The sequence below is a fragment of the Paenibacillus barcinonensis genome, from assembly GCF_003217495.1.
GTDB classification, from domain to species: domain Bacteria; phylum Bacillota; class Bacilli; order Paenibacillales; family Paenibacillaceae; genus Paenibacillus; species Paenibacillus barcinonensis.
This window is the reverse complement of record NZ_QJSW01000001.1, coordinates 575,870-633,540: the sequence shown is the minus strand read 5'-3', so window position 1 is coordinate 633,540 and position 57,671 is coordinate 575,870. Positions and strand designations below refer to the sequence as shown.

Annotated in this window: 54 protein-coding genes and 1 riboswitch (2 of these 55 running past the window's edge); of the genes, 47 read left to right on the top strand and 7 right to left on the bottom strand. The window is 47.1% G+C overall.

What is annotated here, in order from left to right; genetic code table 11:
• From DFQ00_RS03030 to DFQ00_RS03015, 4 genes are all read left to right on the top strand, one after another.
• Positions 1 to 2,340, top strand: partial view of an endonuclease MutS2 gene (locus tag DFQ00_RS03030; protein ID WP_110893980.1) — the 3' portion only. It extends 27 nt beyond the left edge of the window; 2,340 of the gene's 2,367 nt are visible here — the last part of the coding sequence; the start codon falls outside the window, past its left edge; it ends in the stop codon at positions 2,338 to 2,340.
• Positions 2,341 to 2,412: 72 nt separating this feature from the next.
• Entirely contained in the window at positions 2,413 to 2,832 is a 420-nt protein-coding gene (locus DFQ00_RS03025) for a DUF350 domain-containing protein (RefSeq protein ID WP_167433579.1), read from the top strand.
• A gap of 122 nt (positions 2,833 to 2,954) precedes the next feature.
• Positions 2,955 to 3,518: a hypothetical protein gene (locus DFQ00_RS03020; protein WP_110893979.1), complete on the top strand. Its 564-nt coding sequence runs from the start codon at positions 2,955 to 2,957 to the stop codon at positions 3,516 to 3,518.
• A gap of 141 nt (positions 3,519 to 3,659) precedes the next feature.
• Complete coding sequence (locus DFQ00_RS03015) at positions 3,660 to 4,883, top strand: MFS transporter (RefSeq protein ID WP_110894087.1); 1,224 nt, start codon at positions 3,660 to 3,662, stop codon at positions 4,881 to 4,883.
• A gap of 137 nt (positions 4,884 to 5,020) precedes the next feature.
• Here DFQ00_RS03015 and DFQ00_RS03010 read toward each other — a convergent pair whose 3' ends face one another.
• Positions 5,021 to 6,241: an NAD(P)/FAD-dependent oxidoreductase gene (locus DFQ00_RS03010; RefSeq protein ID WP_110893977.1), complete on the bottom strand. Its 1,221-nt coding sequence runs from the start codon at positions 6,239 to 6,241 to the stop codon at positions 5,021 to 5,023.
• 96 nt (positions 6,242 to 6,337) lie between these two features.
• Here DFQ00_RS03010 and DFQ00_RS03005 point away from each other — a divergent pair, with 96 nt between their 5' ends.
• From DFQ00_RS03005 to DFQ00_RS02935, 15 genes are all read left to right on the top strand, one after another.
• Entirely contained in the window at positions 6,338 to 6,571 is a 234-nt protein-coding gene (locus DFQ00_RS03005) for a hypothetical protein (RefSeq protein ID WP_110893975.1), read from the top strand.
• Positions 6,572 to 6,617: 46 nt separating this feature from the next.
• Positions 6,618 to 7,007 (top strand): spore coat protein, encoded by a 390-nt coding sequence (locus tag DFQ00_RS03000; protein WP_110893973.1) that lies wholly within the window; start codon positions 6,618 to 6,620, stop codon positions 7,005 to 7,007.
• Between the two features lie 158 nt (positions 7,008 to 7,165).
• On the top strand, positions 7,166 to 7,666 hold the full coding sequence (locus DFQ00_RS02995; protein ID WP_110893970.1) for an Lrp/AsnC family transcriptional regulator: 501 nt from the start codon (positions 7,166 to 7,168) through the stop codon (positions 7,664 to 7,666).
• A gap of 13 nt (positions 7,667 to 7,679) precedes the next feature.
• A complete protein-coding gene (locus DFQ00_RS02990; RefSeq protein WP_110893968.1) occupies positions 7,680 to 8,888 on the top strand; it encodes an aminotransferase class I/II-fold pyridoxal phosphate-dependent enzyme in 1,209 nt (402 codons plus the stop codon).
• Between the two features lie 221 nt (positions 8,889 to 9,109).
• Positions 9,110 to 9,298 carry an aspartyl-phosphate phosphatase Spo0E family protein gene (locus DFQ00_RS29400; RefSeq protein WP_244213675.1) on the top strand — a complete coding sequence of 63 codons (189 nt, stop codon included), beginning with the start codon at positions 9,110 to 9,112 and terminating at the stop codon, positions 9,296 to 9,298.
• 164 nt (positions 9,299 to 9,462) lie between these two features.
• Positions 9,463 to 10,014, top strand: coding sequence for a type 2 periplasmic-binding domain-containing protein (locus tag DFQ00_RS02980; protein ID WP_110893964.1), 552 nt, complete (start codon positions 9,463 to 9,465; stop codon positions 10,012 to 10,014).
• 37 nt (positions 10,015 to 10,051) lie between these two features.
• Positions 10,052 to 10,597, top strand: a complete 546-nt coding sequence (locus DFQ00_RS02975; protein ID WP_167433578.1) for a bifunctional adenosylcobinamide kinase/adenosylcobinamide-phosphate guanylyltransferase — start codon at positions 10,052 to 10,054, stop codon at positions 10,595 to 10,597.
• A gap of 22 nt (positions 10,598 to 10,619) precedes the next feature.
• Complete coding sequence (locus DFQ00_RS02970; RefSeq protein WP_110893960.1) at positions 10,620 to 11,195, top strand: cob(I)yrinic acid a,c-diamide adenosyltransferase; 576 nt, start codon at positions 10,620 to 10,622, stop codon at positions 11,193 to 11,195.
• Positions 11,192 to 12,175: an RluA family pseudouridine synthase gene (locus DFQ00_RS02965; protein ID WP_110893958.1), complete on the top strand. Its 984-nt coding sequence runs from the start codon at positions 11,192 to 11,194 to the stop codon at positions 12,173 to 12,175. The genes DFQ00_RS02970 and DFQ00_RS02965 overlap by 4 nt, the downstream gene beginning before the upstream one ends.
• Before the next feature lie 595 nt (positions 12,176 to 12,770).
• Positions 12,771 to 13,136, top strand: a complete 366-nt coding sequence (locus DFQ00_RS02960) for an arsenate reductase family protein (RefSeq protein ID WP_110893956.1) — start codon at positions 12,771 to 12,773, stop codon at positions 13,134 to 13,136.
• Positions 13,137 to 13,381: 245 nt separating this feature from the next.
• Positions 13,382 to 14,275 (top strand): 5'-3' exonuclease, encoded by an 894-nt coding sequence (locus DFQ00_RS02955; RefSeq protein ID WP_110893954.1) that lies wholly within the window; start codon positions 13,382 to 13,384, stop codon positions 14,273 to 14,275.
• A gap of 23 nt (positions 14,276 to 14,298) precedes the next feature.
• Positions 14,299 to 15,390, top strand: a complete 1,092-nt coding sequence (locus DFQ00_RS02950; RefSeq protein ID WP_110894086.1) for a phosphodiester glycosidase family protein — start codon at positions 14,299 to 14,301, stop codon at positions 15,388 to 15,390.
• Positions 15,391 to 15,417: 27 nt separating this feature from the next.
• Positions 15,418 to 16,131 carry an MOSC domain-containing protein gene (locus DFQ00_RS02945; protein ID WP_244213665.1) on the top strand — a complete coding sequence of 238 codons (714 nt, stop codon included), beginning with the start codon at positions 15,418 to 15,420 and terminating at the stop codon, positions 16,129 to 16,131.
• Between the two features lie 68 nt (positions 16,132 to 16,199).
• Entirely contained in the window at positions 16,200 to 17,078 is an 879-nt protein-coding gene (locus DFQ00_RS02940) for an ROK family protein (protein ID WP_110893950.1), read from the top strand.
• Positions 17,079 to 17,262: 184 nt separating this feature from the next.
• Entirely contained in the window at positions 17,263 to 18,264 is a 1,002-nt protein-coding gene (locus DFQ00_RS02935) for an HRDC domain-containing protein (RefSeq protein WP_110893948.1), read from the top strand.
• Positions 18,265 to 18,335: 71 nt separating this feature from the next.
• Here DFQ00_RS02935 and corA read toward each other — a convergent pair whose 3' ends face one another.
• Positions 18,336 to 19,271, bottom strand: coding sequence for a magnesium/cobalt transporter CorA (gene corA / locus DFQ00_RS02930; protein WP_110893946.1), 936 nt, complete (start codon positions 19,269 to 19,271; stop codon positions 18,336 to 18,338).
• A 459-nt stretch (positions 19,272 to 19,730) separates the two neighbouring features.
• A riboswitch (SAM riboswitch) is annotated at positions 19,731 to 19,855 on the top strand.
• Positions 19,856 to 19,984: 129 nt separating this feature from the next.
• Between corA and metA the strand changes: the two genes are divergently transcribed.
• The 6 genes from metA to DFQ00_RS02900 all read left to right on the top strand — a co-directional run bounded on the left by metA (position 19,985) and on the right by DFQ00_RS02900 (position 26,897).
• Entirely contained in the window at positions 19,985 to 20,902 is a 918-nt protein-coding gene (metA, locus tag DFQ00_RS02925; protein ID WP_110893944.1) for a homoserine O-acetyltransferase MetA, read from the top strand.
• Positions 20,903 to 20,926: 24 nt separating this feature from the next.
• The gene (locus tag DFQ00_RS02920; protein WP_110893942.1) at positions 20,927 to 22,111 is read left to right on the top strand and encodes an aminotransferase class I/II-fold pyridoxal phosphate-dependent enzyme; all 1,185 of its coding nucleotides are present in this window, start codon (positions 20,927 to 20,929) and stop codon (positions 22,109 to 22,111) included.
• Positions 22,108 to 23,283 (top strand): trans-sulfuration enzyme family protein, encoded by a 1,176-nt coding sequence (locus tag DFQ00_RS02915; RefSeq protein WP_110893939.1) that lies wholly within the window; start codon positions 22,108 to 22,110, stop codon positions 23,281 to 23,283. The genes DFQ00_RS02920 and DFQ00_RS02915 overlap by 4 nt, the downstream gene beginning before the upstream one ends.
• A gap of 234 nt (positions 23,284 to 23,517) precedes the next feature.
• On the top strand, positions 23,518 to 24,654 hold the full coding sequence (gene mqnC, locus DFQ00_RS02910) for a cyclic dehypoxanthinyl futalosine synthase (RefSeq protein ID WP_110893937.1): 1,137 nt from the start codon (positions 23,518 to 23,520) through the stop codon (positions 24,652 to 24,654).
• 258 nt (positions 24,655 to 24,912) lie between these two features.
• On the top strand, positions 24,913 to 25,887 hold the full coding sequence (locus DFQ00_RS02905; protein WP_110893935.1) for an aldo/keto reductase: 975 nt from the start codon (positions 24,913 to 24,915) through the stop codon (positions 25,885 to 25,887).
• The gene (locus tag DFQ00_RS02900) at positions 25,884 to 26,897 is read left to right on the top strand and encodes a zinc-binding alcohol dehydrogenase family protein (protein ID WP_110893933.1); all 1,014 of its coding nucleotides are present in this window, start codon (positions 25,884 to 25,886) and stop codon (positions 26,895 to 26,897) included. Before DFQ00_RS02905 ends, DFQ00_RS02900 begins: the two co-directional genes overlap by 4 nt.
• Positions 26,898 to 27,041: 144 nt before the next feature.
• Here the strand turns inward: DFQ00_RS02900 and DFQ00_RS02895 are convergent, their stop codons facing one another.
• From DFQ00_RS02895 to DFQ00_RS02880, 4 genes are all read right to left on the bottom strand, one after another.
• Positions 27,042 to 27,947 (bottom strand): YitT family protein, encoded by a 906-nt coding sequence (locus tag DFQ00_RS02895; protein ID WP_110893931.1) that lies wholly within the window; start codon positions 27,945 to 27,947, stop codon positions 27,042 to 27,044.
• A gap of 121 nt (positions 27,948 to 28,068) precedes the next feature.
• Positions 28,069 to 29,307 carry a cation:proton antiporter gene (locus DFQ00_RS02890; protein WP_110893929.1) on the bottom strand — a complete coding sequence of 413 codons (1,239 nt, stop codon included), beginning with the start codon at positions 29,305 to 29,307 and terminating at the stop codon, positions 28,069 to 28,071.
• 4 nt (positions 29,308 to 29,311) lie between these two features.
• A complete protein-coding gene (locus DFQ00_RS02885; RefSeq protein WP_110893927.1) occupies positions 29,312 to 29,806 on the bottom strand; it encodes a cation:proton antiporter regulatory subunit in 495 nt (164 codons plus the stop codon).
• Positions 29,807 to 30,135: 329 nt separating this feature from the next.
• Entirely contained in the window at positions 30,136 to 30,546 is a 411-nt protein-coding gene (locus tag DFQ00_RS02880; RefSeq protein WP_110893925.1) for a hypothetical protein, read from the bottom strand.
• Between the two features lie 227 nt (positions 30,547 to 30,773).
• Between DFQ00_RS02880 and DFQ00_RS02875 the strand changes: the two genes are divergently transcribed.
• From DFQ00_RS02875 to DFQ00_RS02800, 16 genes are all read left to right on the top strand, one after another.
• Positions 30,774 to 31,718, top strand: a complete 945-nt coding sequence (locus DFQ00_RS02875; RefSeq protein ID WP_110893924.1) for a putative sporulation protein YtxC — start codon at positions 30,774 to 30,776, stop codon at positions 31,716 to 31,718.
• A gap of 451 nt (positions 31,719 to 32,169) precedes the next feature.
• Positions 32,170 to 34,107 carry a threonine--tRNA ligase gene (gene thrS / locus DFQ00_RS02870; protein WP_110893922.1) on the top strand — a complete coding sequence of 646 codons (1,938 nt, stop codon included), beginning with the start codon at positions 32,170 to 32,172 and terminating at the stop codon, positions 34,105 to 34,107.
• Positions 34,108 to 34,296: 189 nt separating this feature from the next.
• Positions 34,297 to 35,091: a 3D domain-containing protein gene (locus DFQ00_RS30060; protein ID WP_279630383.1), complete on the top strand. Its 795-nt coding sequence runs from the start codon at positions 34,297 to 34,299 to the stop codon at positions 35,089 to 35,091.
• 111 nt (positions 35,092 to 35,202) lie between these two features.
• Complete coding sequence (locus tag DFQ00_RS02860; protein WP_110893920.1) at positions 35,203 to 35,406, top strand: hypothetical protein; 204 nt, start codon at positions 35,203 to 35,205, stop codon at positions 35,404 to 35,406.
• 250 nt (positions 35,407 to 35,656) lie between these two features.
• Positions 35,657 to 36,691 carry a cell wall-active antibiotics response protein LiaF gene (liaF, locus tag DFQ00_RS02855; RefSeq protein WP_110893918.1) on the top strand — a complete coding sequence of 345 codons (1,035 nt, stop codon included), beginning with the start codon at positions 35,657 to 35,659 and terminating at the stop codon, positions 36,689 to 36,691.
• A 3-nt stretch (positions 36,692 to 36,694) separates the two neighbouring features.
• Positions 36,695 to 37,732: a sensor histidine kinase gene (locus DFQ00_RS02850; RefSeq protein ID WP_174812262.1), complete on the top strand. Its 1,038-nt coding sequence runs from the start codon at positions 36,695 to 36,697 to the stop codon at positions 37,730 to 37,732.
• The gene (locus DFQ00_RS02845; protein WP_110893916.1) at positions 37,729 to 38,391 is read left to right on the top strand and encodes a response regulator; all 663 of its coding nucleotides are present in this window, start codon (positions 37,729 to 37,731) and stop codon (positions 38,389 to 38,391) included. The genes DFQ00_RS02850 and DFQ00_RS02845 overlap by 4 nt, the downstream gene beginning before the upstream one ends.
• A 149-nt stretch (positions 38,392 to 38,540) precedes the next feature.
• A complete protein-coding gene (locus DFQ00_RS02840) occupies positions 38,541 to 40,184 on the top strand; it encodes a S1C family serine protease (RefSeq protein WP_110893914.1) in 1,644 nt (547 codons plus the stop codon).
• 173 nt (positions 40,185 to 40,357) lie between these two features.
• On the top strand, positions 40,358 to 41,047 hold the full coding sequence (locus tag DFQ00_RS02835) for a response regulator transcription factor (RefSeq protein WP_110893912.1): 690 nt from the start codon (positions 40,358 to 40,360) through the stop codon (positions 41,045 to 41,047).
• A gap of 1 nt (position 41,048) precedes the next feature.
• On the top strand, positions 41,049 to 42,509 hold the full coding sequence (locus DFQ00_RS02830) for a sensor histidine kinase (protein ID WP_110893910.1): 1,461 nt from the start codon (positions 41,049 to 41,051) through the stop codon (positions 42,507 to 42,509).
• Between the two features lie 66 nt (positions 42,510 to 42,575).
• Positions 42,576 to 43,529 carry a 4-hydroxy-3-methylbut-2-enyl diphosphate reductase gene (locus DFQ00_RS02825; RefSeq protein WP_110893908.1) on the top strand — a complete coding sequence of 318 codons (954 nt, stop codon included), beginning with the start codon at positions 42,576 to 42,578 and terminating at the stop codon, positions 43,527 to 43,529.
• 306 nt (positions 43,530 to 43,835) lie between these two features.
• Positions 43,836 to 44,900 carry a 3-deoxy-7-phosphoheptulonate synthase gene (gene aroF, locus DFQ00_RS02820; protein WP_110893906.1) on the top strand — a complete coding sequence of 355 codons (1,065 nt, stop codon included), beginning with the start codon at positions 43,836 to 43,838 and terminating at the stop codon, positions 44,898 to 44,900.
• A gap of 414 nt (positions 44,901 to 45,314) precedes the next feature.
• On the top strand, positions 45,315 to 46,739 hold the full coding sequence (gene glnA, locus DFQ00_RS02815; RefSeq protein WP_110893904.1) for a type I glutamate--ammonia ligase: 1,425 nt from the start codon (positions 45,315 to 45,317) through the stop codon (positions 46,737 to 46,739).
• 217 nt (positions 46,740 to 46,956) lie between these two features.
• Positions 46,957 to 48,066 (top strand): 3-phosphoserine/phosphohydroxythreonine transaminase, encoded by a 1,110-nt coding sequence (gene serC, locus DFQ00_RS02810; protein ID WP_174812263.1) that lies wholly within the window; start codon positions 46,957 to 46,959, stop codon positions 48,064 to 48,066.
• A gap of 168 nt (positions 48,067 to 48,234) precedes the next feature.
• On the top strand, positions 48,235 to 48,699 hold the full coding sequence (trmL, locus tag DFQ00_RS02805) for a tRNA (uridine(34)/cytosine(34)/5-carboxymethylaminomethyluridine(34)-2'-O)-methyltransferase TrmL (RefSeq protein WP_110893900.1): 465 nt from the start codon (positions 48,235 to 48,237) through the stop codon (positions 48,697 to 48,699).
• A 169-nt stretch (positions 48,700 to 48,868) separates the two neighbouring features.
• Positions 48,869 to 49,114 carry an AbrB/MazE/SpoVT family DNA-binding domain-containing protein gene (locus DFQ00_RS02800; protein ID WP_090919903.1) on the top strand — a complete coding sequence of 82 codons (246 nt, stop codon included), beginning with the start codon at positions 48,869 to 48,871 and terminating at the stop codon, positions 49,112 to 49,114.
• Positions 49,115 to 49,245: 131 nt separating this feature from the next.
• Here DFQ00_RS02800 and DFQ00_RS02795 read toward each other — a convergent pair whose 3' ends face one another.
• Positions 49,246 to 50,163 (bottom strand): serine hydrolase domain-containing protein, encoded by a 918-nt coding sequence (locus DFQ00_RS02795; RefSeq protein ID WP_110893898.1) that lies wholly within the window; start codon positions 50,161 to 50,163, stop codon positions 49,246 to 49,248.
• Between the two features lie 505 nt (positions 50,164 to 50,668).
• Here DFQ00_RS02795 and DFQ00_RS02790 point away from each other — a divergent pair.
• The 6 genes from DFQ00_RS02790 to DFQ00_RS02765 all read left to right on the top strand — a co-directional run.
• The gene (locus DFQ00_RS02790; RefSeq protein WP_110893897.1) at positions 50,669 to 51,433 is read left to right on the top strand and encodes an alpha/beta hydrolase; all 765 of its coding nucleotides are present in this window, start codon (positions 50,669 to 50,671) and stop codon (positions 51,431 to 51,433) included.
• A gap of 11 nt (positions 51,434 to 51,444) precedes the next feature.
• Positions 51,445 to 52,404, top strand: a complete 960-nt coding sequence (locus tag DFQ00_RS02785) for an ABC transporter permease (RefSeq protein WP_110893895.1) — start codon at positions 51,445 to 51,447, stop codon at positions 52,402 to 52,404.
• 18 nt (positions 52,405 to 52,422) lie between these two features.
• Positions 52,423 to 53,325, top strand: a complete 903-nt coding sequence (locus DFQ00_RS02780; protein ID WP_110893893.1) for a carbohydrate ABC transporter permease — start codon at positions 52,423 to 52,425, stop codon at positions 53,323 to 53,325.
• Positions 53,326 to 53,378: 53 nt separating this feature from the next.
• Positions 53,379 to 54,980: a type 2 periplasmic-binding domain-containing protein gene (locus DFQ00_RS02775; protein ID WP_110893891.1), complete on the top strand. Its 1,602-nt coding sequence runs from the start codon at positions 53,379 to 53,381 to the stop codon at positions 54,978 to 54,980.
• 133 nt (positions 54,981 to 55,113) lie between these two features.
• Positions 55,114 to 57,279: a glycoside hydrolase family 3 N-terminal domain-containing protein gene (locus tag DFQ00_RS02770; protein ID WP_110893889.1), complete on the top strand. Its 2,166-nt coding sequence runs from the start codon at positions 55,114 to 55,116 to the stop codon at positions 57,277 to 57,279.
• A 101-nt stretch (positions 57,280 to 57,380) separates the two neighbouring features.
• Positions 57,381 to 57,671: the 5' portion of a LacI family DNA-binding transcriptional regulator gene (locus tag DFQ00_RS02765; protein ID WP_110893887.1), read on the top strand. The gene runs 726 nt beyond the window's last position; 291 of the gene's 1,017 nt are visible here — the first part of the coding sequence; its start codon is at positions 57,381 to 57,383; its stop codon lies off the right edge, out of view.

Here is a 57,671-nt window from a genome sequence, read left to right as displayed (position 1 = left end):
GAATATCGCAAAATTTTAAATACATTGCTCGGCTTCGCCCAAACGTCAATGGGCAAGAAAAAAGCGGAGCAACTTGAGCCAATTGGCGAGCTGGAGGAAGTAAAACGTTTGCTTCAACAAACGGACGAAGCATTCACCTTTGATCGTTTGAAGGGCTCACCGTCCTTCGGCGGAATTGTTGACATTACCGCTTCCGTGAAACGTGCTGAAATTGGGGGCACGCTGAATCCGCATGAGCTGTTAGGTATTTCCAATACAACGCATACGGCCAGACGATTGAAACGTCAGATTGCAGCGCTTCACGAGGATGAACCGATTGAATCGCTCTTTTATATCAGTGATCAGCTGTCTGAGCAGAAGGATCTGGAGGATGCGATCCGCATCTGTATTGACGACAATGCGGAGGTGGCGGACACTGCAAGTGTGACACTGGCACAGATTCGCCGTGAATTGCGCGGAGGAGAAGCTCGCATTCGTGAGAAGCTGGATTCCATGATTCGCTCGTCTACCGTTTCCAAAATGCTGCAGGATCAGCTTATTACGATTCGTGGAGATCGTTTTGTCATTCCGGTTAAAGCAGAGTATCGCTCATACTTCGGTGGTATCGTGCATGACCAGTCAGGTTCAGGAGCCACACTTTTCATTGAGCCGGAATCCATCGTGGCGATGAACAACAAATTACGCGAGACCCGAATTCGGGAAGAGCGTGAAATTGAGATCATTTTGCAAAAATTGACGGCACTTGTCAGTGAACAGGGCGAATGGCTGTTATATGATGTCGATTTGCTGGCATCCCTTGATTTTATTTTTGCCAAAGCACGTCTGGCCCGTGAATTGAAAGCAACGCTCCCTCGGATGAATGACCGGGGATTCCTCAAGCTGAAAAAGGGACGGCATCCGCTAATTCCGATTGAGCACGTCGTTCCCATTGATATAGAGCTGGGTAACGACTACACTTCTATTATCGTGACGGGCCCGAACACGGGCGGTAAAACGGTAACGCTAAAGACGATAGGTTTATTAAGTCTCATGGCGATGTCGGGATTGTTTGTACCAGCCGAGGATGGCAGCCAGCTCTGTGTATTTGATGCCATCTATGCGGATATTGGTGATGAGCAGAGCATTGAACAAAGTCTGAGTACCTTCTCCAGCCATATGACCAACATCATTCGTATTCTGAAAAATATGACGCCGAAAAGTCTCGTTCTGTTGGACGAGCTTGGAGCAGGAACCGATCCGGCAGAAGGCTCTGCGCTGGCAATTTCCATGCTGGAGCACATGCACCGGACAGGCTGCCGGATGGTTGCAACAACACACTATAGTGAGCTGAAGGCCTACGCTTACGAGCGTAAAGGTGTCATTAATGCAAGCATGGAGTTTGATATCAACACACTTAGTCCGACATACCGCCTTCTGGTCGGTGTACCGGGACGCAGTAACGCTTTTGCGATTGCGGAGCGTCTTGGCTTACCGGGATACATTCTCGATTATGCTCGCGGTGAAGTGAAGGAAGAGGATCAACGAATTGAACATATGATCGCTTCGCTTGAAGAGAACCGTCTCACGGCTGAACAGGAACGTGCGAAGGCCGAAACACTCCGTCAGGATATGGAAAAGTTGCGTAGTCGCCATCAGACCGAGCTGGAGAAGCTGGAGCAGCAGCGTGATCGCCGGATTGAAAAGGCTGAGGAGGATGCGCGCAGCATCGTCGACAAGGCTCGTGCAGAAGCGGAGAAAATTATCGCTGACCTGCGGCAGCTTGCGATGGAAGAAGGTGCATCTGTCAAGGAGCACAAGCTGATTGCTGCTCGCAAACAGCTGGATGAGGCAGAGCCAGAGAAACGCAGAAAAACGGTCAAAAAATCAGATAGTCCCAAAGTTCGTGCCATTGGTCCAGGGGATGAGGTACTCGTCTACAGTCTTAACCAGAAGGGCCATGTTGTGGAGATGGCTGGCAGCAAGGATGCGGTGGTACAGCTTGGCATCATGAAGATGAAGGTGTCACTGGATGATCTGGAATTGCAGCAAGCAGCGCCTGCTGTAAAGCAGCCGAAGCAGAAGCCGGTAACGGGCATGAAACGTACGCGAGATGATAATGTAAAAAGCGAGCTGGATCTGCGCGGTACCAACCTCGAAGAAGCGCTGATGGAGACGGATCGCTTCATTGATGAAGCATTCCTTGCCAATCTGGGCATGGTCTACATTATTCACGGCAAAGGAACAGGAATTTTGCGATCCGGTATTCAAGATTATCTGCGAAAGCATAAACATGTTAAGAGTTATCGCTTGGGCAATTACGGAGAGGGCGGCAATGGCGTGACCGTCGCTGAGCTGGAATAGCCTGCTGTAGCATGAATGATACTATCTGCTGTTCTGGTCATTGGGGCAGCAGATTCGGAAGGAGAATGGGGAGTGAAAGAAGCGATTGACGGACTGCTGTCTCATCCGCTGGGGATGGTCCTCGGTTTCTTCTCGGTGGCAATTATGGAGCTGCTTGTTTTTCTGGCATGCTTCGAACTGGTGACCAAGTATAAGTGCTGGTCGGAGATCAGAAAAGGCAATGTGGCTGTTGCAATGGCTACGGGAGGTAAAATCTTCGGTATCTGCAATGTACTCCGTTTTTGCATCCAGGCAAAATCTTCGGTTTACGATGCAATGACATGGTCCATTGTTGGCTTTATCCTGCTGCTGGTGGCGTATTTTCTATTTGAGTTTCTGACCCCGGTATTTTCGATTGATCGGGAGATTGAAGCGGATAACCGGGCAGTGGGCTTGATATCCATGATCATTTCTGTTTCATTATCCTTTGTTATTGGTGCAAGCATTATCTAGGGGGATCACGATGATGAAAATATTGATACGGATTTTGTTTGCGGCATCACTCGTATTTTTTGCCATCGGTGTGATTTATGTAATGAATACGTGATTATTTGAAGGAGAAAGGTTGATAGAGGATGGAAACAACAGTATGCCCTTGGTGTCACACAGAGATCGTATGGGATGAAGAGCTGGGACCCGAGGAAGAGTGTCCTTATTGTCACAATGAATTGAAAGGGTATCGTACACTTAATATCAACATTGGTGACGAAGAGAGTGCTGATACGGATGAAGTGTTCTATGATGCGGGCAGTGCAACAGATCAAGAGCAGATTTCAGATCTGACTTCGTTATGGGGCGATGAAGTGGAGCTCAAATTGCCGGAGCTTCGTACGCTGAACAAATATGCAGATGAGGGCAATGATCTGATTCAGTATGAGCAAGGTGTGGAAAAGCAGCTGGATCAGCAGGAGGAAGTGCCAGAGTGTCCGAATTGCAGAGAATTTATGATTCTAGCCGGCTCACAGGCAGCCAGCCCGGATACGTTTATACCGATTGCTAATGCGGTTTCAGGTAAGGGGTCTGTATTATCCCCTCCATTTACCGTTCTGACTTATGTGTGCTCCGGGTGCTTCCAGGTGCAATACAGTTTGTCTGAGGATGATCGTCTACGATTGATCCAGAACCTGAGCGTACAGTAAATTAAGGCGAGTCACTGTTCGAAAGCTAATTTTATACAAATCCAAAGACGCATCATGTTTTTCCTTCACTTGGGGCAGGTTAATGCGAAGAGCCGCCTGTTCATGTTTTTGCTGTTTGCTTCAGGTGATAAGGAGGGGCAGATGAAGATTACTTTGGGAAGACAATCCATTCTGCTTTTGGGCGTGAATGGATTGTTTGCGTTAGCAGGAGCGTTGTCGGGCACATTCCTGAACGTGTTTCTCTGGAAAAGTCGGCCGGATTATACCATGCTGGGCTGGTTTACGATTAGTCAGCAATTGGCGATTGGTATTACATTTTGGCTTGCGGGCAAGTGGGTTAAGGAACATAACAAAATGGCTGCATTAAGGCTGGGCACCGCCTGTTCAGGAATATTTTATTTGCTGGTGTTATGGACGGAAGAGCAGGCAGTTAACTGGATATGGCCATTAGGCTTGCTGCTCGGTTGTGCTTTGGGGCTATTCTGGATCGCATTTAATGTGGTGTATTTCGAAGTGACTGATCGGGAGAACAGGGACCTCTTTAATGGCTGGGTCGGATTGCTCGGCTCCATGGCAGGCATTATCGGTCCTTGGTTTTCCGGTTTTATTATTTCACGTATGGCGGACAATACGGGATACCGGTTTATCTTTACCGTGTCCCTTGTCATCTATATCATTGCAGTGTTGTGCAGTTTTTTTCTAAAAAAAAGAAAAGTTAGCGGCACATACCGCTGGTCGGAACCGATCAGGCAATTGCGCATTCCGAACAGTCCTTGGCGACCGCTGGCTAAGGGACTTTTTGCCCAAGGGGTTCGGGAAGGTGTGTTTGCGTTTCTGATTGCGTTACTGGTCTATTTGGCGACAACACAGGAGTATAAGCTTGGCCAATTCTCATTGATTACTTCAGCGGTGGCGCTGGTCAGTTATTGGGCTGCTGGTAAATGGTTTAAGCCCCATTACAGATATAAGGGGATGTTTGCTGGTGGCTTGCTGCTGCTTGTTGTTCTGTTTCCTTTACTCTGGAAAGTAACTTATGGAACACTGCTCTTTATGGGCATTGGAAGTGCGATAGCGATGCCTTTATATATTTTGCCGATGATCTCGGCAGGGTTCGACATGATGGGCACAAGCGGCGAAAATGTAGAGAAAAGAGTTGAACTTGTCGTATTACGAGAGCTGTGTCTGATGTGTGGCAGGCTGTTTGGTCTGACTATATTTATGATTACTGCCGTCATCTCTCCTTCTCAGCAGGTATTGATCTGGCTGATCATAGCTCTTGGTGCATTCCCGCTCATCGGGTGGGCCTTCATGCGCAAGTTGCTGCTTGAACCGTTAGCCCAGGAAGCCTCCAAGGAGGCGCAATAAAAATCAACCAGAAAAGGGTACGACACAGGGAGTGCGTCACTTCCCATGCCGTACCTTTTTGTATGATACGTGAAACGTATTCAGCTCCGGGCAAACGTAATAAACCTGGCTTATTTTCTTGGCTGCCTGATTGGAATCTAGGCAGGGGAAGGCTTGCTGGTTCTCGTCAGGGAGAATAGCTGCATATCCCCATTATCCTTGCCAGTGATTGCATCTGCGATAAGCGTAGCTGCGATCATACTATACACTGTGCCATTTCCACCATAACCTTCAACAAAATAGGAATGAGGGTAATCCGGATGTGTGCCGATCAAGGGCAGACCATCATGGGTATTACCAAACACGGCTCCCCAAGCATAATCGACCTCAAGCTCTTCAAGCGGGAAATAGGATCTGACCTCTTCAAGCAAAACATCGCCCTGATTGCTGGCTCGAAGCTCGCGTTGATCTTTATCAGGTGTTTCTTCATCCAGCCCACCCGCGATAATTCGATTATCCGGCGTAGTACGCAAATACAGATAGGGGCGTGCGGTTTCCCAAATCATGGCCTGTTCATGCCAGCTGCTCAGATCGGATAGTGGCTTGGTTGTGATGGCGTACGTCGATTTCAGGTAGGCTCCGCGATCTTTTTTGATTTCTTGTGTCTCATAACCGGCAGCATAAACAACCTTCTTGGCTCTTATTTTCCCATTAGAGGTATGACACCATACCCCCTCGTCATCATAGTCACAATGTATCATTTCCGTTTGTTCGTAGATTCGTGCCCCAAGTTGACTTGCGGATTCAAACAACGCTTGAACAAAGCGAAATGGATTCACCTCTGCATCCCCTTTGGTATAAAGCGCGGCCGGCTTTTCAAAAGGAAAATGTTTTTTTATCTGATCTGCGTACCACAGCTCCGCTTCGAATCCGTATCTTTGCAAGGTGTGATATTCTTCCTCCAGCAAAGCAACATCTTCTTCAGTGCTGGCAAAACAGAAGCTGGTTCGCGGGATAAACCATGGATCGGTTTCCAGCTTTTCGGCAATTGTGGCGAGCTGCTTCATCGCTTCACGGCACAGCTCATAGAAGCGTACTCCTGTTTTCTCTCCAAATGTATGAATACAGGAGGTCAACGTTTTGTCATTGGTATATTGCAGCAAGCCAGTATTGGCAGAACTGCTTCCATGAGCGAGTTTGCGTTTATCAATAACAACTGTATCGAGTCCGCGTTCTGTCAGTAGTCTGGAAGCAAGTGCTCCTCCCATGCCTCCGCCTATGATCAGGCAGTCACAGGAAATATCGGTATTCAGGGAGGGATGCTCCACATCAGATTTGTAGGTAGTAGGCCAGTAGGTAGTACCATAAACGAGATCCATTGAAAACGACTCCTTTGACATCTTATTTGGTATAGTTTTGCAATTCAAGGTAACAATAAGCTCGCATAAACTTTAGATTAAGGAGGTTAGACGTATATGCACCATTCACCAATGCAAGCACTCAGCCCAAAGGAATTGAACTATATTGCCGATTCCATCTCTAACGAGGAGATGCTGATCAAGCAATGCGCTGCTACTGCTTCCATCGCTACACATCCGGCCATTCAACAGGCATTGAATCAATATGTCCGGACCCATGAGCAGCATATGAATACGTTGATTCAAGCGCTGCATCAGCATCAGTCTCTTGCACCTTCCCAATCACAATAAGTTTCGAGGTAGCTAGAAGCAATATCAGCACATAGGAGGAAAAACCATGTACAGTCAACATCAAAGCGGTCAATTTATGCAGGAACAGGATTTGTTAAAAACGATTCTTGCCGATCTAAGACGTACTTCACGTGAATATACGACAGCTACAACGGAGGCTTCTTGCCCGATGATTCGAAGTATGTTCAATGATCTGACCAATGATACATTGAGATTGCAAGGAGAAATGTTCAACCTGATGCAGCAGAACAACATGTACTCGGTTTCAGCCAAGGCGCCCCGGCAGGATCTGGACAAGCAAATTCAGTCTGCCCACCAGGCACAGCAAAAATGTCAGCAATTTATTCAGGAGAAAAATGTTCAAAGAAGCCCGTATAATCAAAACCCTAACGTGTCACAGCATCAGCCCAATTACGGTAACCCTTATTACATGTAACCTGTAGATACAGGGGTTGAAGCAGACATCCTGAGGGAGCATACCACCGCTTGCCCGAATTGAGGGCAGGCGGTCTTTTGTCTATGCATCAACGTTAAATTCATGTAATATAAGTATTAATTCATTTTAGGAACATGGATGACGCTGGAGGGAAAACGATGAAGGAATTGAACGATCTGCAACTCAAAGTGCTGGATCTGTTGAAGGAAGACGCGAGAAGGACTCCCGCACTGCTGTCTACGCTGCTGGGGGAGTCGGAAGATAAGATCAAAGCTGCTGTAGCTCAGCTTGAACAGGACCACGTCATCGTAAAATATGCAACGGTTGTAAACTGGAGCAAAATTGATGATGAAAAGGTAACGGCCCTGATCGAGGTGCAAATTACACCGGAGCGTGGACGTGGCTTCGAGGGCATTGCTGAACGCATCTATCTGTATCCGCAAGTGAAGTCCGTATATCTCATGTCAGGTGCGTATGATCTGCTCGTTGAAGTAGAGGGTGGCAACCTGCGTGAAGTCGCTAATTTTGTGTCGGAGAAGCTGTCTCCGATTGATTCGGTGCTTTCTACCAAGACGAATTTTATTCTTAAAAAATATAAGCAGGACGGGATTATTTTTGAAGACCATCAGGAAGACAACCGTCTCATGATCTCGCCGTAAAGGAAGATGTGTCATGATAGTGAATGAACAGACAACCGGGAATAACAAAACAATGTCCTCATATCTGGCTCCGCTGGTTAAACAGATCCCTCCATCCGGTATCCGCAAGTTTTTTGATCTGGTAGGTGATAACAAGGATATCATCACGCTAGGGGTAGGGGAGCCGGACTTTGTAACACCATGGCATATGCGTGAAGCATGCGTCTATTCACTCGAAAGAGGTATGACCAGTTATACCTCCAATGCAGGTATGCCTAAGCTGCGTGAGGCTCTCAGTCAATATCTGGAGACGCAGTTTGATACCAAGTATGATCCAAAAGATGAGATTATTGTCACCGTAGGCGGCAGCGAAGCAATTGATCTGGCTCTGCGCGCGCTGATTGTTCCAGAAGATGAGATTCTGATTCCTGAACCGTCCTATGTTGCGTATTCGCCAATTGCCTCTATCGGTGGAGGTATCCCTGTCGGGGTGGAAACCTATGCGAAGGACCAATTCAAGGTAACCGCAGAAGCGCTGGAAGCCAGCATTACACCGAAATCCAAGGTCGTTATTTTATGTTATCCAAGCAATCCTACCGGGGCCATCATGACTTATGAGGACTGGCTGCCGATTGCAGAAGTGATTAAAAAGCATGATCTGATCGTCATTGCTGACGAAATCTACGCTGAATTGACGTATAATCAAAAACATGTCAGCTTCGCGTCGATTCCTGACATGAAGGATCGCACAATTCTGGTTAGTGGTTTTTCCAAAGCATTTGCAATGACAGGCTGGCGGATTGGTTATATGTGCGGGCATCCTGAACTGATTGCTGCCATGCTCAAAATTCACCAGTACACCGTAATGTGTGCGCCGGCCATGGGTCAGGTGGCTGCCTTGGAAGCTTTGACGAATGGGCTCGGTGAGAAGGATCGCATGGTGGAATCTTATAATCAGCGCAGACGTTTAATTGTGCAGGGATTTCGTGATATTGGGCTTGATTGCCATGAACCGCAAGGAGCATTCTATGCTTTTCCAAGCATCCAGAAGACAGGTCTTAGCTCCGATCTGTTTGCTGAACGCTTGCTGACGGAGAATAAGGTGGCCGCAGTTCCTGGTAACGTATTCGGACCGCAAGGAGAAGGTTTTTTACGTTGCTCTTATGCCACTTCAGTGTCCCAATTGAATGAAGCGCTGGAACGTATCGGAAATTTCGTTTACAAGGTTCAAAAAGAGGGTTAATAAGAAGAAGAGGTACAGAACAAATAAGGTAGTTAGAACTTTTCCAAAAAAATACTTTCTTTTACAAAATATTATGATATAATTTCAATTTGAAATAAGATTTCATATATTTGGAAAACTATTTTTTCAAGGAGGGGTTAGCTTTGTTTTGTGTTGAATATGATTTACCGACGAATCGTGGACACGTTCTGGCAGAAGGCGATCATGGCGACCGATGGTCGGTGAACCCTGATCACGCAGCCATGCCTAACATTTCCTTGGAAGATGAGATTCGCATGCTCCGAAGCAAGATGGAACAGATTTTCATGGAAGAGAAGTCGTTTACATCTGATATTGTTATTGAGATTAGCAGTCTTCTGGATTTGAAGATTAATGAATACATGAAGGCAAATCCGATCAAGCCGAAATAAATGTTCGGACGGATCGAATATGTCGTTATATCGAATTGCTGAAGGAGATCCGAGAGGGTCTCTTTTTGCTGTGTTGCCGGTTATGGCGCCGAAGCAGTTCCGTTATTTTTTTGCGTGGAACAATTGTGATATATTGGACATAGGAGACTAAAGGGGGAACTGGAATGAAGAGATTTTGGGGACTAGTGGCAATGGTTTCGCTCATTTTCTTATTATCTGGATGTGGGGGCAAGGACGGATTTACTGTGTTTATCATTGATAACCAGGGGAATCCATCTGGCATATCGGAGAAACTGCAAGAAAATTTGCAGAAAAAGCTCGGGGAAGAGCCTAAAGTGGAGATCATTACAAGTGCAATGTACGATGTTCAAAAAATATTGGTTGAGTATGCGGCAGGCAGCCATGACATCTTTATTTTGCCTGAGAATGATATGAAGCAGTATGGTCAGAATGGCTCGAATGTTCCGCTGGATGATACCTTTGATGTCAAAAAGTACGAGCGTGGTGTGTTTGAAGGGGCTGTACTGGTCGAAAAGGGCAAGGGCGATGATGGCTCGGACATGAAAAAGGAAACTCACTTATATGGCATCCCGCTTGAGGATATGCAAATGTTTAAAGATGTGAGCTATGCACCGAGCAACTTATTCGCCACCATTCCATTGTCAGCGGCTAATATTGAAGAGTCGAAAAAAGTGCTGAAGGCACTAACGGAATAAAATTTACATCCGAGCGGGTATGGAAGGGGGAAGCGGATTGCTAATTACGGTCACAGGCGGCATAGGCAGTGGGAAAACGCGCTTTGCGCTGAAATACGCGGCACAACTCAGCCGGGAAGGTGTTTATTTATCCACTGGTGATCATGATCCCGTTATTCCCGAATTGCCATCTGCTCATTATCGTGCGATTCAGGCAGGAAACGGGTTGAAGCTTGCTGAGCTTGTGACACAGATTAATCGAGAGTCCAATCTTTTTCTGGCAGATCAGCGCATCATTATCGTCGATAGTCTGACATCCTGGATGGCGGCTGGCTTCAGAGCAGCAGAAGACCTTGATCAACAACGACTGGAAACACAGCATTTGTTTGAAGCCTTGCTGTCCTATCAGGGCAAAATTCTGGTGATCACGAATGAGATGCACGGCAGCTTGTATCCGTCAGAGGAAGAACGTATTTTTGCAGCACGAATGGCATCGGTTAACCGGATATTACAGTCACATGCGGAGCAGATGTATATGCTTGTCTCCGGCCTTGCTATTGACTTGAAGGCTCAACAAGTACGGTTTGAAGATGAAGGGACTTAAATTGACAATTGGAGGGGTAAGCATGGGGATCTATACGAGAACTGGTGATGAAGGTCAAACCTCGGTCATCGGGGGCCGGGTTATCAAGGATGATGACCGGGTAGAGGCGTATGGTACGATTGATGAATTAAATTGTTTTGTCGGTCAAGCGATTAGTTTGATTGATGCTGCGAATGGGAATTTTGAGGACCTGCGGGAGCATTTGCTGGAGGTGCAGCAGGAGCTGTTTGACTGCGGATCGGATCTGGCATTTGTACGCATTAGTGAGACCAAATACAAAGTGCGGGATGAGATGGTAACACGTCTGGAGCAGTGGATTGATCAATATGATGCCGAGAATCCGAAAGTGGAACGTTTTATTATCCCGGGGGGAAGTCAGCTTTCCTCAGCACTGCATGTGTGCCGTACCGTATGCCGCCGTGCGGAGCGCCGCACGGTTACGCTTGGACAGCACACGGACATTAATCCGTCGGTGCGACGGTATTTGAACCGGTTGTCGGATTATTTCTTTGTTGTGGCACGGACAGCCAATGCGAGACAACAAGTAGCTGATATTGAATATGTGCGGAGCAAAAAAGTATTCCGCCGCAAAGAATGAGCCAGTATTACGCGCCGATTACTTACAGAGTTACCGAAGTGGAGGACGGCTGGCTGCTGAAGACCGTACTTCAGAAGCGGCTGCAGGTATCGCGCAAGCTTTTGTCCAAAATCAAACTAACAGAGCAGGGTGTCATGCTCAATGGAGAACGGGTATATATCAGTGTCAAGGTGCGTGCAGGTGATCTGGTGGAGGTCCGAATGGAGCAGGAGGAATCGGATGATATTTTGCCAGAGGATATTCCATTTACGGTGCTGTATGAAGATGAACATCTGCTGATTGTAAATAAGGATGCGGGCATCATCGTACATCCAACGCATGGACATTATACAGGTACGCTCGCGAATGGTGTGGTGTATTATTGGCAGAAAAAAGGCGAGAAGTTCCGCTTTCGACCTATTCACCGACTGGATCAGGAAACATCAGGAGTGCTCGCGATTGCCAAAAATCCTTATGTACATCAGCATGTGTCAGAGCAGATGATCGCAGGCACAGTGGATAAAAAATATGTTGCATTCGTTCATGGTAGCCCTGTTCCTGAACAGGGTGCAGTCGATGGCCCAATCGACCGTGATCCTGAAGAGCCGCATCGTCGTATCGTTACACCTGACGGATATGCCGCGAGGACGTTGTATACGACGCTGACACGCTTCGCAGATGGCACAGCCAGTGCGGTAAGTCTCAAGCTGGAGAGTGGACGTACACATCAGATCCGTGTACATATGACGTCCATCGGTTGTCCCTTGATTGGTGATCGGATGTATAAAACATTGTCTGCGCATCATGAAAATGAACAGACGATGGCTGTTCGGGAAGAGCGGGATACATGGATCGAACGTCAGGCACTGCATGCCTGTGAGCTGACCTTTGAGCATCCAATTTCACGCGAACGCATGACGTTCCAGGCACCATTACCGCCGGATATGGCTGCACTGGAGCAACGTTTGCATGCCGAAGCATGCCCGCGAGAAAAGCTGTAAAATGCTTTCCGTTCAGGCAGCTAAGCGCCTGAACGACACGCCGTAGGCTAAAGAGACTTTAAAGCATCTAAGGTACTATCTATGCAGTGCAGGGAGCGAAGCCCTGAACCACACGCCGCAGGCTAAAGAGACTTTAAAGCAATTAAGGTGCTATCTATGCAGTGCAGGGAGCGAAGCCCTGAACCACACGCCGTAGGCTAAAGGGACTTTAAAGCAATTAAGGTGCTATCTATGCAGTGCAGGGAGCGAAGCCCTGAACCACACGCCGTAGGCTAAAGGGACTTTAAAGCAATTAAGGTGTTATATATGCAGTGCAGGGAGCGAAGCCCTGAACCACACGCCGCAGGCTAAAGGGACTTTAAAGCATCTAAGGTTGTTCTGGCTCTAGGCAATAGAGTCTTCAACATGCCCTTGTCAGGCAGTGTTGATTTGATAAAGTATAGGCAGAATGAAGGGCGATGAGCCCTCATTGGCCCCCAATAAAAGTTGCAGGGCGAAGGTATCGGGATGGAGCGACTTTTGGATTTGCGGAGCAAACCAAGGGAAGCGAGAGACCGAAACCTGAGCCTCTCGAGCGGATGGAGGAACATTAACCATGACCAACCTAAAAGTTTACCAGTATAGCAAATGCGGCACATGCCGCAAAGCCGTTAAATGGCTTGAAGCGCAAGGGCATGAGCTGGAGCTGATCCCTATTTTTGACACACCGCCATCCCAGGATGAATTAACCAAACTGATCCAGAAGAGTGGACTTGAAGTGAAAAAGTTTTTTAATACCAGTGGTGAGGTATATAAGGAGCAGCAACTGAAGGACAAGCTGCCGGGCATGTCAGAGGAGGAACAGATTACTCTGCTGGCTTCCAACGGCCGCTTGATCAAACGTCCCATCGTAACCGACGGTGAGCGGGTGACGGTTGGTTTCAAGGAAGAGACGTTTGAGCAGGAATGGAATAATGCATAAAACTTACTTGAAGCGGGATATGTGTAAATTGCACTGTCCGTGAGCAAGTACCGGATTAGCCTTGAATTGTTCAACATTCAGGGCTTTTTTGGTTGAATCGGAGCTGGTGCAACTATGCTATAATGAGGGTTGGCTTAACCCTGCCAAGATGATAGAATTAGTTTCGATATTTTATATATGCTATTGGGGTTGAACAGAGGGTGTATGTGTTCGGCTTTCATAGATCAAGGAGAGAGTAAATTCAAGTGAATCAACGTAATGAACCTACTTTGTTACTGGTAGACGGTATGGCAGTGTTGTTCCGTGCGTACTATGCAACAGCTGCGAGCGGATATATCAGACGCACAAAGGCAGGGCTCCCGACCAACGCAGTTTATGGTTTTATCCGTTATTTTTGGGATGCAGTTCAGACGTTTGGACCAAGCCATGTGATCTGCTGCTGGGATATGGGCGGCAAGACATTTCGCGGTGAAGAATACGCAGCGTACAAAGGGAACCGGGCCGAAGCGCCGGACGATCTTATTCCACAGTTTGCCCTGATTAAGGAAGTGATGGACAGCCTGAACATTCCGAATATCGGAGCAGCGGGATACGAGGCCGACGATTGTATCGGGACACTTGCCAAGTATTATACCGAAGAGACGGATATGAAGGTGATGGTGCTTACCGGCGACCATGATATGTTACAGCTGATCAATGACCGAACCAGTATTATTATTATGAAAAAAGGTCACGGCAACTACATGGTGTACAATCCGGAAACACTGCTGGCCGAGAAACAGTTAACCCCGCGTCAGATTATTGACATGAAGGGTTTGATGGGGGATGCCAGCGACAATTATCCTGGTGTACGGGGCATTGGTGAAAAGACGGCTTTGAAGCTCGTACAGGAGTATGGCTCAATCGAAGGCATTTTAAGCAATCTGGAGCAACTGACTCCTTCAGTGCGCAAAAAAATTGAGAGTGATCTCGATATGCTGCATCTGTCCCGCAAACTGGCAGAGATTCATTGTGCTGTTCCAGTTTCATGTACACTGGATGGCTGTGAATTACGTCTTGACCCGGATACGGTAATGGACAAGTTTGAACAACTTGAGATGAAGAGCCTTGGCTCTTGGATGGGAGTGGCAATTGGATGACTAGCAGCAGGGTAACGAGCAGAATGAGTAAAAAATGGTGGACCGGGGCGCTGGCCCTCGTCCTGGCTTTACCGGTACTGCTTACGGGGGCCGTAAGTGCACCACAGGCAGCGGAGGCTAAAGCCGCAATTAGTTCGAAAGTGCAGAAAGTAAAAGCAGCAGGACGCAGCTTTAGTGTGCAGACTGTAAGCATTCCCAAAGGGACACCTGTTACAGTGGGGCTTGCCAAGAAGCAGGTAGGGCAGACAGCAACGTTGCCATCCATTGTGCAGGCATATGGTGCACAAGCGGCAATTAACGGAGCCTTTTTTGAAGCTTATCATGGAGCACCTGACCCTTATGGTATGTTAATAGCAAATGGAAAAGTTATACATATAGGAAGATATGGCACTTCGATCGGATTTAAAGCAGATGGTTCAGCGATGATGGATTCACTTCAAGTAAGCTTGACGGGGAATGTTACGGATGCGAATGGAAAATCACGCAGTTGGTATGCAACGTTTATTAATCGCACGCCTTCAGCAGATTCAAGCATCTCTATTTTGTATACGCCGGAGCGCGGTGCGAACGTTGGATTTAAAGGAGGCACTGCGGTGATTATGGAGAAGGGAGTAGTGACACAAAAAGTACCCAATTCCAACGTTGCTATTCCAAAGAATGGCTCCGTGCTTGTATTTACAGGCAATGAGAAGTCCATGTCGGACCGTTTCACTGTAGGCTCTACCGTAGAGATGAATTACAGATACACGAACGCAGCCGGACAGGATATCCCTTGGCAGGAGGTTGTAACAGCAGTCGGTGCTGGTCCGCGTCTGGTCAAGGATGGAAAAATCGCTGTTAATCCGGCAAATGAAGGGTTCAAAGACCCTAAAATTCTAAATGCTTCCGGTGCGAGAAGTGGAATCGCAATTATGGCAGATGGTTCAGTAATGCTGGCTACCGTTTCTGGTGCTACAATGAAAGAATGGGCAGCAGTGATGCAGAAGCTTGGAGCCAAGCAGGCCATGAATCTCGATGGCGGTGCATCCTCAGGCTTGTATGCCAGCGGCAAGATGCTGACGTCCCCCGGTCGGTTGCTGAGCAATACACTGGTATTTGGTGGTTCTGTCCGATAAAATATCTGCAGAGGAGGTATGATGCGATTGAAACCTGAATCCGATCTGATCACAGAAAAGGAGAGCACAGCGGTTCTGGCCATTAACGTAGGGCAGCCTAGACCGTTACCGGGTCAGAAACATGAGGTGCTGAGCGGTATCATGAAGCATCCTGTCTCCACACCGGTATTCCTCTCATTCACTGGAATGTCAGGGGATGCGCAGGCCGACCTTGTTCATCACGGTGGGCCTGACAAGGCAGTTTGTGTATACGATTACAGTCGTTATGCTGTACTTGAACGGTTGATGAATCGCAAGCTGAACTGGGGAGCTTTTGGAGAGAATCTTACGGTCACAGGCTGTGCTGAAGAAGAGGTACGGATTGGAGATATATTTCAATTAGGCGATGCACAGATGCAGGTCAGTCAACCTAGGCAGCCATGCTTTAAGCTGGGAGCAAGGTATGACTATAAGGAGCTGCCCGTTTATTTTCAAGAAAGTGGACATACGGGCTTTTATTTTCGAGTGTTGCAGGAAGGGCAAGTTGCTCTGGGATCTCAGTTCAGAAAAATACACACCGATCCTTCCTCGATGACCGTCCTTGAAGCAAATCGAATTATGCATCAGGGAAAGCAGAATGTTGAGGGGATTCAGATGCTGCTCGCCCTACCTGCACTTTCGGAAAGCTGGAGACAGACGCTGCTCAAGCGACTGAACAAGCTGGGAAGTAACGGAGACTCAAGTCCGCAAGTCGGCATTTGAAGCTACGAATCATTCAATGCCCGAAGCAACAGCGCTAGACATTAAACCAACCTGGGAGTGAAGCAAACATGACAGTTTTAGGTGCAATTGAAGCAGGCGGAACCAAATTTGTATGCGGCATTGGTACGGAGCAAGGAGAGGTGTTGGAGCGAGTAAGCTTTCCTACAACTACGCCGGAGGAAACGATGGCACAAGTTATTGCTTTTTTTGAAGGCAAAGGAATTGAGGCGCTGGGTGTAGGTTCATTTGGTCCAATTGATCCGATTGAAGGAAGTCCAACATATGGATATATCACAACAACACCTAAGCCACACTGGGGACAGTACAACATCATTGGCAAACTCAAGGAACATTTTGATGTACCCATGACGTTTGATACCGATGTAAATGGTGCTGCTCTGGGGGAAGCGACTTGGGGAGCTGCTCAGGGACTTGATAGCTGTCTGTATATAACGGTAGGTACGGGTATTGGTGCGGGAGCTGTTGTTAGTGGGAAAATGGTTCATGGATTGTCCCATCCCGAGATGGGGCATATCATTGTGCGCAGACATCCAGAGGATACTTACGAGGGCTTTTGTCCGTATCATGGAGATTGCCTTGAAGGTCTTGCCGCAGGTCCGGCAATTAACAAGCGTTGGGGGCAGCCTGCATATGAACTGCCGGCAGATCACAAAGCATGGGAGATGGAGGCGCATTATCTTGCACATGCACTGATGAATTATGTATTGATTCTGTCTCCAGAGAAAATTGTAATGGGTGGCGGTGTTATGAAGCAGGAGCACCTGTTCCCGATGGTTCGCAGTAAATTGCAGGAACTGCTGGCCGGGTATGTGCAGCATCCGTCTCTTCATGCCGGAATTGATCAGTATGTAGTGCCACCCGGCTTGGGAGACAATGCAGGATTATGTGGCTCACTTGCTCTGGCAAAATTGGCATTGTCCAAATAAGTCATTACAGGGATTGACGAATTTTACCATTTTGGTTATGATAGTTGCAACAGCATAGTACGGTTAATGAGGAAGCACCTCTCTTGCAGCATTTCTGCAGGAGGGGTGTTTTTTTGCGTTGTATGGGAACAGCCCGTGCTTTGTTAATCGAACATGCTGGGACATTATAGGGAGGGGACTACGCATGGAAGTCATTTTTATGAACCGGTTATCCAGAACATCAGATCAGCATGAGGAGTTAGCCCAGGTGTGGATTGGAGAGGAGGAGAGCACATGGCATCTGGGCTGGAGCCGGTATGAGGCCGGGGATCGTGAGGATACGATCTGGTATGAAGGAACGTCATGGGAAGAATTACTGCATATTTATCGTTATCAGCTTGCGATGCAGATGAGCGAAGGGTATCGTCCATTGCTGCATGGATTGTATCATGAGAATGATGAGATGAAGCTACGCAGCTATGCCGGGCAACGACTGCATTGTTTTAGCGAACTGTACGGGAATGAGCAATTATATGAGGATCTGTGTACATGGCGTCGGCAGAAGGCTGCAAGTGACCGGAAAGCTCCTTATTTTGTAGCCACCAATCGACTGCTTCGGCTGATCAGCGCTTTTGTACCGCATACGATGGATGAACTCATGCAGTTGCCTGGTGTGGGGGAGAGCAAGGCATCGGAGTACGGAGCCGAATGGCTGGAAATGACAAGTGCAATCGAGCGTTCCAGATCGTTTCCGCTGGATTGGGTGTATACCGTATTAAAGGAAGAGGAGTACGAAAGCTGGTTGTATAAACAAAAGGAGCAGAAATATAAGCAGGAGCTGGATAAATTCCTCACACGCAAACATGTGCTACAGGGCATGAAGGAGGGGCAGACGTTGGAAGAGATTGTGAATCGCTCGGGCTTATCCCGTCGTGAGCTAATTGAACTGCTGGAGACGCTGGATCTGGAGGGTTACGATACAGACTCTTTGCTGGATGTAGAGCTGGCCGTTATGCCGGAGGTGGAACAAGAGGCGGTATGGAGTGCATATGAGGAATTGGGCGATACGTTCCTGAAGCCTGTCTTACATAAAGTTTACGGAGGAGAGCGCCCGGAAGCAGGAAGTCTTGAGCAGGTGTATGAACGATTGCGCATGATTCGCATCCGTTTTCGCAGGCATGTGGAAACGGAGCGTAATGCTGTTTAGCTCGGAACGCTTGGAAAAACACATACCAAAAAGACGAAGTCGTTCCCTGGAAGGGGCGCTTCGTCTTCATTTCAAATCCAGTCCTTTTTGCGGAAAATAAAGAACATCGTCAGGCCCAGCGTAATCATCAGGCCAATCACGGCGTAATAGCCGTATTTCCAGTGCAGCTCAGGCATATTATCAAAGTTCATCCCGTATATTCCGGTAATCACGGTCAGCGGCATGAAGACGGTCGTAATGGCGGTAAACACACGCATGATCTCATTCGCACGGTTTGCGATACTGGATTGGTAGGCTTCTCGCAAGTTGCCCATCAGGTCGCGGTACGTTTCGAACGTTTCCGAGATTTTTACGGCATTTTCATAAATGTCACTGAAGTATTTTTGCAATTGATCATCAATGAGACGCAGATCTTTTTTATTCAGGGTGTTGATAACCTCTTTCTGAGGTCCAAGCACCTTTTTCAACCACAAGATTTCACTTCGAAGACCGATAATTTCATTCAGATGTGATTTCTTGGTGTGCATCAAAATGTCTTCTTCAAGCTTCTCAATGCGGGCTTCAATTCGATCACCCACGGTGAAATAGTTATCTACAATCAAGTCAACCAGCAAATAAAGAAAGCGATCGGGGCTGCTGATCTCCTGTTCCCAGAGGATCGGCTTCAGCATCCGTAATTCGCTGACCTTCTGCTTCGTCACACTGATAATGAAATGTCTGCCGAGAAACAGGTTGACTGCCCGCAGAAAAATCTCTTCATCATCAAAACGAATGCTGTTGATCACGATAAAATAATGATTTTCATAAATTTCGATCTTTGGACGCTGCTCCTCATCACTCAAGCAGTCCTCTACAGCCAGATCATGCATGGAGAAAAGCGGCTGCAGCACAGCCAGATCATCCACGTCTGCATCAATCCAATAAAAGCCTTCTGTCGGTGGAGTCAGCGCTTGCTGGATATCATCCACCGGAATAAATACACCGTTATTAACCAACCGGATTTTCATGTTATCTACTCCTTCTGCACCCGCCATCTTGGCGGATATTATCATTAATATGGGCGCAAAAGAACAGATCAGCCGGCCGGCAGCGAAGCCAGATGTACAGGGCTCCGCTTGTTTGCGTTTAATTTATAATCAAACGGAAGAAGCGGCCCGCTGCCGATGCTGATGTCAATTCTCTATGCAGTTGTTCGGAAATCGACTGCCAATTGGTCCTCGGGTCGCCATCCATTTAATATGTCACCTCTCACATAAGGGCTTATAAACACTTGTCTAGTATACCGCTGGTCCAGAGTGCTTTCAAGCGCAAAATGTGTCTATTTCGCGCTCTGAGGCAGTGTATGATCGCGGAGAATAAACGGTTCCGCACTCGCCTCTGGAAACACCTAACTTCATCTTGACGTAAGGGCCTGAATGTTTTAAAGTAAAAGTTAATAAATTTGAATTATAATTGAATAAAGCGAAATCTTATCAAGAGTAGGTGGAGGGACTAGCCCGATGAAACCCGGCAACCGGCGATATACCGCACGGTGCTAATTCTTGCAGCGACCAAGCATCCTCGGGGTGCTGTTGTAACTGAGAGATGAGAGAGGCGCATATCTGTTTACATATGACCTTTCTCGGAATCCGAGAGAGGTCTTTGTTGTATGCCCCAACTTCTCAGCAGTGATTTTCGCAGCAAATGTGAACTATGACGACTAAGGAGGAATCAACTCACCATGCCAATTAAAATTCCGGACACACTACCAGCTAAAGAAGTGCTTGAAGGGGAGAATATCTTTGTCATGGACGAATCGTCCGCATACAAGCAGGATATTCGTCCGCTACGCATTGCTATTCTGAATCTGATGCCTACCAAGGAGACCACCGAAACACAATTGCTGCGTCTGGTGGGGAATACCCCGATTCAGGTAGATGTGGTGCTTGTGCATCCCAAATCCCATACATCCAAGAATACGTCCCAGGAATATCTTGATCTGTTCTACAAAACATTTGATGAGATCCAGCACCGCCGTTTTGACGGTATGATTATTACGGGGGCACCGGTGGAGCAAATGGACTTTGAGGACGTTAACTATTGGAAAGAGATTCAGGAAATTTTTGAATGGACCAAAACCAACGTAACTTCGACCATGCATATCTGTTGGGCATCCCAGGCAGGTTTATACCACCATTTTGATGTACCTAAAGTTCCGCTGGATGAAAAATGCTTCGGGGTATTCCCGCATACGATCAACAAATCCCATGTGCCGCTGTTGCGTGGATTCGATGAAGTGTTCAATGTGCCTCACTCTCGTCATACCGAGATAAGACGTGAAGATATTGAGAAAAATGACAACCTGGAAATTTTAGCTGAATCCGAGGAAGCAGGTGTATTTCTGGTAGCGACCAGGGATGGGAAGCAAATTTTCGCTACAGGACATGCCGAATATGATCCGTTTTCTTTAAAATGGGAATATGACCGTGATGTAGCTAAAGGATTGGATATAGCACTTCCTAAGCATTATTATCCGAACGATGATCCGTCCCGCATACCTCCAGCTACATGGCGTGCTCACGCTAACTTATTATTCTCTAACTGGCTCAATTACTATGTGTATCAGGAAACGCCTTACGATATTGGTCCGCAAATCTAATCGTAATAACAGGAGGATGTAGTAATGGAAGATAACAAGTTGAAGATTGAAAGCCGTTTAGCTCAGATCGGTTCCATCAACGAACCGGGTACAGGAGCCGTTAACTTTCCGATTTATCAATCCACTGCGTTTCGCCACCCGAAGCTGGGACAAAGCACGGGCTTTGATTATATTCGTACAACGAACCCAACTCGTAAAGTGCTTGAGGAAGCTGCGGCTGCTCTGGAATCCGGTGATGCAGGCTTTGCCTGTAGCTCAGGTATGGCAGCATTACAAACCATCTTTGCGATGTTCAGTCAAGGGGATCATCTGATTGTTTCCCTTGACCTATACGGCGGTACGTACCGTCTTCTGGAACGAATTCTTTCTCGCTTTGGCGTAACGGCAAGTTATGTGGATACCAATGATCTGGAAGCGCTGGAGAAGTTGTACCAGCCGAATACCAAAGCTGTGTTCATTGAGACCCCAACCAACCCGCTCATGATGATCACGGACGTACAAGCCGTAGCTACCTGGGCCAAGAGCCATGACCTGCTGACAATTGTGGACAACACCTTGCTCACGCCGTTCTTCCAGCGTCCGATTGAACTTGGCGCAGACATTATTGTACACAGTGCAACCAAGTATCTGGGCGGACATAATGATGTGCTCGCTGGACTTATTATTACCAAAGGCGAGGCTTTGTCGGCGGAAATGGCTTTCCTTCATAACTCTATTGGTGCGGTGTTATCGCCGAGCGATTCCTATCAATTGATGAAAGGCATGAAGACTCTTGCGCTTCGGATGGAGCGCCACGAATATAATGCGCTAACCATAGCCAGATTCCTGCTGGAGCATCCCGCTGTGGCGGAAGTGTTTCACCCCGGATTATCCGATCATCCGGGGTATGAGATTCAGCAGAAGCAATCCTCCGGCAATACGGGTATCTTCTCATTTAAAGTAAAGGATGCCCGTTATGTAGAGCCCGTGCTTCGTCACATTCAATTGATTGCGTTTGCCGAAAGCCTTGGCGGTGTTGAATCCCTCATGACTTACCCGGCGGTGCAGACTCATGCCGATATTCCACTGGAGATTCGTGAAGCTGTAGGTGTAGATGACTGTCTGCTTCGTTTCTCAGTCGGAATTGAACATGCGGAAGATCTGATTGCCGATCTGAATCAAGCGTTGCTGGCAGCGCAGCAGGAAGTCGAAGGAGGCGTAATCTCATGAGTGATGCAAACCGCAAGAAACCGGAAACGGGATTGAAGTTTGAGACAAAGCTGCTTCATTTCGGGGACGAGATTGACCAGACAACCGGCGCGTCCAGCGTGCCGATTTATCAGGCATCTACGTTCCACCACTTTGATATTTTCAATCCGCCACAGCATGACTACAGTCGTTCAGGTAATCCTACTCGTCAAGCCTTGGAGGATTACATCGCTTTACTGGAAGGCGGGGTGCGCGGCTTTGCCTATTCATCAGGTATGGCTGCGATCTCCAGTGTATTTATGATGTTCTCCGCAGGAGATCATATCATCGTTACCGAGGATGTATACGGAGGCACTTATCGCTTGCTGACGACCATTCTTAGCCGCATGCAGATTGAAACTACATTTGTAGATATGACGAATATCGAGGAAGTCAAGGCAGCTCTTAAACCAAACACCAAAGCGGTTTATATGGAGACACCTTCCAATCCGACGTTAAAGATTACGGATATTGCAGCTGTAACATCTTGGTCGAAGGAGCACCAACTGATTACGATTCTGGACAACACATTTATGACCCCGTATTATCAGCGTCCGATTGAGTTTGGTGTGGATATCGTTGTGCATAGTGCTACGAAGTTTCTAGGCGGGCATAGTGATGTCCTGGCGGGACTGGCTGTTGCACGTACAGATGAGCTGGGCAGACAACTGAAGCAATTGCAAAATGGATTGGGTACAGTGCTTGGAGCTCAGGAATCCTGGCTGCTGATGCGGGGTATGAAAACACTAGGTGCACGTATGGCTCACAGTGAACAGAGTACATCCAAACTGGCAACCTGGCTCAAAGGTCGTACGGATATAACGGCTGTTTACTACCCTGGACTTGAGGATCACCCGGGCCGCGAAGCACATGAGCGTCAGTCTAGTGGCTACGGAGCGGTTGTTTCTTTTGACGTAGGTTCCGGGGAACGTGCCAAAGCGGTGCTGAACCGCGTGAAGCTGCCGATTGTTGCTGTAAGTCTGGGGGCGGTTGAAAGTATTCTTTCTTATCCTACCATGATGTCACATGCGGCTATGCCAGCGGAGGTCCGGCATGAGCGTGGGATCACCGATGGATTGCTGCGTTTCTCGGTGGGGCTTGAGGATATTGATGATCTGATTGCTGATCTGGAGCAGGCTCTGGAGGCTGAGTAAGGTTAAAGAAATAGAATATATTGAAGCAATACTCTTTTGAACAGAAACTTGAGTTGATATGTAAAATTTTAATGATTTTTAAAGCACCTTTGTATAAGGTGCTTTTTTTCACATGTAACCTGTGTTACGATATGTGGAGTACAAAATTACGATGTTGCCGACAGAAGTTGCTTACTGCAAACAAGCCGGATGGAGCGTCGTAATATTTTCTCTTCATGAGGGAGGCTTTTTACGATGAGTACGGTGGACCGTATCTTAGATAAAGCCCTTCGGGGCGAACGCTTGGACCTGGAAGACACGATTCAGTTATTTGAATCCGACGAAGTGGACAAAATCGGGGCAGCTGCCAATGTCATCATGAAGCGTATGCACCCTGAACCATACAGAACCTTTGTAATCGGGCGTAACGTTAACTACACGAATGTATGTGACGTATACTGCCGTTTTTGTGCTTTCTATCGCAGACCTGGTTCTGAAGAAGGCTATGTATTGCCAGATGAAGTGATTTTCCAGAAGATTCAGGAGACAGAGGACGTTAACGGCACGGAAATTCTGATGCAGGGGGGAACCAATCCTAATCTGCCCTTCAGTTATTATACAGACCTGTTGAAAGCCATCAAGGAACGTTTCCCGAATATCACGATGCACTCCTTCTCGCCAGCCGAGATTATGAAAATGGTTGAAGTATCCGATGGTCTTACACTGGAAGAGGTTGTACGTGCTATTCACGAGGCTGGACTTGATTCCTTGCCAGGCGGTGGTGCCGAAATTCTGGATGACCGTACACGCCGCAAAATCAGCCGTTTGAAGGGTTCATGGCGCGACTGGATGGACGTGATGCAGACGGCTCACCGGATCGGGATGAATACATCCGCAACGATGGTTATTGGTCTCGGAGAATCCATGGAGGAGCGCGCACTGCATCTGATACGTGTTCGTGACGCGCAGGATGAATGCATTGCGAACAAGTATGATTCCGAAGGTTTCCTGGCCTTCATTCCGTGGACTTTCCAGCCGGATAATACAAACCTCAAGCTGGAGCGTCAAACTCCGGAAGAATATTTGAAAACCGTAGCAATCAGCCGTCTGGTGCTGGACAATATCAAAAACATTCAATCTTCCTGGGTAACGATGGGTCCCGAGATTGGTAAAAAATCGCTTGAATTCGGATGTAATGACTTTGGCAGCACGATGATTGAGGAGAATGTAGTGTCCTCAGCAGGCGCAACGTACAAAGTAAACATCGAATCTATTCTGCGTCTTATTCGCGAGGCAGGTTATATTCCGGCGCAGCGTAATACTCGTTATGAGATTCTGCGCATGTTTGACGAAGAAAGCAGTGTGCCTAAAGATTTTGTAATGCAGAACTAATCGCATTTTATATCAAAACAGGCTTGTATCACTTGTATCATTACGTTCGGATTATAAAATGAACGTCGATTCATAACCAAGGGACAAATCGGGTTAATCCTGATTTGTCCTTTTTTGATAGGACAAAATATAAAATACAGTGGAAATGTAGATCATCAAACAGTACATATTACGCATTTGACGATATGTTATATAGATTTTTAACTGATACAATGAAGGGACAGTTGTGTAGTAAAACCTGCTGGGAGGAACGAACGAATGAAAAAAAGAAAACTGGGAATGACATCGCTGGACGTACCTGTTTTGAGTTTTGGGGCATCGTCGCTTGGCTCTGTATTTCGTGATATTGATCGGGATGAAGGCATTCGCACCGTTCATGCTGCCGTGGATGCAGGCATGAATTATATAGACGTTTCGCCGTATTATGGGTTGACCAAGGCAGAGACGGTGCTCGGTGAGGCAATCCGAAGCTTGCCTCGCAGCTCGTATATGTTATCTACCAAAGCTGGTCGTTACGGTGAGAATGAGTTTGATTTTTCACGTAAACGTATTCTGGATAGTGTGCAGGAAAGCCTGTCTCGTCTGCATACCGATTATTTGGATATTTTATTTTTGCATGATATTGAGTTTGTTGAGCCTGAGATTATCATTGAAGAGGCTTTCCCAACACTGCTGGAGCTCAAAGAAAAAGGCATTATTCGTTATGCTGGCATCTGTGGATTACCGCTGCCATTGTTCGAACAGATGCTACCGCAGGTTCAGGCAGATGCTATTATTTCTTATTGTCATTATGCCTTGAATGATACGTCATTGTTGTCCCTTCTGCCTCTGCTGGACGCTAAAGGGGTTGGACTTGTAAACGCTTCACCTCTCTCGATGGGGCTGCTTAGCACTCGTGGGACCCCAGCATGGCACCCGGCGGGTGAACGGGTGAAAGAGCTCTGTCTGAAGGCTGCTCGCTTCTGCGAGGAGCAGGGCAGCGATATCGCCAAGCTGGCAGTGCAATTTTCCACAGCTAACGAACGGATTCCGACAACGCTGGTGAGCAGTGCAAGTCAGCGTAACATCGTTAATAATGCGAGCTGGATTGAAGAGCCGATGGATCATCAGCTTTTGGAAGAGGTGTTACGCATGCTGGCCCCGTTGAACAATGAAACATGGTCAAGTGGACTTGCAATGTATAATACGAGCTTGAATTCAACGTCGAATGCATCCAAGGAGGAAAAGCAATGAGAGCTATCGTATGTGAAGAAATAGATCGTTTGGTGCTGAAGGAGCTGCCGCTGCCAGAAAGAGCTGAAGGAGAGGCACTGGTAGCGATTCAGCGTATCGGCATTTGCGGTACAGACCTGCATGCGTACAAGGGCAATCAGCCGTTTTTTACGTATCCGCGGGTACTTGGGCATGAGTTGGCCGGTATTATAGAAGAGATTGGCCCGAATGACGCTGGGCTGCAGCCTGGTGATCAAGTCAGCATTATCCCTTATCTGCACTGCGGACATTGTATTGCGTGTCGTTCAGGCAAGACAAACTGCTGCGCATCAATGCAGGTGATGGGAGTACATGTGGATGGAGGCATGAGAGAACGCATTACGGTGCCAGTAACTCATCTGCTGAAGGCAGATGGTCTAACGCTGGATGAGACAGCAATGGTGGAGCCGCTCAGCATTGGAGCACATGCCGTTCGCAGAGCCTCACTCCAGCCGGGTGAACGTGTAGTGGTCATTGGTGCGGGGCCTATCGGACTCGGTGTGATGGCTTTTGCCAAGCAGGCAGGTGCTTACGTTATTGCGGTAGACCGTAATCTGGACAGGCTGGAGCTCAGCCGAACATGGGCCGGGGTAGATGAGATCGTGCAGGCGGATGATCAGGCACTGCAGCGCGTGTCCGAGATCACGGACGGCGATTATGCAACAGCCGTATTTGATGCTACAGGCAATGTGCATTCCATGAACGGAGCTATTCCGTACGTTGCACATGGCGGGCAGTTAATCTTTGTTGGTCTGGTTAAAGCTGATATTACGTTCCATGACCCGGAGTTTCACAAACGGGAGATGAGTATGCTGGGGAGCCGGAATGCAACACGCGAAGATTTTGAACAAGTACTCTCCACGCTTCGTAGCAAAAAAATAAGCATGGACGGCTATGTTACACATCGGGCGGCATTTGATGAGTTGCCCTCTGCGATGGATACCTGGCTGTTGCCCGAAACTCAGGTGGTAAAGGCTATTGTTGAATTATAATTTTATATGATTTAAATATACAGCGGGTTAAAAAACAAAAGAACGCTCTCTTCCCAAGTAATGAATGATGGATATTACATCCACATGCTTACAAGGGAAGAGAGCGTTTTGTTATAGTGCCTGTGTTTTCTGCTCCGTACAATGTTATTTCTCTGGATTCGCTACAATTCCAGCGTGTGGGTCAATGTGACGAACAATCGTTTTCAGCCAGATCATCTCCAGGAAATGCACCTCGTAATAAAGGGCTCCTGGAATCTGACCAAACCAGCTTTCCGCTTCGGCGAGCGGGGTGAACTCTGCAGTCGGGAGCGTTCGAGGTTGCCTTCGCAGCCGCTTACGCACAGCCTTTTCAACCTGAGTGCTTTGTGTGGTTAGAATGCATACGCTGCGTTTCGTCGAGAATCCACGGAATGCAAGGTACACCATTTCATAGGCAATCAGATAAGCGATGACAGAATACATGGCCTGATCCCAGCCAAAAACAACACCAGCAGCTGTCAGGATGATCAGGTTAAGCAGCATGATTATTTTTTCGATAAGCATCCGTTTCCCGCTAAAGACACGTTCAGGCGGTCGGGAGGACGGATCACCGATTTCCAGCGTATCCAGTGTCCCACCATACCGAACAACCAGCCCGATTCCGAGCCCCAGGCTTAACCCGCCAAACATGGCAGCAACCAGGGGATGCTCGACGAGCGGCGGCATGGGATGTAGCACAATGGCACCGATCGAAAAGACAACCAGACCCAGAACAGTAACCAATACAAATTTTTTCTTTACCATTTTGTACGATAAAAATATAAACGGAACGTTGAATAGAAACAGGAATAATCCGATTCGAAGCTCAGTCCAATGCGCGAAAAGGGAAGAGATTCCCGTTATGCCGCCAATAATAATTTTATTGGGGTGCAGAAACAATTCAAGTCCCACGGAGGCCAGAATCCCGCCCACAATGACCAGAAGCAGGTTCAACCAGTGGCGTGAAGGCGATATGCTGGTCTTCTTGGCAGTGCGTGGCGTCGGGTTAGCCGATATCAGAGGTGCTTTCACAGGTCATCCTCCTTATGTGCGGCTTTCGAGCCCTTCTCCCTGGGGTGTTCACAGAAAGTTCGGCGTGCAGCCGCTCAGTTACTTGATTCGTTTAACTGTTTGCTCTGTACAGACATAGGAATTATCCTTCTTTCTGCAGAACTTTAGGTTCCTCTTTCTTTTTGCGTGCATCTTTGAACTTAAATATTTTATTCAATAAATTAAATACATGTTTGGATTCTTTAGTTAACAGTGGTCCGAGTATAGCCAGAATCAACACATACAGTGCAGCAAACGGCTGAAGTAAAGGTAACAGTCCACCCGCTTTACCCATGTTTGCCATAATGATTGAAAACTCTCCGCGAGATACGATAGTTAATCCGATATTAGCAGATGCTTTGGGGGATAGACCTGCACTTCTTCCAGCCAGCATGCCTGCAAGAAAGTTACCGAACAATGTGATCACAACGGCAATCAATGCCAGCCATACCGCCTCACCACCCAGAGACAACGGGTCAATAGAGAGTCCAAAGCTGAAGAAGAAGATTGCTCCGAAGAAATCACGGAATGGCAGGATCAGATGTTCAATCCGTTTCGCATGCTCGGTTTCGGCAAGCACAAGACCGACCAGCAAAGCACCGATTGCTTCTGCAACATGGATCGTTTCAGAGAAGCCGGCGACCAGGAATAATGCACCGAACACAACAAGTGAAAATAGCTCGTTGGAACGGATTTTGAGCAATTTATTCAGGAGCGGTGTAGCTTTACGGCCGATAATGATAACAATCAGCATGAAGCCAAGAGCGATCAATGCAGACAGGATTACGCCTCCAATGGAAGAAGAATCGCTGAGCACAAGTCCGGACAGGATGGAAATATATACCGCGAGGAAGACATCCTCGAACATAATGATACCCAAAATCATTTCCGTTTCCGGATTCGCAGTTCGTTTCAGATCTACCAGCACCTTGGCGACAATCGCACTGGATGAGATCGTTGTAATCCCTGCAATCACAAGAGCTTCAGCTGCCGGGAAGCCGGAGGCGAAACCAAAGACTAATCCCAATGTAAAGTTAATTCCGATATAGATCGAGCCGCCGACTACAATGGAGCGGCCCGACTTGACTAGACGGCCTACTGAGAATTCCAGCCCCAGATAGAACAGCAGGAACAGGATACCGATACGGCCCATAAAATCAATAAATGGTTGACTTTCAATGAAACGGAAGTCCAGATGCCAAATTTGCATCGCATGTGGCCCCACGGCCATACCGATCAGAATATAAAAGGGTACAACCGAAAATCTTAATTTTGCGGATAAAAGGCCGGCTGCTGCAATGAGTACGAGTGCCAGACCCACTTCAAAAATCAAATGATCCATCGAGTTACCCCCTTCCTGTCAGGAGGAGGGACTTGAAAAGTTTCTGCTGGTTGCGTTCGCCAACGGCAACAACCGTGGAATCTGCGCTAATCACAACCTCCGGACCTGGGCTGATGTGTTTTTTGTGATTTTTCTCCACAACGGCAATGACCGTTGCGCCAGAGTTTTGACGTACATTCAATTCGCCAATGGATTTGCCAATGCATCCAAACGATGCTTCGATTTTGTACCACTCGATGATAAGGTCGTCAAAGGTTACTTCAATATTTTCAAGTTGTTTTGGTTTATAGGTCAGTCCACCTACGATTGCTGCAATCTGTCTGGCTTCATTGTCATCCAGCGTAATCATGGAGATGCTTTGATCTGGATCTTCATATTCAAAATGATACATCTCCCGGCGTCCATCGTCGTGGATAATGATAACGATTTTGTCACCGCTGCTTGTTTCAATCTGAAATTTCTTGCCGATTCCCGGCAAATCTGTTTCGCGTACATCCATGGATAGTATGCCTCCTTAGTGGTTGAGGCTGGCCATAGAAGGAAGGCTTGGCTTCCCGAGTTGAGATCATCTGCTGCTCAAGCGGAACATCAAATGGTGCGGGGAAACAGAGCCAGTAATTCCTGACGCAGCCGAATGTATGATGTAAAAAGGGAATAGTTTGCAAATTAAGGTATAGCAAAATAAAAGTTGTCACTGTGTGCTTTGTATCAAGATGTGTTTCAAATGTAACGTTCACATAAAGGGTTGTAAGTTATGCACGAGAACACCGTCTTCTCAAAGAGGTGACTCCATGCGCAGGCATCCGCTACAATACGGCAAACAGGCTCTTATCGAGCGCAGGCGTATTTGGGTGCCATCGGAGTGAGGGATAGATACATACTGGTAAATTTGATGGGAAGCAGAAATAATCTGCGCTTGAACAAACAATACCACGGTTTAAAAGACAGACCCGTTGTGGGAATTCGCAACAAAAGGAAGAGTGCGAGGACAAGAAATACAGGCTTGGTCTGTGTTGCAGGAGCAAGCTTGGACATAACTTGTGAATTTTTGCGAATGACAGGTTTGTACTGTACCTCGGGTATTTGAACAAGTACTTCGAGCACTTCTTTATTTGAAGTGACATCAACGGATACACCAACGGCAGATTCAGACTGCATTGGAATAGGGAAGCACAGCGCTTGAAAAACGCATAAAATGATGATAAGAGCGTGTTGAAGCAGTCTTGGATGTAATCTCATTTTTGGCTTCCCTCCTTCCGTGAAACATACTGTTATAAAAATAATAACACATTTTTGTCTTAACTCCAAACCATTCATGCAAGTGTTCATAAAACGATAACTTCAGGCTATTCTCCGAATTCCTTCTTTTATGCTGAGAAATCATGACACCCTTTCCATCAAACCGCTTCGTATATCCCTGTAGGCCTTGCCATATACTTTGAAGAGAAAGGAAAGGAGTGATTTGAATGGAACTGTTTGCAGTATGGACCGATGTGTCTGGACAGGTGGAGGCAGATCGCTTTTGTCAGTGCATCAAGGAAAAAATTAAAGGTTTACATATAAGCAAAAGAGGATTTCGTCTCAGCTTCAAACATAAAGATGGCAGAGCAGTCTGGATGTGCAGGGGCAATGAAAATCACGAGCATTTTCAGGAATGGCTTCCGCGCATCAGTGATCTGTTATCTCTTGGCATTGCGGATTTTATTATGGAGACGTACGAACGAAGTATTGTAGAGGATATGATCGCCAAAACATGTTCAGTTATGGATGAGCACGAAGTGGAGAAGGTTCATCGGATCTGTATGCCACTGCTGCTGAACGGTGATCTTGATCAGCCTGGTCTTCGCGAGCGTCGCCGTGAAACACTGGCCAAAAGTTTGCGTCAGGATCTGGAGGAGGTTCACTTTTTTCCATTAGAAGGTTTGATGAATTTTCGTATTCGTTCCTACAGGCAGGAGCTTCAGGAGCTAGTGGAATACGCACTGGATGAGTTCTGGATGGATCGACAGTACGAAGAGTTCATGGGCCTGCTTAAATATTTTGTGTTTTTTCAGGAGACCAAAGTTCCCTTGATCCACCTGATCCATAAAGACAAACATGAGTTTCAGGTGCTTGATGCAGGATTAAACCTGCTGCCTGTCAAGAAGGAGGAGCAGGTAGTTGTAGAGATGCCAGGTATTGAGCTGGAGATGGATATTGAAGATATGATTGTGAGTACGCTGATTTCGATATCCCCGGAAAAGGTCATGCTGCATACCAGCACACCCGAGCTGCCTATCATCTCCACGATATGCCAGATTTTCGAGGACAAGGTCGAGATATGCCATCAATGTCCTGAGTGTGAAGTGCTGCGCTCGGGATTGCTGACAGGTCTTGACGCAAGCGATCTTGGCAATTATAATAACTGTTGATCCGTAATTCGATCGCGGAAAGCTATAACCCAATGAACTTGATAAGCAAAAGCGATGACAAAGACAAGAGCCACATGCCTGATCGGTGCAGAGAGAGGAAACTGGGCTGAAATTTCCTTCGGATATCACGTATGGTTTACCCCTTTGGAGCTGCAATTTTGAAAATAAAACCGGATTAGTCCACCATCCTAGTGGATTGGCGTGTTTTGTGAGTAAGGATCTGCCGGGTCATGCCCGTTATACCATGCCAATGAGGGCTGCATTCCTGTTACAGGAGCGATCAGCTGAATTAGGGTGGAACCACGAGTATAACACTCGTCCCTTGACCGGGACGGGTGTTTTTTGCGTTCCTGTCGTTATGCTAGGCATCGGCAGACGCATTAGATGACTAAGTCCGAAATGAAACATAATGAATGTGGACGATGTTTATTTTACAGGAGGAATGGGACAAATGGCAGTTAATATTAAATTACCGGATGGTTCGGTACGTGAGTACGCCGACGGCAGCAGTATTGAGGATGTAGCCGCTTCGATCAGTAGCGGTCTTCGTAAAAATGCGGCGGCAGGCAAGCTGGATGGGATAGTAGTGGATTTATCTACTCCAATCCATGAAGGCGCGCTAGTGGAGATCGTTACGCTGGATTCCCCGGAAGGTCTTGAAGTGATGCGTCATAGTACGGCACACTTGCTGGCTCAGGCGGTTAAACGTCTGTACGGAAACAAAGAGGTTCATCTGGGCGTAGGACCCGTAATCGAAGATGGCTTCTATTATGATATGGACCTTGAACATCCGTTGAACCCGGAAGATCTTCAGAAGATCGAAAAGGAAATGGAACGTATCGTGAATGAAAATCTGCCTATCGTGCGCAAGGAGGTCAGCCGTGCGGAAGCCATCAACATCTTCAATGAAGTTGGGGACCCGTACAAGCTCGAATTGATCAACGCTTTGCCGGAGGACAGCGTGATTACCATCTATGAGCAAGGCGAATTTTTCGACTTGTGCCGTGGACCACACGTGCCATCCACAAGCAAAATTAAAGTGTTCAAGCTGATGAATGTAGCTGGAGCTTACTGGCGTGGAGACAGCAAGAACAAAATGCTGCAACGTGTCTACGGCACGGCTTTTGTGAAAAAAGCACAGCTTGACGAGCATCTGCACTTCCTGGAGGAAGCGCGTAAGCGTGATCACCGCAAACTGGGTAAAGAGCTTGAAATGTTCACATTCTCCCAGCTCGTAGGTCAAGGCTTGCCCATCTGGTTGCCAAACGGTGCCAAGCTGCGCCGTACCTTGGAGCGTTACATTGTAGACTTGGAGGAAAGCCTTGGATACCAGCACGTATATACTCCGGTTCTGGGTAATGTTGAGCTGTACAAAACTTCCGGTCACTGGGAGCACTATCAGGAGGATATGTTCCCGAAAATGATCATGGATAACGAAGAGCTGGTTCTTCGTCCGATGAACTGCCCTCACCACATGATGGTGTACAAATCCAACATGCACAGCTATCGTGATCTGCCGATCCGTATTGCCGAGCTTGGTATGATGCATCGTTATGAAATGTCAGGAGCGCTAACAGGTCTGCATCGTGTGCGTGCAATGACATTGAACGATTCACATATCTTTGCACGTCCAGATCAAATCAAGGAAGAGTTCGCGCGTGTCATTGAGTTGATCCAGACGGTATATAAAGACTTTGGTATTCATGAATACCGTTTCCGTCTGTCTTACCGTGATCCGAAGGATACCGAGAAGTACTTCCAGAACGATGAGATGTGGGAGATGTCCCAGCGTATGCTGCGTGAGGTTGTAGAAGAGCTGGATCTTCCGTTCTATGAAGCTGAGGGCGAAGCGGCATTCTATGGTCCGAAGCTCGATGTTCAGATCAAAACAGCATTGGGTAAAGAAGAAACATTGTCTACGGTTCAACTGGATTTCTTGCTGCCTGAGCGCTTTGAACTTGAATATGTCGGTGATGATGGACAGAAGCATCGTCCAGTTGTTATTCACCGCGGTGTAATCAGTACAATGGAGCGTTTCACTGCATTTTTGCTGGAGAACTTCGCAGGGGCATTCCCGCTCTGGCTGTCTCCTGTACAGGCCAAAGTCATTCCGGTATCCGGCAACTACGACGAGTATGCGCGTGAAGTGGAAGCGAAGCTGAAACGTGCAGGCATTTCGGCTGAAGCGGATCTCCGCAACGAGAAGCTGGGTTACAAAATCCGTGAAGCGCAGCTTGAGAAAATGCCTTACATGTTCGTTGTGGGCGAGAACGAGAAAAATGCTGCTTCGGTATCCGTTCGTAAACGCGGTGAAGGTGATCTGGGCATGAAGCTTGTAGACGAGATCGTTGCCCAGTTGAAAGAGGAAATTGCTTCAAGACAAGTTTAATGCCTTGTGAAGCAAGCGTGATATAGAAAGCTGTTTTCCAAAATCAAACAGAAGCCGTCTGAGAAGCGGGGGTGTTCCCCAGCGTGGATCAGACGGTTTTTTTGACGTGTCATGATGTGCTGTAGATGGGACAGGGTATAGAATACATGTTTTTTGGTAACCCTTTGCAAGTGAGGGGGAGGTTATACCATGAATATGAAAAAGTATATTTCAAATGTAAATGAGAACAGGTTCATCATCATGTGCTGTTTTGTTTTTGCCGGCATTCTAATGAGTTTCAGTCAGGCGCAGGCCTATATATTTGAAGAGGAAAGCACCATTCTGCATGTACAGCCCATGCAAACGGATAAAGGTCATGAATTGACCCGAGGTGCAGCATTGGAGCGGACAGCCAGATTAGGCCAGGCTCAACCGTTGTATACGGACGAGGCCCAGTTAACGAGTTTAGTATACATGGCTTTAATGTGGTCTCCGCAGCCGATTATGCTGCCAAAGCCTGATCTGACGGAGAAACGAGTGCTTGATCCGGCCATGCCAGTGCTGGCGCCGCGCTCGGAACAAATTTTGGGCACGAAAAAAGTAACTGCAACGGGATACACAGCAGGTGTTGAATCGACAGGCAAAACACCAAAGCATCCTCAATACGGCATTACATATTCCGGTGTGAAGGTGCGCCGGGATAAGGAAACGGTCTCGACCATTGCTGCAGATCCGAAGCTGTTTCCCATGGGCTCCATTTTGTATATTCCCGGTTACGGTTACGGAATTGTTGCAGATACCGGATCGGCGATCAAAGGAAACAAAATTGACCTGTACTTCCCAACAACGAAGCAGGTGTATAAAGAGTGGGGCAAGAAGGATGTTGAGGTTCAAGTGATCAAGCAGGGCGCCGGCAAATGTACGGAGGAAATGCTCAAAGAGCTGTCCAAAGCGATTAATGTGTACAAAACGGTCCCGGATTCGTGGCTTGATAAGGCCATCTAATATGGAATGTGTTGCCTGAATAACAGCAAGCCGCTCTTCACATAATACTGACTGGGGACGAACCCCGCACTGCCATGTGCAGTGTAAATATGAAGAGAGAGGTGATTCGTTGTGGCTAAGAAATCCCAAGGGTACCAAACGCCAAACGAGAAGTACAATGCAGAGTTTGGAGCAGAGAATGTAGCATCCAAGGTGAAACAAGCTGCTCAAAACAAAGTGAAGGACAATTTCCAAACACCTGATGAAAAATATAATGCCGAGTTTGGTGTGGAAAACACAGGTCAAACTGGCCGTGCCGGCAAAATGAAAAAATAAGTTGTGCCAATGATAAAATGAAACGCAAAACGAATATGAAGCATGCATACCACCCTGGGGCAACTGCTCCAGGGTATTTCCATGGATTCTTTTGTATAGTATTGCTCTCAATAAATTTTAATAGTAATTTTACATAATGTTCCTCAAGCCTCGGTCTCGGGACTGAGACAACTTCCATCTGTCGGCGCTGTTAACATCACCTCGTCTGATGTACACTGGATTTATAATAACGACGAAGGAGAAATGAGTGATGAAACGATCTACGCGTGAACGCTGGTGGGTTGGCATACCTCTTATCGCTATTGGTGCAATGATTTTGCTCAAGCAATTGGGATATGACATTGATGTAGGATATATTTTCAGAACATATTGGCCGGTATTCCTGATCTGGTGGGGAGTCAAGGGTTTAACGGAGATTCGACGGAATGGAGGATATGCTGCTTTTGGGCCAGTAATTGTCCTGTCCTTAGGAGGATTTTTCCTGGCGCGTAATATGGGGTTGATCGGATACTCGATTGGAGAATTCATTCGTTATCTGATTCCGATTCTGTTGATCGGTGGCGGCTTGTATGTATTGATCGGACCAGGACAGCGTGATCGGAAGCATCATGGAAAAGAAAATACGACTCCACCTGCACCTCCTGAGCAGCCTTATCAGCCTTTGTCTCCAAAGGATCTTGAGATGCCCTCGTCATTCGATGAAGAGTTCGAGAAAACGTTTGGCAAGCCAAGTGAGGAGTCCGCTTCAGGTAACCAGCAATCGTTTCATTCGGGTGAGGAGCAACAGAATGCAAACGGTGGCGGGAATTCGTTTGACAAGCACCACAATTCGCATTCAGGGGAACAGAAGTATGGAGGCTTCGGCCACTCCTGCAGCTATGGCTATCAAGAAGATTACGGGACCAAGACATTTAATAAATCTACGTTTATTGGCGACTTTCATATGGGGAAGGAAGTATTCTCGCTGAAACCGATGAACATCTCCTCGTTTATTGGCGATACGGTGATTGATTTGACCAAGGCACAAATTCCATATGGAGAGACCAAAATTGTGATCTCACATTTTATCGGCGATGTGAAGGTGTTTGTTCCGGAGGATATGGATCTCGGCGTCTCCTTAACAACGAATTCATTTATCGGAGACATGAAGCTTCTCGATCATAAACGTGGCGGTTTTATGGGCAGCGCGCAGGAGGAGACCCCACACTATATGGAAGCTGGTAAAAAAGTGCGAATTATTGTCAGTGTTTTTATCGGTGACGTCAAAGTGAATAAGGTGGGTTAACACATGATTCGAACGATTCTCAAGGCAAACAAATGGGAACTGATGACGTATTTTGTGTTAACCGGGTTGATTACATTGGGCGGATTTTATCTGTTATACGGGGATGTGCTTACAGGCACGAATCGCAATCGGGCATGGACCTTTATTGGAGTTGTTGTTGTGGGCACGATTGTTACGGGCTATATCGCGGCGCTTCGTCTGCAACGGAAGATTGATCTGCTCGATCTGAATATGCTTAAGGTGTCCAAAGGCAATATGGCGGTACGTATGCCCGAGGCTGATGATGCTTCGTTTGGGCGAGTGTATCAGGAATTTAATGTGATGATGGAATCCATTGAGAAAAAAATGAGATTGCTTCAGCGGCTGGGTGAGCAGGAGGTCATTGAGAAGGAGCAGGCTTCTGAACGTGCTGTAATTGAGGAGCGTAAGCGAATGGCAAGAGACCTGCATGACACAGTCAGCCAGCAATTGTTCGCCATGCATATGTCGGCCTCATCACTGCCTCGTCTGCTGGAGATGAATCCCGAGCATGGGCGCACTGTGCTGGACCAGCTCATTCAGATGTCTCATATTGCACAACGCCAGATGCGGGGATTAATTGCTCAGCTTCGCCCGGTAGAACTGGAAGGGCGTGACCTGACGGCTGCGCTGGATAGCTGGTTTCCTGACTACTGCCGGCAAAATGGCCTTAAAGGTGTGAAAGAGCTGGAACTGGATGGCGGAGTCTCGGATGCCATTGAGCACCAGCTGTTTCTCATTATTCAGGAGGCGGTAGCGAATGTTGTCAAACATGCGGAGGCCAGATTGGTCAGCTTGGCGATTCGGGAATCTGAACATCAGATCAGCATGAGCATCAGTGATGACGGTCATGGCTTCCAGCAGCAAACCGAACGTCCAGGGTCATACGGCTTGTCTACGATGCGGGAACGTGCGGAGAAGCTCGGCGGACAGGTGCAGATTATATCCAAGCCTGGAGCCGGCACAACGGTACGAGTGCTTATCCCGAAATTTCAGAATGTGTCAGAGGGGGAAACGGAATGAACGGCAAAGTTAACGTAATGATTGTGGATGATCATGATATGGTTCGCATGGGATTGAAAACGTATCTGATGCTGGAGCCTGCTTTTCATGTGATGGCAGAAGCCGGGAATGGTCAGGACGCGCTGGATCAGCTTCGTCAGATGGAGGATGCGGATAAGCCAGATCTGATTCTCATGGATCTGATGATGCCAGTTATGAATGGAGCTGAGGCAACTCAAGCCATCATGTCTGAATTTCCGGGGATGAAAATTGTGATGCTGACCAGTTTTCTTGAGGATGATCTTGTTGTTCAAGCGATTGAAGCAGGGGCGGTCAGTTATGTGCTGAAAACCGTCTCGGCCGAAGAATTGATCTATGCTCTTCAGGGTGCGAACAGAGGCATGCCGGTGATGACGGGCGATGTTTCACAGGCGTTGACGAGGGGAATTCGACAGCGTACAGCAAGAGAAAGTGAATCCGGCCTTACGGAACGGGAGAAGGAAGTGCTCCTGCTTGTTGCAGAGGGAAAAACAAACAAAGATATCGGGGAAGAATTACATATCAGTATCAAAACCGTCAAAACTCATGTGAGTAACCTGCTGATGAAATGTGAATTGGATGATCGCACACAGCTGGCCATCTATGCTCATCGACAGGGCTGGGTGAAGCGAAACAGCTGAAAATGTTGCTGTGGCGGGAAAAAACAGCAAATATTGCATGCTTTTATCTCCTTTTTAATTGTTTTTAAGGTGCGATTAAGGTTCAAAGTACAAAATAAGGACAGTTAAAGAATATCTCTTGCAAATAAGAGATTGGGAGGTAGAGAGGCATGGACGAACGTAATTATAGATCGAACCGACAAGATGAGGAAAAGGAAACAACACAAGCAGAGAATCGCAATACTGCCGGAAACAATGATTCCTCGTATTATTATTCTTATGGACCGTTTCAGTCCGTGAATCAGGAAGATACAGCTGGCTCTGATGGGGCACGCCAAGAAGGAAATGTGGAGATTACCAGACCAGATCCGATCAAGCCTGTTCCGACTTATTATAACAGCGGGGCTTCAGATCAGGCGGGACGATTCTCAGGCGGCAGCGGTTCGGGGAACGGGGACGGTCAGGGGAAGGGCAATAATAACAATGGCGGATGGAATTACAACAATCGCAGACCACGGTCTTCTGTAAGATCGCTGCTGTTCTCGTTTATTGCCGGTATGCTGGTGATCACGGTGCTGATGTACACGGCAGACAGAACAAACATGTTTACCCCGCAGGCTTCGCTAACCAATGGAAACGAAACTACTGCGCAGGGTACGCCAAGTAATACAGGCGGCGGTAATAACGTGACGGCCTCTCTTCTGCCAACAGGTAAAGAGGATGTATCCTCTGTTGTTAAACAGGCAAGTCCAGCTGTTGTGAAGATTGAAACACTTGCGAAGCAGTCCTCTCGCAACGGTTCTGGACAGGGTGGAGCCAATACCAATGATCCGCTGTATCAATATTTCTTCGGCGGCGGTAATGATAACGGCCTTGGTGGCAATCAAGGTCAGACTGAACGGCCGCAGGCCAGCAATCAACTGGTACCGCTCGGTATTGGTTCAGGATTCATTTTTGATAAAGACGGTTATATCTTGACCAATCAGCACGTTGTTCAGGGGGCAGATGTCATTCAGGTAACACTTGAGAACAACAGCAAGCCTTATGAGGCTAAGCTGCTGGGTAGCAGCTTTGATCTGGACCTTGCGGTGCTGAAAATTGAGAAGCACAGTGGGGATAAAGATTTCCCTGTTGCGCCACTGGGCAACTCAAACAATACCCAGGTTGGTGAATGGCTCGTAGCGATTGGCAACCCGGAAGGCTTTGAACACACCGTTACTGCGGGGGTTCTGAGTGCCAAAGAACGTACAATCAGCATTCCCGATCAGGAAACAGGAAAAACTCGTGAATACAGCCACCTGCTGCAGACAGATGCTTCGATTAACCCGGGTAACTCGGGTGGTCCATTGCTTAACCTGAATGGTGAAGTTATCGGCATGAACGTTGCTGTGAGTGCTGATGCACAGGGAATTGGTTTTGCAATACCATCCAGTGTAATCTCTGAAGCTGTGAAATATCTGAAAGAGAATAAGGATGTTCCCAAAGAGCCTGTACCGTTCATTGGTGCTTCCCTTATGAATCTCACTCCAGAAGTAGCTAAACAAATGGGAACAAATATTACGGAAGGTTCCGTTGTAGCGAGCACCGTATACCAATCGCCAGCCTATCTGTCTGATCTGAGACCGTATGACATTATTACCGGCGTAAATGGTACTCCAAAAGCAACAAGCCAGGATTTGATTGACTTTATCAAGACCCAGAAAGTCGGTGGAGAAGTTACGCTGAATGTCGTTCGTGACGGCAAAAAGATGGACGTAAAAGTGAAAATCGGCAACAAAAATGATTTCAATACAACACAGACACAGCAGCAATGATGCACATGATGCAAAGACAGGTGTAAATAAGAACGGAAGGGTTTGATGGCCCTTCCGTTTTTTGCACTGTGCCCTTATTATCGCTTCTGGCATGCCTTGAAATGGAGAAGGTGCGAATCGGGCTCGGGCCTGTTACAATGGGAATACAAACGATAGGGTAAAGGAGAAAGACCATGCGCTCAACTATTTTGATTGTAGATGATGACGAAAAAATTGTGTCTATGCTGCGCCGAGGGCTGGCATTTGAAGGATATGAGGTACAGACAGCTTCCAACGGGGCAGAAGGTCTGAGCAAGCTGATGGACAAAGAACCCGATATCGTGGTGCTTGATGTGATGATGCCGCAGATTGACGGTTTTGAAGTGTGCCGCAGATTAAGAGAGGCTGGAAGTACAGTTCCGGTCTTGATGCTTACGGCCAAAGATGAGGTTCAGAGCAGAGTCACAGGATTGGATACAGGTGCTGATGATTATTTGGTAAAACCGTTTGCGCTGGAAGAGCTGCTCGCTCGCGTCCGGGCGTTGTTGCGCCGTAAATCCGATATCAGCAGTGTGGCGGATAACCGTCTGGCGTATGAGGATATCATTCTGGATAACGATTCACGTGAGGTATTTCGGGATGGAAAACGTCTGGAGCTGACTGCGAAGGAATTCGAATTACTTCATCTCTTTATGCAGAATCCTAGGCGAGTCCTGTCCCGAGATCTGATTATGGATAAAATCTGGGGATATGATTACAGCGGAGAATCCAACGTTCTGGAGGTTTACATTGCCATGCTGAGACAGAAAACGGAAGAGCACGGAGGAAAGCGTGTCATTCAGACGATCCGGGGGGCCGGCTATATTTTGAGAGGTGACTCGTAACATGTCCATTCGGTTGAGGCTAACCGCATGGTATTCGGGGATTCTGGCAGCCGTGCTGATTTTTTGGGGTGTAGTCATCTATGCCTTTGTATATTTTAATACGTACAATGAAGTGGAGCAGCAGCTGAGGGAAAAAAGTCTGAGAATCACGGAGCAAATCGGGGTTAATCCGTTATCACAGGCTCTTGATCTTGATCCGTTTGCAGAGAGTCAGCTGCAGGAGGCTCAAATTTATATTCAATTGGTGGATTACCAGACGGGATCATTCAAGCTCTCAGGCAATCTGGAGAAAGCAGGAATCACTTTCCCAATTGTAAATATCCATAATATTCGTCATGAAATTGGTATATCGAAAATTAACGTGGAAGGCATTCCTTTTCTGGTGAATCAGCAGGCCTTATCTCTTCAGGGAACGAATGAGATCAGAGGTCTGCTTCAAGTGGGCGCGAATGTCAGCTCACAAGAGCGTCTGTTGGAAGCGCTGCGGAACATTCTTATTCTGGGCTGGCTGGTAGCGATGGCGCTTGCAATTACATCGGGTCTAATTCTGGCTCGCAAGTCGATGCGGCCACTGGTTAATGTAATTGATGCAGCCAATCAGATTCAATCCGGTGATGATCTCAGCGTTCGCATTCAGTATAACGGGCCTAAGGATGAGATCGGACGTCTTATTGAGACGGTGAACAACATGCTGGAGCGTACTGAATTGTCTTTCCGTGGTTTGGAAGAGACCAATGCCGCACAGCGCCGTTTTGTATCGGATGCTTCTCATGAATTGCGGACACCGTTGACAACGATTCGAGGGAATGTAGATTTCCTCAAAAAGCTGTGGGATCAAGAGGATGCGGAGCGCCCGAATCTGGATGAAGACACGATTAAGCAGATGTCTCTGGAAGCAATCGAGGATATGGCTGATGAGGGCAAGCGTATGAGCCGTCTGATCAGTGATATGTTATCACTCGCGAGAGCGGATACAGGGCAGAGAATTGAGCTTAATCCGATTCCTTTACAGATTCTCGTACAGGAAGTGGCTCGCAGAGCGCAATTTCTGGATCGACAAGCAGACTGGCGTCCGGGAGATCTGTCGATCCTGAACGGTATTTATGTGAATGGAAGCAAAGATTATTTGCAGCAGATGCTGTTTATTTTTATCGAGAATGCGTTTAAGTACACACCGGAGGGGTCTGTGACCCTGGATGCTGTCTTATATAAAGGGCAGGTTGGCTTGCGCATCAGTGATACAGGGATCGGCATGGAACGGGATCAGGTGCCTTTTATATTTGATCGCTTCTATCGTGCGGATGAATCTCGCGGAGCCACGCCGGGGATTGGACTCGGATTATCCATCGCCAAATGGATTATTGAGGAGCACAACGGGTCTGTAGAAGTTGTGACCAGACGCGGGGAAGGAACGACGTTTATCATCTGGTTGCCGGTTGTCTTTGCCCCGCCTATTGAATAAAGGTATAATAGAAAAGACTGCAATTACATCGGCTGTATAGCCGGAAAGAAAGCGGGTGGCAACCAAGTGGAAGTACTGCGAATTTCGCCGCGGGGATATTGTTACGGGGTTGTGGACGCCATGGTGCTGGCGCGTCAGGCGGCACGTAATCTGGATTTACCACGGCCGATTTATATATTGGGCATGATTGTGCATAACCAACATGTGACGGATTCATTTGAAGATGAGGGCATCATTACCCTTGACGGTCCAAATCGGATGGAAATACTGAATCAGGTGGAGAGCGGCACCATTATTTTCACAGCGCATGGTGTATCACCGGAGGTGCGCAAGCTGGCTCGGGAAAAAGGGCTGACCACAGTGGATGCAACATGTCCTGATGTGACCAAGACCCATGATCTGATCCGTGAGAAAACGGCGGAAGGTTATGAGATTATTTATATCGGTAAGAAGAATCACCCGGAACCAGAAGGTGCGATTGGTGTTGCACCAGACCGTGTTCATCTGATTGAGAAGGAAGAAGAGATTGAAGACTTGCGTGTGCCTGCGGGCAAAATTTTGATTACCAACCAGACAACGATGAGTCAGTGGGATATCAAACACATTATGAGCCGGTTGCTGGAGAAGTTTCCTGGCGCTGAGATTCATAATGAGATCTGTCTTGCTACACAGGTGCGTCAAGAGGCTGTAGCTGAACAGGCGGGTCAGTCTGATCTTGTGATTGTTGTAGGTGATCCACGCAGTAATAACTCCAATCGTCTGGCACAGGTGTCAGAGGAGATTGCGGGTGTGACGGCATACCGTGTGTCGGATGTGTCCGAAATCCAGCAGGAGTGGCTGAAAGGTGTGCAGAAGGTGGCGGTGACTTCCGGCGCTTCTACTCCAACACCGATTACAAAGGAAGTTATTCAGTATCTTGAGCAGTATGAACATGATCAGCCGGAGACGTGGGAAATCAAGCGTACCGTTAATATGAGCAAGCTACTGCCTCCGGTTAGAGAGAAGACACGCACCACTTAATCTGCAGAGGAAATACACGAAATAGTGAAATGTATAAGGTATAGAAACGGGAAACATCCTGCTGTGTCACCTTCATTGGATATGACGAGCGGGATGTTTTTTTAATATCTGTTGGGACAATAGAAGGTACGTTTCATCCTTGACGAAAAGAAATAACTGTGGTATATTTGCTTTAGTGATTAAAAGCTTAAAAGCGAACAAGCGTTTAAGTGCGACAGTTTATTTTGGAAATACATTTCACAATTACACAACCAGACGCACAAAGGACAAAGGTGCTCTTATACAAGGAAGGATGGGGAAAATAATATGATCGTTATTGCAGGCAAAGCTACCTCGGAGGACCAAATTCAAGATATCGTTAGTGTGATTGAGAAGGAAGGGCTTCAGGCACATGTATCCCGTGGAGAGGATCGCACCATCATTGGATTGATCGGTAAAGTGGAGCCGAAAATGCAGGAACATCTGCGTCAGATGAAGGGTGTCGAGAATGTGGTGAAGATTTCGAAATCCTACAAACTGGCAAGTCGTGACTTCCACCCGGAAGATACGGTGATTTCAATCAAAGGTGTAGATATCGGCGGCAAAGAGCTTGTCGTAATGGGTGGACCTTGCGCGGTTGAATCCGCAGCACAGATTGATGAGATTGCAGGCTTGGTTAAGGCTGCTGGCGGACAGGTGCTTCGCGGAGGGGCCTTCAAACCACGCACAGGACCTTACAGCTTCCAGGGAACAGGTGTAGAAGGTTTGATCATGATGGCTGAAGCAGGACAGAAGCATAACCTGCTGACGATCACAGAAGTTATGACACCGGAGTATGTGGATATCTGTGCGGAGTACGCAGATATTCTGCAGGTGGGTACACGCAACATGCAGAACTTTGATTTGCTGCGTAAGCTGGGCGAGTGTGGTAAGCCTGTATTGCTGAAGCGTGGATTCAGTGCGACGTACGATGAGCTGCTTAATGCTGCGGAATACATCCTGGCGGGCGGTAATCCGAATGTAATGCTGTGTGAACGCGGTATCCGTACATTCGAGTCTTACACGCGGAATACGCTTGATCTGTCTGCCATTCCTGTATTGCAGTCTCTGAGCCATTTGCCGGTCATCTCTGACCCAAGCCATGGAACAGGCCGCCGTGAGCTGGTGGAGCCGATGACCAAAGCTTCGGTAGCTGCTGGAGCAAATGGTCTGATCATTGAGATGCATACGGATCCTGACAACTCCATGACTGGAGATGGTGTGCAATCTCTGTTCCCTGATCAGTTTGCGAACCTGCTGCAGGATCTGGAGAAATTAGCTCCAATTGTGGGCAAAACGTTTAACACAGCTAAACAGCCTGCTGACTTTTTCCCGGCTCGTGTAGGGGTATAATGTCGCTGTATAACTAAAAATATGTCATCCAAACCGGACTTCTACCTCGGAATTGTTCTATGTGAGCAATTGGGGTGGATGTCCGGTTTTTCGTCTGTTTTGCGCAGATGAACATATTTATTAATCAAAGGTGATAAGAAACATTTATGATGTTATGTTTTTCCATCATTTAGGCGATTTTCGGGGTTACTTCACCGCATTAAACCGGTCAAATGAGTATAATTTCCGTTGTTATATGAATTTATATGTATTGTAAAATGTAAGTATACCTAACATGCTCGCAAAAAATACCTTACATAAGTATTGACGATGTCACATTTGAGATTTTATAATGACGACAGAAAAAAATTCGAATATATAGACATTTTCTTCGTGGGGTTGTTTAATGTTCGGAATATTTGGGAGGACGAATACATGTCGGTTGAAAACGTATTGAAATCAATTCAAGAGAACAACATCGAGTGGGTAGATTTTCGTTTTGTAGATTTGGCTGGTCGTGCGCATCACATCTCTTTGCCAGCTTCGGCTGTTGATGCAGACACGTTCGTAAATGGAGTAGCGTTTGATGGTTCTTCGATCCAAGGTTTCCGTGGTATTGAAGAGTCCGATATGGTTATGATGCCGGACCCTGAAGCGACTTATGTCGATCCGTTCACTGCACACCCTACATTGAATGTTATGTGTGATATTTTCACACCGGATGGCGAGCGTTATGAGCGTGACCCGCGCAGCATCGCAGTGAAAGCCGAAGCTTTCCTGAAAGAAAGCGGCGTAGGTACAGCAGCGTTCTTCGCACCAGAGTCCGAGTTCTTCATCTTTGACGATGTTCGTTATGAGAGCGGCACAAACAGCTCCTCTTATTATGTAGATTCCGAAGAAGCATCATGGAACACCAACCGTAAAGAAGAAGGCGGCAACCTGGGCTTCAAGGTTCGCACAAAAGGCGGATATGTTCCAGTAGCACCTGTGGACACTCAACAAGACATTCGTAGTGAAATGTGCCGTCTGCTTGAAGAAGCGGGCTTGTCGATCGAGCGTCATCACCATGAAGTAGCAACAGCTGGTCAAGCTGAAATCAACTTCCGTTTTGATACGTTGAAGAAAACAGCAGATAACCTGCTTGTTTACAAATACATTGTTCATAATACAGCACGTCAATATGGCAAAGTAGCAACGTTCATGCCAAAACCATTGTTTGGCGACAACGGTAGCGGAATGCACGTTCACCAATCCATCTTCGATGGTGATTCCCCATTGTTCTATGACAAAGGCGGATATGCAAACCTGAGCGAAATGGCTCTGCACTATATCGGCGGTATTCTGTACCACGCTCCAGCACTGATCGCTTTGACAAACCCAAGTACAAACTCATTCAAACGTCTTGTACCTGGTTATGAAGCACCAGTTAACCTGGTATACTCCAAAGGTAACCGTTCCGCAGCTGTACGTATCCCGGTTGCTGCTGTAACACCTAAAGGCTGCCGCATCGAGTTCCGTACACCGGACTCCACAGCTAACCCATACCTGGCATTCTCCGCAATGCTGATGGCGGGTCTGGATGGAATCAAACGCAAAATCAATCCGACTGAGCTTGGATATGGTCCACTGGACAAAAATATCTATGATCTGTCTGATGCAGATAAAGAAAATATCCGCAGTGTACCGGCTTCTCTCGAAGAAGCATTGGATGCTCTTGCAGCTGACCATGAATTCTTGACTGAAGGCGGCGTATTCACCAAAGAATTCATTGATAATTACATCAACCTCAAGCGCGATGAAGCTAAAGCTGTTGCAATCCGCATTCATCCGCACGAGTATAGCCTCTACTTCGACTGCTAATCGGTCGGGGTCGGAACCCGGGTGGGTTCCAGCTCAAAAGCCTCCGGGAGTTGCTCTCGGAGGCTTTTCCTTGAAGTAAACAGTGCAGTGCTTTAACTTTTTAGGGTGATAAAGGAATTTGATGGCCTGGAATGCGTTTTCAGTGCATATTTCCCTTGAAGCGGTCGGGGAATACTGATATCATAGCGATAATATTTACTTCATATGTCAGTTAAGGATGGAAAGGGCGGGGGATTTTGTGACAAAGAGAGCGTATAACTTTAATGCAGGACCAGCAGCATTGCCATTAGAAGTTTTGGAACGTGCCCAGGCGGAATTTGTAGATTTTCGTAATACAGGCATGTCAATTATGGAGATGTCTCACCGCGGGGCCGTGTACGAGTCTGTACATAATGAAGCGCAGGAGCGTCTGTTGTCGTTGCTTGGCAATCCAAAAGGATATAAAGTGCTCTTTCTGCAGGGCGGTGCGAGCACACAGTTTGCGATGTTGCCGATGAATTTGCTCGGTGCAGGTCAGACAGCCAGTTACATTATGACAGGCAGCTGGGCCAAAAAGGCACTGTCTGAAGCGAAGCTGATTGGTGAGACACGGATCGCAGCATCATCGGAAGCGGATAAATTTATGAAATTGCCGGATGTCTCGAACCTGGATTTGCCTGAGCGTACGGCTTATGTGCATATCACTTCCAACGAAACGATTGAAGGCACACAGTTCAAGTCGTTCCCTGATACAGGATCGGTCCCGCTGATTGCGGATATGTCGAGTGATATTTTCTGCAAGCCGTTTGACCTGAATCAATTTGGCATGATCTATGCAGGCGCACAGAAAAACCTTGGGCCTTCGGGCATTACAGTTGTAATTGCACGCGAGGAACTGGTAAGTGAATCTCCAAAAACCATTCCAACCATGTTCCGTTACAGTACACATGTGGAAAACAACTCGTTGTACAATACACCGCCATCCTTCTCGGTTTATATGGTGAACGAAGTGCTGAAATGGATTGAGGAGCAGGGCGGTCTGGCTGGTATAGAGCAGAAGAATATCAAAAAGGCCGAGCTTCTCTACGATACAATTGATTCATCCGGTGATTTCTACCGTGGCTGCGTTGTGCCGGAAGACCGTTCGTTAATGAACGTGACGTTCCGTCTTGCCTCTGAGGAGTTGGAAAAGAAATTTATTAAAGCTTCTGAGCAGGAAGGTTTTGTTGGTCTGAAAGGGCATCGTAGTGTAGGCGGCCTTCGCGCGTCTATCTACAATGCTGCACCATACGAGAGTGTTAAGGCGCTCACTGACTTCATGAACCATTTCCAGCAAACAAACGGGTAATTACAAAGGCAAGATCAAAACTTGCAGCGGTGAGCCCTCTAGAAGCAGTTTTACTGCTGAATCGCCGCTGTTCCAAAGCCTTCCACATTGACGTGTGGGAGGCTTTTCTTTAGAATTAAAGGATTGTTGTAATTATGAAGCTGAACTGAAAAAGGAGACTTAACACATATGGCATTACACATCGTTCTTGTTGAACCGGAAATTCCAGCTAACACAGGCAATATTTCACGGACGTGTGCGGCAACCGGTACCCATCTGCATCTCGTTCGTCCATTGGGATTTCGGACAGATGATGCTACACTTAAACGTGCGGGACTGGACTACTGGCATGCAGTCCATATTGAGTACCATGATTCGTTTGCCGAGGTGCAAGAGAAATATTCGGATGCACGTTTTTTCTACGCAACAACGAAAGCCAAAAATCGTTACAGTGATTTTGAGTTTCAAGATGGAGACTTTCTCGTATTTGGTAAAGAAACAAAAGGACTTCCACCTGAGTTAATTGCAGCAAATCCAGAGACTTGTATGAAAATGCCGATGACAGGGGATGTTCGTTCGTTAAATCTTTCCAATTCGGCAGCAATTATTGTGTATGAGGCGTTGCGTCAGCTACATTTTCCTGGATTGGATTAGTAAAATATTATGCAAAATGAGCTTAGATTTCGCTGAAAAAACATTTTTCAAAAAAAAGGACAAAAAATGTTTATTTCCAGCAGGATTCGACAAAATTTTGGCGAATCTATAGATATAGTACTAATGTACCTAGAAATTCAGAGTGAGATAGGAGAGGTGTGCCGTAGCTATGAAGCCAGCTGGAGTAGTTCGCAAAGTTGACCAATTGGGTAGGATCGTATTGCCTAAATCTTTGCGTAAAAGGTATCAAATGAATGAAGGAGATCCTGTAGAAATTCTAGTGCAAGGGGATCATATTATTCTTGAAAGATACCGCCCGAAATGTATTTTCTGCGGTTCGATGGAAGATGTCAATGACTTTAAAGAGCGTTACATATGCGCACAATGCTTAGAAGAAATGACACAGCTATCATAAGAAAATCAGACACAAAAACGCCATCGAGCCCTGAAGCTTGATGGCGTTTTTGTGTCTTGGTACCAACAAAGATGTAATCGACTCATTAGCTTACTCTGTGTATTTGAAGTAACCATGTAATTAACCATAGATCAGTTGAATATAGGTAAAATTTGCGTCCAAACAGCATTCAGAATTCCTTGCATATTCTCTTCCTCGCTATTGATGCTGATGACTGCATTCTCGGAAGGGAGCACGATGCAGAATTGACCAAAAGCTCCATCTGCACGATAAGCATCATGCGTACACCTCCAGAATTGATAGCCGTAACCTTGTCCCCAATCTCCGCTTCCATTACCTTGTGTATCCATTTGTTTCGCCGTAGCTGCTCGAATCCACTCGGCTGGTACAAGCTGCTGATTATTCCAGCATCCTTCCTGAAGCAGAAATTGTCCGAATCGGCTTAACTCCTCAGTAGTCAGCCATAGCCCTGCACAACCGAGGGTTACGCCAAGCGGGGAAGTCTCCCACACGATATGTTGCATACCGAGTGGTTCAAACAGTCGAGGAATGAGGTAATCTTTAACTGTTTGGCCGATGGCTTCCTGCAGCATGGATGAAATCATAAATGTATCACCGCTGCTATATGTAAAATGAGTTCCAGGCATTCGGTCAAGAGATAGTGACATGTAATGCTTCGCCCAGTCTTTTTCCTGCAGGGAGGCTCGTTCGTCTGCCCAGAGCGGTGGTGAATCATGGCCTGAAGACATGCGTAGAAGATCCCGCAGTGTAATCTCTCGCGGGGAAGGAAGCTGTGAAGAGCTGGATTGTGCTTGATCATACGGGAAGTAATCGCCCAGCTTTGCATCCAGATGAATAAGATCTTCCTGAACGGCCAGGCCGACCGCCATAGAGGTAAAGGATTTGCTGACAGAGTGCTGCACACGGCGGCGATCGGTACTCTGATGCCACTCGTCCAGAAGCTGCCCATGCTGCAAAACACGTACAGAATGAACCTGAAGCTGCTGCGTTGTAATGGTGCTAATGAAGCCTTTCAGTTGTTCAGACATGATACCCTCCTGATTTAAGGAATGCGTATTGATGCTTAATCTAAAATGGCAATGGATTTTAATCTAGTGAAACGTTTCCGTAATCTGATCACAAAATTAGAACCCATGTTAGTATAAACTCGCCTCAATGTCAATTCAGGTGCAAAAGTGAATGCTTAGACCTTAATATACTCACAATAAAAGTGTCTTTTGGATCAAAAACGAAGCTCATAGGTCACTGTTTTAATAAAAAAACGCGAAAAATGTAAAAAGGTTATTGACAGGATTTGCTCATCGGGATTATGATTTATTCGAAACGATTCGAAGAAATCGCTTCCAAGTAAAATGTTGATATTTTAAGTCTAATTAAATCAACGTTGGTTATTTTTGAAACGATTCGAGAGAATCGTTTCGATAACAAAGCTTTCACGGGGAGCATGAGAGAAGATGCTGTAACACACAGAGAAAAAGAGATTCATCGCTGTAAGCCGTAGTAAACAGCAGCAAAGCTGAAAGGGGTTACGAAATGGCGCATATTACGATCGAAACCGGATCGCCTACATTATGCATGAATACCAGCATACATGTGGTGTCCAGTGACTCCGGAGAGACTTCAGGCGGTACACTATATCTGCTCCACGGGGCTGGAGACAATGCGAGCACATGGCAGCGTCTCACCACCATTGAGATGTACGCAGCCCAGTACGGCTGTACCGTCATCATGCCGGAAGCAAACCGTAGTTATTACACCGATATGGAATACGGCCTGAATTACTTCCACTACATCACTGAGGAATTGCCCGAAATATGCGGAAGACTGCTCCAGCTTAACACCGATCCAGCCAAAACGTTTGTTGCCGGGTTATCCATGGGTGGGTATGGTGCTTTAAAATGCGGACTGACTTATCCCAAGCGGTATAGCAAGATCGTGTCGCTATCAGGGGTGACCAATCTTCAAGCGAGGCTTCATGATCCACATATGCCCGAAGGCATGCTCAAGGAAATGAAAGCGGTTTTTGGAGAAGGGTTACAGGTGAAGGCGGATCAGGATATTTACGCATTGTCAGCCAGGTTGCTGGAGCAGGGAAACCCCTTGCCAAAGATTCTGAGTTGCTGCGGTGACCATGATCCTTTTGTGGACATGAACCGGGACTATGCCGCATACATGCAGGGAACTGCATTTGATTTTCGGTATGTGGAGACACCGGGCACGCATGAATGGAGATTTTGGGAACAGCATCTGAAAACGATGTTTGATTTTCTTTACAACGACAACACCATAGTAGAGTGAGGAGATGCAAATTGAAACCTGCAGCCGAAGGACCTAGCAAAAAGCTGAAGGCAAACATGAGAGGTAAGTCACTTTTGACTGAAATCTGGAAGCACCGAATGACGTATACCCTGCTTATACCGGGGCTTGTCTGGTTGATCCTGTTTGCTTACATGCCGATGGGAGGCCTGTCACTGGCATTTAAGGATTACAAGGCAAACCTGGGAATCTGGGGAAGTCCCTGGAGCGGATTTGAGAATTTCAAATACGTTTTCCGTGATCCAACCTTCATTGATGCCGTATGGCGCACATTGTACATCAACATTCTGAAACTGATTATTCAGTTCCCGTTCCCGATCATTCTGGCATTGCTGTTGAATGAACTGCGGATGCGCAGAGGGAAAAAGTGGTTCCAGACGGTTCTGACGTTCCCGCACTTCCTGTCCTGGATCATCGTATCCGGGGTAGTCATCAACGTGCTTGCATATGACGGGTTGGTGAATAGTGCACTTTCGTTATTAGGATTGCCAACGATTAATTTCCTGGGTTCTGAATCCAACTTTGTTCCGATGCTGCTTCTGACGGATATCTGGAAATCCAGCGGCTGGGGTGCGATTATCTTCCTGGCGGCCATCTCGGGTATTGATCAGGACCAGTATGAGTCTGCACAGATTGACGGGGCATCGCGGATGCAGCAAATGTTCCGTATCACCCTGCCGAACATCCTTCCTACGATTACGGTGATGTTTATTTTGTCCGTCGGCGGATTGATGTCCTCTGGTTTCGACCAGATCTTCAACTTGGCGAATGCAGCAACGAAAAATGTATCGGAAGTGCTGGATGTATATATTTACCGGATTACGTTCCAGTCCTCAACCGACTTCTCATTCTCGACAGCGGTCAGCTTGTTCCGTTCCCTGGTGAATATGGTGCTGCTGCTTCTGGCTGACAGATTTGCCAAGTGGCTTGGCGGAGACGGTTTGTTCCGATAAGAAAGGAGGAGTAATGAGATGAGCAAGAAAGCTGGAAGAAAGCCGAAGATTGGCACGGAACGAATGACCGTTCTTGATTATGTGATCTTTGCGATTTTGTTAGTGCTGGCACTGATGATCCTGATTCCATTCTGGAATGTCATTATGATCTCATTTGCAACACAAAAAGAGTATGCCGAAAATCCGTTCCTGATGTTCCCGAAAGAGTTCACGTTGGACTCTTACAAGGCGTTGTTCGCTGATGGAAGCATCCTGTCGGGTTACAAAAATACATTGATTTTGCTTGTGATCGGATTGCCGCTCAGCTTGTTCCTGACAACAAGTATGGCTTATGGTCTGAGCCGCAGCAATTTTCCGTTCAAAAAGTTTATCTTTTTCCTGGTATTGTTCACCATGATCTTTAACGGAGGTATCGTTCCACTGTACCTCATTATGAAGTCCTTGCATCTTACAGGTACGTTATGGTCCGTCATTCTGGCGGGAAGCTTCAGTGCCTTTAACATGATCCTGATGATGAACTACTTCTATACCTTGCCTGAATCATTGATGGAGTCGGCAAGGCTGGATGGCGCAGGGGAATGGAGAATTTTGTTCTCCGTAGTCCTTCCACTGGCGACACCAATTATGGCAACGATCACGCTCTTCTATGGCGTAGCCTACTGGAATAGCTGGTATGATGCGATGATCTTCCTGCGAAAAGCAGATCAGCTACCGCTGCAAAACGTGCTAAGAAACATCATTGTAACCTCTACGACCAATGCATCCAACGCATCAAGTGTCGATGCAGTGAAGCTGAGCAGCTTCTCCATGGGTATGAAGATGGCCGCGGTATTTGTCACAATGGTACCAATTATGTGTTTCTTCCCAATGCTGCAAAAGCACTTTGCCAAAGGGGTATTAACAGGGGCTATCAAGACCTGATTATACACATAGGATTTCCAAAGAAATTCGACTAAAAACATGGGGGTAAAAGCATGAAAACGGACAAAAAGTTGTCAGTCAAATCGTTATTTGCCATCACACTCTGTCTGATGATGTTGGTGGTATCGGCTTGTTCCAACAGCAGCAGCTCGAAGAGTGGCAACGAAAAGGATGCGGAAGGGAACTACAAAGATAACCTGACCATTTCTGTAGCGAATCTGACCGAAGTGAAGAACGGAAACATGGATAATGATTTCCACAAGTTCTGGACAGACAAATTTAATATTAAATGGGACTACAACTATATTGACTGGGATTCCTGGGGCGAGAAGCTTCGTCTGTGGATCAACTCTGGCGACCTGCCGGATGTAGCGGTATGGAACTATGTACACGGCGATGCAATCAATAACATTGATCAAGGTTTGTTCTACAAATTCCCCGATGACTGGAAAGAGCGTTGGCCAAACGTTGCTGCGGCTTACAAGCTGACAGGACTTGGCGACAAGCTGGAAGAACTGACAGGTGGTACGTATGTGCTGCCTAGACCGATCTATTTTGAAAATAAACCAGCTGACCCGCTGACCAACCAAATTGGCGTTATTGCACTTCGTAAAGACTGGGCGAAAGCCGTTGGCTTTGAACTGAAAGATGCGTACACAACTTCCGAATTGAATCAGTTCGCTGAACTGGTTAAAGAGAAAGACCCGGGTAAAGTGGGAAATAAATTGGTGCCATTGTCTTACAATGCTGCCGATGCAATGACTAATATCATTATGCCTAACAGTGTTCATGCGATGACGGATGTTCCTTTCTACAAAGGCGAAGATGGTAAGTTCCACTGGGGTCCTGCAGACCCGGAAACACTGACAGGCCTGAAATTGATGCAAAAAGCGTACAAAGATGGACTGCTTAACCCAGAGTTCTATACTTGGAAAAACAATGAAGGACAAAATAACTTTAAAGTAACGGGTACCGCAGCTGTAACCAGTCTTGGTGGACTTGCTTCTTACAGACAAGGTCTGGATTCCGACATGAGAAAAAATCTTGGTGTCAACAGTGATGATCTTGTTCACACAGCGATTGTGCTGGGCGATGATGGTAAATACCGTAACATGGAACAAGCTAATTTCTGGTCTGCTCTGATCTTCAATCCAAACATCAGTGATGAGAAATTCGAACGCATCATGGATCTGATCGACTACTCTGCAACAAAAGAAGGACAATTGCTGATCAACATGGGCTTCGAAGGTAAGGATTGGAAATACGATGACAACAAAGAGCTGGTAAACTTGTTGCCTGAGGGAACAACACTGGAGGATAAATATCCTGCACGATTCGAAGGTCTGTACCTTCTGGGTGATGACTTCAGCGTAGTAAACCCTGCAATCAAAAAAGATTACCGTGACAGAGCCGTGGATTTGTTCAAAGAGAAAGCAAAATTGGGTACAGAAGGAAAATCGTTAGCGGCATATGATTGGGACGTTAACCTGTACGATTCCAAAGCGAAAAGCCAAGCTTCTTTCGATTATCAAAACGAATATGCCAACTTGATCCTCAAAGGCGGAGATTTGGAAGCCAACTGGAAAGAGTGGGTTAACAGCAAAATGTCTCTGGTTCAACCATATCTGGACGAACTGAATGAGAAATTCAAGTAATAAAAAGCAGTAATGAACAGGATGGGGATGGCAGGAGCGTTCTGTCTCCCGTCTGATTGAACCCGGTGCGCGGTCTCTCCCCGAACGCAGCCGGGTTCTTTCTTTCAATATACGTGTAGTGGAGGTTTTTTTGATGAATAATCAGCAGTTGATGGACTTGGTGAATCAGATGACGCTGGAGGAGAAGGTGGCCCAGCTGCTACAGCTGACTGCCAACTTCTATGAAGGAACAGATGCGCAGGGTCAGATTACAGGACCGATGGAAGAGATGGGGATCACAGAGCAGTCGGTCCATGCAAGTGGTTCGATTCTGGGGTTGTCTGGAGCACAGGCCATCATGGATGTGCAGCAAGCTTATTTGAAAACAAGCCGCCTTGGCATTCCACTGCTATTTATGGCAGATGTGGTGCATGGGTTTAAAACTATTTTTCCGATTCCGCTGGCTATAGGCTGCTCATGGGACCTGGAGCTCGCGGAGAAAAGTGCCGAGATATCGGCACGTGAATCGGCCGTATCCGGGCTGCATGTCACTTTTGCACCTATGGTTGATCTGGTGCGTGATCCGCGTTGGGGCCGTGTAATGGAAACAACGGGTGAAGATCCGTATTTGAACAGCTTGTTCGCTGCTGCTTTTGTACGCGGTTATCAGGGGGATAATCTGACAGAGGAAGTGGATCGTCTTGCGGCGTGTGTTAAACATTTCGCAGCATACGGTGCAGCTGAAGGCGGTCGTGATTATAATACGGTGGATATGTCTGAGCGTCAGCTTCGTGAATACTACTTGCCAGCATACAAGGCGGCACTGGATGCAGGTGTGGAGATGGTGATGACCTCCTTCAATACGGTGGACGGTATCCCGGCCAGCGGCAATGAGAAGCTGATGCGCGGCATTTTGCGTGATGAATGGGGCTTTGACGGGGTGCTAATCTCCGACTGGGCTTCGATCCGCGAGATGATTGCCCATGGTGCAGCAGAGGATGACCGTGAGGCGGCGTATCGTGCGATCCGTGCAGGGGTAGATATGGAGATGATGACACCATGTTATGTGAATCATCTGCCAGATCTGATTCAGAAGGGTGAAGTGGAGGAGCGACTCGTAGATGAAGCGGTGCTGCGGATTCTGCAGCTCAAAGACAAGCTGGGCTTGTTTGATAATCCGTTCCGGGCGGCTGATCCTGTCCGTGAGCGCGACATTGTTTTCTCCAAGGAACATCGTGAGGTGTCGCGAGAACTTGCCGCGAAGTCGGCGGTGCTGCTGAAAAATGAAGAGCAGGTTCTGCCGCTCCAGCCCAATGCAAAGGTGGCGTTAATCGGACCATTTGCCCAAAGTGAGGATATTCTCGGATGGTGGTCTTGTGAGGGAGTTAAGGCTGATGCTGTGAAGCTGGGAACAGCCCTTCAGGAACGTCTGCCGCAAGGTACGGTTCGTACAGCGCAGGGTAGTGATGTGCACACGATTACAGAAAAGCAGATTGCCACAGCACTTGAGGTTGCATATCAGTCGGATGTGATTGTGCTTGCGCTTGGTGAGGACTCGGAGATGAGCGGTGAGGGTGGATCACGGACAGACATTCGTCTGCCAGAAGCACAACTACAGCTGGTACAGGCGCTGAAGGCGACGGGCAAACCGATTGCCAGCGTTATTTTTAATGGCCGTCCGTTGGATCTGCATGGAGTGGTACAGGAATCGCATGCCGTGCTGGAAGCCTGGTTCCCTGGTAGTGAGGGTGGTGCAGCTATTGCTGACGTGCTTACAGGCGCGGTTAATCCATCAGGCAGACTTACGATGTCCTTCCCGCAATCGGTTGGACAAGTGCCAGTGTATTACAATCACTTCAATACAGGCCGCCCAATCAACCCGGATAACACGGAGAATCGTTACGTTTCCAAATACCTGGATAGTGTCAATGAACCGTTGTTCCCGTTTGGCTACGGTCTTTCTTACACTGTATTCGATTATGGTGACGTTGAGGTATCCGCTGTAGAGATGACGGCTAACAGCCCTCTGACCGTTCGGATTCGTGTAACAAACACCGGTGATCGTCATGGTGTGGAAACGGTTCAACTCTATGTTCGCGATGTGAGCGGTGAGGTTGTTCGTCCGATGCGTGAGTTGAAAGATTATGTGAAGCTGTCTCTTGCGCCGGGTGAGAGTGAGACCGCGACCTTTACTTTAACTGAGACACAGCTCCGTTACCATCATGCTGATCTTGGATATCGAAGTGACCGCGGAGAGTTCATTATTATGGTAGGACCTAATAGCAGAGATACACAGAGCCGCACGTTCAAACTTGTTTAAAGCATCTTGTTCTATTGTAGGACAACAACCATAAGTTACATTTAATAGTCAGGTCTTTCGGTATTGAAAGGCCTGATTAACATAACAGAGGAGCGAAGAATATGGTCAGTATCAAGGATATCGCCAAAAAGGCTGGGGTTTCCATCTCGACCGTATCATACGCTCTGAATGGAAGCAACAAAGTGACTGGTGAGACCAGTTCCAAAATACTGGCAATTGCCAAAGAGCTGAATTATGTACCTAATGCGGCCGCCAGAACATTGAAGAAGCGAGAATCACGGATTCTGGGTGTCTTTCTTACAGATTTCAGTGGTGATGTATACGGGGATATGTTAAGTGGCATGAAAGCGGTATGCAATACACAGGGATATGATCTGATCGTATGCAGCGGA

Bases quoted from the DNA above. Each gene is read 5' to 3' on its own strand.
- DFQ00_RS03020 (WP_110893979.1), top strand. From the start codon at position 2,955: ATGGAAACAACAGTATGCCCTTGGTGTCACACAGAGATCGTATGGGAT.
- DFQ00_RS03015 (WP_110894087.1), top strand. From the start codon at position 3,660: ATGAAGATTACTTTGGGAAGACAATCCATTCTGCTTTTGGGCGTGAAT.
- DFQ00_RS03010 (WP_110893977.1), bottom strand. From the start codon at position 6,241: ATGGATCTCGTTTATGGTACTACCTACTGGCCTACTACCTACAAATCT.
- DFQ00_RS03005 (WP_110893975.1), top strand. From the start codon at position 6,338: ATGCACCATTCACCAATGCAAGCACTCAGCCCAAAGGAATTGAACTAT.
- DFQ00_RS03000 (WP_110893973.1), top strand. From the start codon at position 6,618: ATGTACAGTCAACATCAAAGCGGTCAATTTATGCAGGAACAGGATTTG.
- DFQ00_RS02995 (WP_110893970.1), top strand. From the start codon at position 7,166: ATGAAGGAATTGAACGATCTGCAACTCAAAGTGCTGGATCTGTTGAAG.
- DFQ00_RS02990 (WP_110893968.1), top strand. From the start codon at position 7,680: ATGATAGTGAATGAACAGACAACCGGGAATAACAAAACAATGTCCTCA.
- DFQ00_RS02980 (WP_110893964.1), top strand. From the start codon at position 9,463: ATGAAGAGATTTTGGGGACTAGTGGCAATGGTTTCGCTCATTTTCTTA.
- DFQ00_RS02970 (WP_110893960.1), top strand. From the start codon at position 10,620: ATGGGGATCTATACGAGAACTGGTGATGAAGGTCAAACCTCGGTCATC.
- DFQ00_RS02965 (WP_110893958.1), top strand. From the start codon at position 11,192: ATGAGCCAGTATTACGCGCCGATTACTTACAGAGTTACCGAAGTGGAG.
- DFQ00_RS02960 (WP_110893956.1), top strand. From the start codon at position 12,771: ATGACCAACCTAAAAGTTTACCAGTATAGCAAATGCGGCACATGCCGC.
- DFQ00_RS02950 (WP_110894086.1), top strand. From the start codon at position 14,299: ATGAGTAAAAAATGGTGGACCGGGGCGCTGGCCCTCGTCCTGGCTTTA.
- DFQ00_RS02940 (WP_110893950.1), top strand. From the start codon at position 16,200: ATGACAGTTTTAGGTGCAATTGAAGCAGGCGGAACCAAATTTGTATGC.
- DFQ00_RS02935 (WP_110893948.1), top strand. From the start codon at position 17,263: ATGGAAGTCATTTTTATGAACCGGTTATCCAGAACATCAGATCAGCAT.
- corA (WP_110893946.1), bottom strand. From the start codon at position 19,271: ATGAAAATCCGGTTGGTTAATAACGGTGTATTTATTCCGGTGGATGAT.
- metA (WP_110893944.1), top strand. From the start codon at position 19,985: ATGCCAATTAAAATTCCGGACACACTACCAGCTAAAGAAGTGCTTGAA.
- DFQ00_RS02920 (WP_110893942.1), top strand. From the start codon at position 20,927: ATGGAAGATAACAAGTTGAAGATTGAAAGCCGTTTAGCTCAGATCGGT.
- DFQ00_RS02915 (WP_110893939.1), top strand. From the start codon at position 22,108: ATGAGTGATGCAAACCGCAAGAAACCGGAAACGGGATTGAAGTTTGAG.
- mqnC (WP_110893937.1), top strand. From the start codon at position 23,518: ATGAGTACGGTGGACCGTATCTTAGATAAAGCCCTTCGGGGCGAACGC.
- DFQ00_RS02905 (WP_110893935.1), top strand. From the start codon at position 24,913: ATGAAAAAAAGAAAACTGGGAATGACATCGCTGGACGTACCTGTTTTG.
- DFQ00_RS02900 (WP_110893933.1), top strand. From the start codon at position 25,884: ATGAGAGCTATCGTATGTGAAGAAATAGATCGTTTGGTGCTGAAGGAG.
- DFQ00_RS02890 (WP_110893929.1), bottom strand. From the start codon at position 29,307: ATGGATCATTTGATTTTTGAAGTGGGTCTGGCACTCGTACTCATTGCA.
- DFQ00_RS02885 (WP_110893927.1), bottom strand. From the start codon at position 29,806: ATGGATGTACGCGAAACAGATTTGCCGGGAATCGGCAAGAAATTTCAG.
- DFQ00_RS02880 (WP_110893925.1), bottom strand. From the start codon at position 30,546: ATGAGATTACATCCAAGACTGCTTCAACACGCTCTTATCATCATTTTA.
- DFQ00_RS02875 (WP_110893924.1), top strand. From the start codon at position 30,774: ATGGAACTGTTTGCAGTATGGACCGATGTGTCTGGACAGGTGGAGGCA.
- thrS (WP_110893922.1), top strand. From the start codon at position 32,170: ATGGCAGTTAATATTAAATTACCGGATGGTTCGGTACGTGAGTACGCC.
- DFQ00_RS30060 (WP_279630383.1), top strand. From the start codon at position 34,297: ATGAATATGAAAAAGTATATTTCAAATGTAAATGAGAACAGGTTCATC.
- liaF (WP_110893918.1), top strand. From the start codon at position 35,657: ATGAAACGATCTACGCGTGAACGCTGGTGGGTTGGCATACCTCTTATC.
- DFQ00_RS02850 (WP_174812262.1), top strand. From the start codon at position 36,695: ATGATTCGAACGATTCTCAAGGCAAACAAATGGGAACTGATGACGTAT.
- DFQ00_RS02845 (WP_110893916.1), top strand. From the start codon at position 37,729: ATGAACGGCAAAGTTAACGTAATGATTGTGGATGATCATGATATGGTT.
- DFQ00_RS02840 (WP_110893914.1), top strand. From the start codon at position 38,541: ATGGACGAACGTAATTATAGATCGAACCGACAAGATGAGGAAAAGGAA.
- DFQ00_RS02835 (WP_110893912.1), top strand. From the start codon at position 40,358: ATGCGCTCAACTATTTTGATTGTAGATGATGACGAAAAAATTGTGTCT.
- DFQ00_RS02830 (WP_110893910.1), top strand. From the start codon at position 41,049: ATGTCCATTCGGTTGAGGCTAACCGCATGGTATTCGGGGATTCTGGCA.
- aroF (WP_110893906.1), top strand. From the start codon at position 43,836: ATGATCGTTATTGCAGGCAAAGCTACCTCGGAGGACCAAATTCAAGAT.
- glnA (WP_110893904.1), top strand. From the start codon at position 45,315: ATGTCGGTTGAAAACGTATTGAAATCAATTCAAGAGAACAACATCGAG.
- serC (WP_174812263.1), top strand. From the start codon at position 46,957: ATGGAAAGGGCGGGGGATTTTGTGACAAAGAGAGCGTATAACTTTAAT.
- trmL (WP_110893900.1), top strand. From the start codon at position 48,235: ATGGCATTACACATCGTTCTTGTTGAACCGGAAATTCCAGCTAACACA.
- DFQ00_RS02800 (WP_090919903.1), top strand. From the start codon at position 48,869: ATGAAGCCAGCTGGAGTAGTTCGCAAAGTTGACCAATTGGGTAGGATC.
- DFQ00_RS02795 (WP_110893898.1), bottom strand. From the start codon at position 50,163: ATGTCTGAACAACTGAAAGGCTTCATTAGCACCATTACAACGCAGCAG.
- DFQ00_RS02790 (WP_110893897.1), top strand. From the start codon at position 50,669: ATGGCGCATATTACGATCGAAACCGGATCGCCTACATTATGCATGAAT.
- DFQ00_RS02780 (WP_110893893.1), top strand. From the start codon at position 52,423: ATGAGCAAGAAAGCTGGAAGAAAGCCGAAGATTGGCACGGAACGAATG.
- DFQ00_RS02775 (WP_110893891.1), top strand. From the start codon at position 53,379: ATGAAAACGGACAAAAAGTTGTCAGTCAAATCGTTATTTGCCATCACA.
- DFQ00_RS02770 (WP_110893889.1), top strand. From the start codon at position 55,114: ATGAATAATCAGCAGTTGATGGACTTGGTGAATCAGATGACGCTGGAG.